The organism is Pseudomonas sp. GW531-T4 (genome assembly GCF_017349615.1).
Classification (GTDB): Bacteria; Pseudomonadota; Gammaproteobacteria; order Pseudomonadales; family Pseudomonadaceae; genus Aquipseudomonas; species Aquipseudomonas chlororaphis_I.
In genome coordinates this window covers 1-57671 of record NZ_JACMZT010000011.1, presented here as the reverse complement: position 1 = coordinate 57671, position 57671 = coordinate 1, and the positions used below count along the sequence as shown (strand labels likewise).

The 57671-nt window shown below is 63.3% G+C and carries 50 protein-coding genes; 26 read left to right on the top strand and 24 right to left on the bottom strand.

The window, feature by feature from the left end; genetic code table 11:
• Window position 1: 1 nt before the first annotated feature.
• The 12 genes from J4D28_RS11390 to J4D28_RS11335 all read left to right on the top strand — a co-directional run bounded on the left by J4D28_RS11390 (window position 2) and on the right by J4D28_RS11335 (window position 10779).
• Entirely contained in the window at window positions 2-193 is a 192-nt protein-coding gene (locus tag J4D28_RS11390) for a Flp family type IVb pilin (protein ID WP_009050447.1), read from the top strand.
• Window positions 194-891: 698 nt separating this feature from the next.
• On the top strand, window positions 892-1083 hold the full coding sequence (locus J4D28_RS11385) for a Flp family type IVb pilin (RefSeq protein ID WP_009050445.1): 192 nt from the start codon (window positions 892-894) through the stop codon (window positions 1081-1083).
• A gap of 27 nt (window positions 1084-1110) precedes the next feature.
• Window positions 1111-1629, top strand: a complete 519-nt coding sequence (locus tag J4D28_RS11380) for a prepilin peptidase (protein WP_009050444.1) — start codon at window positions 1111-1113, stop codon at window positions 1627-1629.
• 14 nt (window positions 1630-1643) lie between these two features.
• The gene (locus J4D28_RS11375; RefSeq protein ID WP_009050443.1) at window positions 1644-2963 is read left to right on the top strand and encodes an ATPase AAA; all 1320 of its coding nucleotides are present in this window, start codon (window positions 1644-1646) and stop codon (window positions 2961-2963) included.
• A gap of 16 nt (window positions 2964-2979) precedes the next feature.
• Complete coding sequence (gene cpaB / locus J4D28_RS11370) at window positions 2980-3786, top strand: Flp pilus assembly protein CpaB (protein WP_009050442.1); 807 nt, start codon at window positions 2980-2982, stop codon at window positions 3784-3786.
• A gap of 37 nt (window positions 3787-3823) precedes the next feature.
• Window positions 3824-5161, top strand: a complete 1338-nt coding sequence (locus tag J4D28_RS11365) for a TadE/TadG family type IV pilus assembly protein (protein ID WP_103331522.1) — start codon at window positions 3824-3826, stop codon at window positions 5159-5161.
• A gap of 8 nt (window positions 5162-5169) precedes the next feature.
• The gene (locus tag J4D28_RS11360; RefSeq protein ID WP_009050440.1) at window positions 5170-5640 is read left to right on the top strand and encodes a TadE/TadG family type IV pilus assembly protein; all 471 of its coding nucleotides are present in this window, start codon (window positions 5170-5172) and stop codon (window positions 5638-5640) included.
• Window positions 5640-6143 (top strand): TadE/TadG family type IV pilus assembly protein, encoded by a 504-nt coding sequence (locus J4D28_RS11355; RefSeq protein ID WP_009050439.1) that lies wholly within the window; start codon window positions 5640-5642, stop codon window positions 6141-6143. Before J4D28_RS11360 ends, J4D28_RS11355 begins: the two co-directional genes overlap by 1 nt.
• Complete coding sequence (locus tag J4D28_RS11350; RefSeq protein ID WP_009050438.1) at window positions 6137-7357, top strand: AAA family ATPase; 1221 nt, start codon at window positions 6137-6139, stop codon at window positions 7355-7357. Before J4D28_RS11355 ends, J4D28_RS11350 begins: the two co-directional genes overlap by 7 nt.
• A gap of 3 nt (window positions 7358-7360) precedes the next feature.
• Entirely contained in the window at window positions 7361-8794 is a 1434-nt protein-coding gene (locus J4D28_RS11345) for a CpaF family protein (RefSeq protein ID WP_009050437.1), read from the top strand.
• A 2-nt stretch (window positions 8795-8796) separates the two neighbouring features.
• Window positions 8797-9783 carry a type II secretion system F family protein gene (locus J4D28_RS11340; RefSeq protein WP_009050436.1) on the top strand — a complete coding sequence of 329 codons (987 nt, stop codon included), beginning with the start codon at window positions 8797-8799 and terminating at the stop codon, window positions 9781-9783.
• Window positions 9784-9810: 27 nt separating this feature from the next.
• Window positions 9811-10779 (top strand): type II secretion system F family protein, encoded by a 969-nt coding sequence (locus J4D28_RS11335; RefSeq protein ID WP_103331521.1) that lies wholly within the window; start codon window positions 9811-9813, stop codon window positions 10777-10779.
• A gap of 74 nt (window positions 10780-10853) precedes the next feature.
• Here the strand turns inward: J4D28_RS11335 and J4D28_RS11330 are convergent, their stop codons facing one another.
• From J4D28_RS11330 to J4D28_RS11320, 3 genes are all read right to left on the bottom strand, one after another.
• Complete coding sequence (locus J4D28_RS11330; protein WP_009050434.1) at window positions 10854-11126, bottom strand: DUF3613 domain-containing protein; 273 nt, start codon at window positions 11124-11126, stop codon at window positions 10854-10856.
• Window positions 11127-11128: 2 nt separating this feature from the next.
• Entirely contained in the window at window positions 11129-11851 is a 723-nt protein-coding gene (locus J4D28_RS11325; RefSeq protein WP_009050433.1) for a lipopolysaccharide assembly protein LapB, read from the bottom strand.
• Window positions 11852-11958: 107 nt separating this feature from the next.
• Window positions 11959-13203 (bottom strand): type II and III secretion system protein family protein, encoded by a 1245-nt coding sequence (locus tag J4D28_RS11320; RefSeq protein WP_009050432.1) that lies wholly within the window; start codon window positions 13201-13203, stop codon window positions 11959-11961.
• A gap of 511 nt (window positions 13204-13714) precedes the next feature.
• Between J4D28_RS11320 and nadA the strand changes: the two genes are divergently transcribed.
• Complete coding sequence (gene nadA, locus J4D28_RS11315) at window positions 13715-14773, top strand: quinolinate synthase NadA (RefSeq protein WP_009050431.1); 1059 nt, start codon at window positions 13715-13717, stop codon at window positions 14771-14773.
• Window positions 14774-14835: 62 nt separating this feature from the next.
• Here nadA and J4D28_RS11310 read toward each other — a convergent pair whose 3' ends face one another.
• From J4D28_RS11310 to arcD (J4D28_RS11255), 12 genes are all read right to left on the bottom strand, one after another.
• The gene (locus J4D28_RS11310) at window positions 14836-15324 is read right to left on the bottom strand and encodes an RDD family protein (RefSeq protein WP_009050430.1); all 489 of its coding nucleotides are present in this window, start codon (window positions 15322-15324) and stop codon (window positions 14836-14838) included.
• Window positions 15325-15421: 97 nt separating this feature from the next.
• A complete protein-coding gene (locus J4D28_RS11305; RefSeq protein ID WP_007931076.1) occupies window positions 15422-15634 on the bottom strand; it encodes a cold-shock protein in 213 nt (70 codons plus the stop codon).
• A 392-nt stretch (window positions 15635-16026) separates the two neighbouring features.
• Window positions 16027-17151, bottom strand: a complete 1125-nt coding sequence (gcvT, locus tag J4D28_RS11300) for a glycine cleavage system aminomethyltransferase GcvT (protein ID WP_009050429.1) — start codon at window positions 17149-17151, stop codon at window positions 16027-16029.
• Between the two features lie 41 nt (window positions 17152-17192).
• Window positions 17193-18569 carry an L-serine ammonia-lyase gene (locus J4D28_RS11295; RefSeq protein WP_028683221.1) on the bottom strand — a complete coding sequence of 459 codons (1377 nt, stop codon included), beginning with the start codon at window positions 18567-18569 and terminating at the stop codon, window positions 17193-17195.
• Window positions 18570-18728: 159 nt separating this feature from the next.
• Window positions 18729-21587: an aminomethyl-transferring glycine dehydrogenase gene (gene gcvP / locus J4D28_RS11290; RefSeq protein WP_103331520.1), complete on the bottom strand. Its 2859-nt coding sequence runs from the start codon at window positions 21585-21587 to the stop codon at window positions 18729-18731.
• Between the two features lie 9 nt (window positions 21588-21596).
• The gene (gcvH, locus tag J4D28_RS11285) at window positions 21597-21980 is read right to left on the bottom strand and encodes a glycine cleavage system protein GcvH (protein WP_009050426.1); all 384 of its coding nucleotides are present in this window, start codon (window positions 21978-21980) and stop codon (window positions 21597-21599) included.
• Between the two features lie 441 nt (window positions 21981-22421).
• The gene (locus J4D28_RS11280) at window positions 22422-23930 is read right to left on the bottom strand and encodes a sigma-54-dependent transcriptional regulator (RefSeq protein WP_038634446.1); all 1509 of its coding nucleotides are present in this window, start codon (window positions 23928-23930) and stop codon (window positions 22422-22424) included.
• Between the two features lie 229 nt (window positions 23931-24159).
• Window positions 24160-24522 carry a DUF5064 family protein gene (locus tag J4D28_RS11275; protein ID WP_009050424.1) on the bottom strand — a complete coding sequence of 121 codons (363 nt, stop codon included), beginning with the start codon at window positions 24520-24522 and terminating at the stop codon, window positions 24160-24162.
• A 61-nt stretch (window positions 24523-24583) separates the two neighbouring features.
• A complete protein-coding gene (gene arcC / locus J4D28_RS11270) occupies window positions 24584-25513 on the bottom strand; it encodes a carbamate kinase (protein ID WP_009050423.1) in 930 nt (309 codons plus the stop codon).
• Window positions 25514-25610: 97 nt separating this feature from the next.
• Window positions 25611-26621 carry an ornithine carbamoyltransferase gene (locus J4D28_RS11265; RefSeq protein WP_009050422.1) on the bottom strand — a complete coding sequence of 337 codons (1011 nt, stop codon included), beginning with the start codon at window positions 26619-26621 and terminating at the stop codon, window positions 25611-25613.
• An 86-nt stretch (window positions 26622-26707) separates the two neighbouring features.
• Complete coding sequence (gene arcA / locus J4D28_RS11260) at window positions 26708-27964, bottom strand: arginine deiminase (protein WP_009050421.1); 1257 nt, start codon at window positions 27962-27964, stop codon at window positions 26708-26710.
• 36 nt (window positions 27965-28000) lie between these two features.
• Window positions 28001-29428, bottom strand: coding sequence for an arginine-ornithine antiporter (gene arcD / locus J4D28_RS11255; protein ID WP_009050420.1), 1428 nt, complete (start codon window positions 29426-29428; stop codon window positions 28001-28003).
• Window positions 29429-29876: 448 nt separating this feature from the next.
• Here arcD (J4D28_RS11255) and arcD (J4D28_RS11250) point away from each other — a divergent pair, with 448 nt between their 5' ends.
• Both arcD (J4D28_RS11250) and J4D28_RS11245 read left to right on the top strand, forming a co-directional pair.
• Window positions 29877-31304, top strand: coding sequence for an arginine-ornithine antiporter (gene arcD / locus J4D28_RS11250; RefSeq protein ID WP_009050419.1), 1428 nt, complete (start codon window positions 29877-29879; stop codon window positions 31302-31304).
• A complete protein-coding gene (locus J4D28_RS11245) occupies window positions 31301-32158 on the top strand; it encodes a DNA-3-methyladenine glycosylase (protein WP_103331519.1) in 858 nt (285 codons plus the stop codon). The genes arcD (J4D28_RS11250) and J4D28_RS11245 overlap by 4 nt, the downstream gene beginning before the upstream one ends.
• Before the next feature lie 187 nt (window positions 32159-32345).
• Here the strand turns inward: J4D28_RS11245 and J4D28_RS11240 are convergent, their stop codons facing one another.
• From J4D28_RS11240 to gap, 9 genes are all read right to left on the bottom strand, one after another.
• Complete coding sequence (locus tag J4D28_RS11240) at window positions 32346-33695, bottom strand: CoA transferase (protein WP_103331518.1); 1350 nt, start codon at window positions 33693-33695, stop codon at window positions 32346-32348.
• A 199-nt stretch (window positions 33696-33894) separates the two neighbouring features.
• Window positions 33895-36033 carry a methyl-accepting chemotaxis protein gene (locus J4D28_RS11235; RefSeq protein WP_103331517.1) on the bottom strand — a complete coding sequence of 713 codons (2139 nt, stop codon included), beginning with the start codon at window positions 36031-36033 and terminating at the stop codon, window positions 33895-33897.
• Between the two features lie 219 nt (window positions 36034-36252).
• The gene (locus J4D28_RS11230; protein WP_009050415.1) at window positions 36253-36654 is read right to left on the bottom strand and encodes a YbaN family protein; all 402 of its coding nucleotides are present in this window, start codon (window positions 36652-36654) and stop codon (window positions 36253-36255) included.
• Between the two features lie 136 nt (window positions 36655-36790).
• Window positions 36791-37399, bottom strand: coding sequence for a biliverdin-producing heme oxygenase (locus tag J4D28_RS11225; RefSeq protein ID WP_053269760.1), 609 nt, complete (start codon window positions 37397-37399; stop codon window positions 36791-36793).
• 150 nt (window positions 37400-37549) lie between these two features.
• Window positions 37550-40138 (bottom strand): TonB-dependent receptor, encoded by a 2589-nt coding sequence (locus J4D28_RS11220; protein ID WP_103331516.1) that lies wholly within the window; start codon window positions 40136-40138, stop codon window positions 37550-37552.
• Window positions 40139-40260: 122 nt separating this feature from the next.
• Window positions 40261-41244 carry a FecR domain-containing protein gene (locus tag J4D28_RS11215; protein ID WP_103331515.1) on the bottom strand — a complete coding sequence of 328 codons (984 nt, stop codon included), beginning with the start codon at window positions 41242-41244 and terminating at the stop codon, window positions 40261-40263.
• Window positions 41245-41348: 104 nt separating this feature from the next.
• A complete protein-coding gene (locus J4D28_RS11210; RefSeq protein WP_009050411.1) occupies window positions 41349-41867 on the bottom strand; it encodes an RNA polymerase sigma factor in 519 nt (172 codons plus the stop codon).
• A gap of 72 nt (window positions 41868-41939) precedes the next feature.
• A complete protein-coding gene (locus J4D28_RS11205) occupies window positions 41940-42404 on the bottom strand; it encodes a methylglyoxal synthase (protein WP_009050410.1) in 465 nt (154 codons plus the stop codon).
• A 129-nt stretch (window positions 42405-42533) separates the two neighbouring features.
• The gene (gene gap, locus J4D28_RS11200; protein ID WP_009050409.1) at window positions 42534-43538 is read right to left on the bottom strand and encodes a type I glyceraldehyde-3-phosphate dehydrogenase; all 1005 of its coding nucleotides are present in this window, start codon (window positions 43536-43538) and stop codon (window positions 42534-42536) included.
• 223 nt (window positions 43539-43761) lie between these two features.
• Here gap and edd point away from each other — a divergent pair, with 223 nt between their 5' ends.
• The 11 genes from edd to J4D28_RS11145 all read left to right on the top strand — a co-directional run.
• On the top strand, window positions 43762-45588 hold the full coding sequence (edd, locus tag J4D28_RS11195; RefSeq protein ID WP_009045235.1) for a phosphogluconate dehydratase: 1827 nt from the start codon (window positions 43762-43764) through the stop codon (window positions 45586-45588).
• Window positions 45585-46541, top strand: a complete 957-nt coding sequence (locus J4D28_RS11190) for a glucokinase (RefSeq protein WP_103331514.1) — start codon at window positions 45585-45587, stop codon at window positions 46539-46541. Before edd ends, J4D28_RS11190 begins: the two co-directional genes overlap by 4 nt.
• Window positions 46542-46805: 264 nt before the next feature.
• Window positions 46806-47537: a response regulator gene (locus J4D28_RS11185; protein ID WP_007926317.1), complete on the top strand. Its 732-nt coding sequence runs from the start codon at window positions 46806-46808 to the stop codon at window positions 47535-47537.
• Entirely contained in the window at window positions 47527-48996 is a 1470-nt protein-coding gene (locus J4D28_RS11180) for an ATP-binding protein (RefSeq protein WP_009050407.1), read from the top strand. Before J4D28_RS11185 ends, J4D28_RS11180 begins: the two co-directional genes overlap by 11 nt.
• A 243-nt stretch (window positions 48997-49239) precedes the next feature.
• On the top strand, window positions 49240-50499 hold the full coding sequence (locus tag J4D28_RS11175; protein ID WP_103331513.1) for an AGE family epimerase/isomerase: 1260 nt from the start codon (window positions 49240-49242) through the stop codon (window positions 50497-50499).
• 118 nt (window positions 50500-50617) lie between these two features.
• Window positions 50618-51925, top strand: a complete 1308-nt coding sequence (locus J4D28_RS11170; RefSeq protein WP_009050405.1) for an ABC transporter substrate-binding protein — start codon at window positions 50618-50620, stop codon at window positions 51923-51925.
• Between the two features lie 190 nt (window positions 51926-52115).
• Window positions 52116-53024: a carbohydrate ABC transporter permease gene (locus tag J4D28_RS11165; protein ID WP_008032969.1), complete on the top strand. Its 909-nt coding sequence runs from the start codon at window positions 52116-52118 to the stop codon at window positions 53022-53024.
• Window positions 53017-53862, top strand: coding sequence for a carbohydrate ABC transporter permease (locus J4D28_RS11160; protein WP_009045231.1), 846 nt, complete (start codon window positions 53017-53019; stop codon window positions 53860-53862). The genes J4D28_RS11165 and J4D28_RS11160 overlap by 8 nt, the downstream gene beginning before the upstream one ends.
• 3 nt (window positions 53863-53865) lie before the next feature.
• Window positions 53866-55026: an ABC transporter ATP-binding protein gene (locus J4D28_RS11155; protein WP_016703424.1), complete on the top strand. Its 1161-nt coding sequence runs from the start codon at window positions 53866-53868 to the stop codon at window positions 55024-55026.
• Window positions 55027-55147: 121 nt separating this feature from the next.
• On the top strand, window positions 55148-56497 hold the full coding sequence (locus tag J4D28_RS11150) for a carbohydrate porin (RefSeq protein WP_038634427.1): 1350 nt from the start codon (window positions 55148-55150) through the stop codon (window positions 56495-56497).
• 402 nt (window positions 56498-56899) lie between these two features.
• The coding region (locus J4D28_RS11145) for a D-hexose-6-phosphate mutarotase (protein ID WP_207246420.1) at window positions 56900-57671 on the top strand (772 nt) is incomplete at its 3' end.

The window sequence follows — 57671 nt, the reverse complement described above, 5'->3', positions numbered from 1 at the left end:
GATGAAACTGCAAACAATCAAAACCTCGGTTCTGGCCTTCATCAAGGATGAAGATGGTTTGACCATCGTCGAGTATGCCGTGGCCGGTGGCCTGATTACGCTGGGCGCCGTTGCCGCGTTCGTGACCCTGGGCGGCAACGTGGCCACCGCCATTACCAGCCTGGGTTGCGCTGTTCAGGGCCAGGTGTGCTAACGACAGCCGTTGTGCCGAGTCCTCGGTCCTGGGCTGGAGCTGCTTGTTGCTCGTACGCAGCCAGACTTCTCGGGTCTGGCTGCGATGAGCGGTTTCCCTCGGGCTGAGGCCGTACCTGTGGTCCATGTGTGTTTTCCCACCTTTTCTGTCTACTCTCGCCTGGACAGATGGAGCCTCCGCAATCGGTATGTGCAGTCAGCGCACAGTACATGATGGATGGCTCCAGTCTTGGTCTCGAGCGAGATCAAGTCGCGAGTGATCCTTTGGCCGAGCACGGCTCCATCGCTCTGCAGCGGCCTGCAAATTCTCTTTGCAGCTTCTGGAGTATCGTCGCTGTATTGCTCGCGTGAAGATCAAATCCTGATATGAAAACCCTGGGTTACTTCGTTTCGCACTATGGTTTTTTTGCAACAAACATGGCCGGGGCTTTTGTCTTTGTCGGCTGTGGCTTCGGCCGGTCTCGCGTCGAGGGCGAGATTGTTTCAAGGCGGCTCTTCAATTATTCCTTCCTTAGATAAGCCACCTGTTCCTTGGGGATGTGCTGTTCCTGGTGTTTTTTTGCATCTTTCAACAACAGCAATAAAGTCCTAACGATCAGCAAAAAACTCCTAACCCTTCCAATGTTCCCCTGACTAATGTTCAACCAGGCAGTACGAGAGTGCTGCTCTTACATAAAAACACTTGAGTGAGGTGGGAAAATGAATCTGCAATCGATCAAGACTTTGGTTATCAAGTTCGCCAAAGACGAAGACGGCCTGACCATTGTGGAATATGCCGTGGCCGGTGGCCTGATCACTTTGGGCGCTGTTGCCGCATTTATCACTTTGGGCGGCAACGTGGCCACTGCCATCACCAGCCTGGGATGCGCAGTCCAGGGTCAAGTCTGCTAACACCAATTTCCACCGAGGGCTGCAGTCATGGGCAAAGAGCAATTGTTCGTTGTTGCATTGATGCTGGGACTGCTGGGGATTGCGGTGGTGAGCGATCTTCGTCGCCACCGTATTCCCAACCTCTTGGTGCTGTTGGGGCTGGGACTGGGGATGGCCGGCCAGGTCTATTCCTCAGGCGTCATCGGGTTTGGTTATGGACTGCTGGGCATGTCGATCGGTTTTGTCGTTTTTCTTCCCCTGTACGCCTTTGGCGGGATGGCAGCCGGCGACGTCAAGCTCATGGCCATGGTTGGCACCTTTCTCACTCCGCAGCACGCCCTCTGGGCTGCGTTTTTCAGCCTGATTGCCGGCGGCGCGTGCGGGGTACTGATTGTGTTGGTACGTGGTCAGGTTCAACAGACCATGGGGCGCTACTGGCAGATGGTGAGAGCCAAGGCCTATTTTCCGCCGGCGGATGATGAAGTGGCCGGCAAACCCTTTCCCTATTCGGTTGCGATCCTGCTCGGCACATTGGCCAGCTTTCTCTGGTTGCCCCTTGGCCAGTAGCTCAGGAGAACATTATGTACGCCATCAGTAACAGCCGTCCGACCGGCAATGACCGGGAAGCAGTGCAGCGACTGGCTCCACAGCCACGCACGATCCTCGAGACCGGGCTGGCGGACAATTTCCTCGGAGACCTGGTCTGCAAGCATCTGCACGATGCGGGCGTACTGGACATGCCCCGACTGGTAGAGCGCCTGGCGCTGACGGGGGCGGTGGTTGAAGAGGTCCTGACCTTCCTGCGCCAGGATCATCGGGTCGAGATCCTTGGCCAGGCCGGTGGCCAGGGCTTGCGCTACGGGCTGACCGAGCGCGGCCGCAATGCTGCCCGCGATGCCTTGTCGCGCAGTGGCTATATCGGCGCGGCGCCCTTTCCGGTGAGCGCCTACCGCTCGCTGCTCAAGGTACAGACCATTCACCATGGCCGTATCAGTGCCCGGGACATGCAGGCGTCCTTCGGCTCCATGGTGCTGGCGCAGAACATGCTCGATCAGTTGGGCGTGGCCCTGAATTCCGGGCGCGCCATCATGATTTACGGGCCGGCGGGGACGGGCAAGACCTATGTCAGCAGCCGGTTGATCCGGCTGTTTTCCGAGTCCGTCTGGGTGCCCCATGCAATTGCGATCAACGACGCGGTGATCGAGATCTACGACCCCCAGGTACACCGACGCCTGGATGTCGGCGATCCGCAGAACAGCCTGATGCTCAACGAAGGGATCGACCGCCGGCTCCTGTGCTGCGAACGGCCGATCATCATCACTGGCGGCGAGCTGACCATGGAACAGCTGGATATCCGCTACGACCCCTTCACTCGCCAGTACCAGGCGCCGTTGCAGCTCAAGGCCAGCAATGGCCTGTTCGTCATCGACGACATGGGGCGCCAGCGCATGGCGCCCGCGGAATTGCTCAACCGCTGGATCGTGCCGATGGAGGAGAAACGCGACTTCCTCAACCTCGGCGGCGGCCGGCACTGCGAGTTGCCGTTCGACCTGATCCTGGTGTTTTCCACCAACCTGAACCCGTTGGAACTGGCCGACGAGGCGTTCCTGCGGCGCATTGGCTACAAGCTGCAGTTCGGCTACCTCAAGCCCGAGGAGTACGAACGTATCTGGATTCAAGAGACAGAGCGCCTGAACATCCAATACGACCCGCTGCTGTTGCGCTACGTCCTGGATGAGCTCTATGGCGCTGAAAACATGCCGCTGGTGCCTTGCCACCCACGGGATCTCTTGAGCATGGCGCTCGATCGCCAGCGTTATGTGGGCGCCAGCGGACCACTGTCAACCCTGGAACTGGAATGGGCCTGGCACAGCTACTTCGTCCAGCTCGATTTTCTTTGAGTAAGGAGATTTCGACATGAGTTCTCGTACTTTCACTCTGGTGGCCTTGTCCGTGGTCCTGGGCCTGGGCGCCGCATGGATGGCCAACACCTGGCTCAATGCAAGGCTCAATGCCACCCCCGACGACAACCAGCAGAACGTGGTGGTGGCGACCGTGGAAATCGCTTTCGGGCAAATGGTCGAGCCACAGCAGGTCGCGCTGGTCCGCATGCCCAAGGAGACCGTGCCCGAAGATGCTTTCGACGCGACCGAGAAGGTCGTGGGCAAGATCGCCACCTTCTCCATGCTGCGCGGCGACATCCTGCGTGGTGCGCGCCTGGCCGAACACCTGGGCGGCAGCACCCTGGCGTCGCTGATCGAGCCCACCAAGCGTGCGATCTCGGTCCGGGTGGACGACGTGGTCGGCGTGGGTGGGTTCCTGTTGCCGGGTAACCGGGTCGATGTGCTGGCTACCCGGCAGACCGGCAATACCGGCGACGCCGAATCCAAGACCATCCTGGAAGACCTGCGGGTGCTGGCGGTGGACCAGACGGCCAGTACCGACAAGACCCAACCGGTGGTCGTGCGCGCCGTGACCCTGGAAATGACCCCCCAGCAGGCCGAGGAACTGGTCAAGGGGATGGCGGCCGGCAAGCTGCAACTGGCCCTGCGCAACCCGCTGGACAACCAGAAGCAACCGGCGATGGTCGAGCCGGTCGCGATGATCCAGGAAGTGCCTGCCCCTCCCGTGGTGCGGCCGATTGTCCGGCGTCGTGCCAGCGGCGATAGCGGGATCACGGTGATCCGCGGGATCGAGGTCAACGTTGTGAAGTCCCAGCTGTAAATGATCGGGTACGACATAGACGAACAATGAGGGCTTGATGATGAGTGCGCGTATCCAACAGCCATTGAGTGCATTTCCTCGGCAGCAGCGCGGCGCAATGCTTGTACTGGTAGTGATTGCCCTGGCCGCGATGCTGCTAATGGGGGCCCTGGCGCTGGATGGCGGCCATATGCTGGTGAACAAGTCCCGCCTGCAGAATGCGGTGGATGCGGCGGCGCTGAGCGGTGCCAAGACGCTCAGCACGGTCATGGGCACGACAGGGGCCGCGAGCCTGACGCAGACCGCTGCGCTCAATACCCTGACCCTGAATGCCAGTGCCAGCGGCAATCAGGAACTGGCCGCCGCCATCGGCAACAATGTCGGCGGTTTTGCCACGGTGGAATTGGCGTCCACTGTCTATGGACCTTTCTCTTTCCCCGGGCCGGCCAATGCGAGCTATGTGCGGGTGACGGTCACCAACTATTCCCTGGCCGGATTCTTCTGGGGCGTCTTTCAGACCCTGGGCAATGGCGTCGGTAACAAGTTCGTGAGCGCGGTCGCTACCGCCGGGCCAAGCCCCGCCAGCCCTTGCGACCTCACGCCGCTGATGGTGTGCGGCGATCCAACGAAAAACAACCCGTCCACCGGGATGTTCTGGGGGTTCCAGTTCGGCGATCCGCAGGTGTTGAAAACCGCCGCAGGCAACAGCTCGCCGATTGGCCCCGGCAACTTCCAGCTGCTCGATTTCGGCTCGGGCGGCAGCACGGTCAGGCAGGGGCTGGCAGGCGGTATCAGCCAGTGCAACAGCGTCGGTTCGAATGTCCAGACCAAGCCGGGGAACACCGTCGGGCCTGCCTCGCAGGGCCTCAATACGCGCTTCAACGAGTATTCCGGCGGTCTCAAGGCGGCGGACTATCCACCGGACCTGGTGATCACGGTCAACCAGAAGTCGTTCACTTACGACGATGCGCTCAAGCAGATCCAGTACAACAATCAGGCGGTTACCTCGAGCAGCGGCAATTTGTCCGCGGCCGGCAGCGCCTTGTACGACTACCACGACTGGGTCCAGGACTCCGCCAGCTGCGTTGCCGGTAGCGGCGGTGGCTGCCAGAACGGCGGGGCGTTCGAACGGCGGATCATCAAGATCGTGATCGGTGACTGTTCGGGCAAGAACGACGGGGCGTCGTCGATACCGGTGCTGGGTTTCGGTTGCTACTTCGTCCTGCAGCCTGCATCGCAACAGGGCAATGAGTCGCAGATATTCGGTCAGTTCCAGAGTGTGTGCGAAGGCGACAACGTGCCTGGTCCCAACCCGGCCAATACCACCGGGCCGCAGATCATCCAGCTGTACAAGACCTATATCGACAACAGCCAGACGCCAAGTACCGACTCTTAGGAGGCTTTATGGGACGCACAGGATTCAGGTCGCCGCGCAACCAGGGTGGGTTGGCGATGGTGGAGCTGGTGTTGACGCTGCCGCTGCTGCTGTTGCTGATGCTGACCTTCGCCGAGTTCGGCCGCATGTTGTTCCAGTACAACAGCCTGATGCAGGCCAGTCGCGACGCCGGGCGTTATGTCGCTGACAAGGCGTGGAACGCCACCCTCGGCAAGCTCGACCTGAGCGGCACGCTGCAGGCCCAGGCCAAGAACGTCGCTGTCTATGGCGTGCCCGCCAACCCCAATGGTTACCCGGCGGTGGTGTCGGGGCTGACGCCGGCGAATGTCACGGTCACCGCGGTGGGGGCCGAGCATGTCCAGGTCAGCATTACCTACACCTATGTGCCGGTGATCGGCAGTGCCTTGCCCGTCTTGTATGGCAGCAACGTGCCGCTGGGCCTGGCCTTGACTTCCACTGTCGTCATGAGGGCCTTGTGATGAACGTCAAAGGTATGCGGGGGCTGTACACCGTCGAGTTCGCGATCACCAGCCTGGTGCTGTTCACCGTGTTGTTCGGTGTACTGGAAATGGGCCGGCTGTACTTCACGGTCAATGCCCTGAATGAAACCGTGCGTCGCGGCGCCCGCCTGGCGGCGGTGTGCGATATCGCCGATCCGGTGATTCTGCGTCGGGCGATGTTCAACGCTTCCACCGACAGCGGTCCGAGCAGCCTGCTCAATAACCTGACGTCCGCCAACCTGAACCTGGTTTATCTGGACGCCAATGGCGCGGTAGTCGCCAACCCCAACGATCTGAGCGGCAGCAACGGCTTTGTCGCCATTCGGTATGTCCAGCTACAGGTATCCAATTTCAGTTTCAATCTGCTGATTCCTGGGTTCAACGGGGTGTTTGTTCTACCGGTATTCAGGTCGACCGTGCCACGTGAAAGCCTCGGTCGGCAGCCCCAGGCAGCAGTCACACCGGAGATCACACCATGTTGAGTACCCGAGAAGCGCCCGTCGTCGCTGCTGCTACTGAAAAGCAAGGCAAACGCCTGCTGATCAGTGGGCGCGACGCGACGACCTTGAATCATCTGAAAGCGTTGAGCCAGGGGCTGCCGAATCTGCAGGTCAGCACTCGCCTGGTGAGCAACGGGCATACCGATCCGCTGTATGGGCTGGAGCAGATGCCCGACTTCCTGCTGTTGCGCGTCAGCCATCTGTGGCGTGAAGAACTGGCGGCCTTGTTGCAGCATCCGCTCAAGGAACGGCCACCGCTCCTGGTCTGCGGTCCGCTGGATGAGCGCGAGGGCATGCGCCTGGCGATGCAGGCCGGCGCCCGGGACTTTCTCCCCGAGCCAGTCGCGGCAGAAGAGTTGCAGGCGGCCATCGGCCGTATGCTCATGGAGGCCAATGCGGAGCTGGGGATCGGTGGCAAGGTGATTGCGGTGATGAATGCCAAGGGCGGTTCGGGAGCCTCGATGCTCGCTTGCAACCTGGCGCATCAGCTTGCCACCCGCGGTGGCAGGACCCTGCTGCTGGACCTGGACCTGCAGTTCGGCAGCGTGGCGCATTGCCTGGATGTGGTGCCTACCCACAGCCATGTGGATGTGCTGAAGCAGGTCGAATCCCTGGACAGCATCGCCTTGCGTGGCTATTGCAACCACTTCAGCCCGACCTTGCATGTACTGGGCGGGCGTACCGGGGAGCTGTGCCTGACGCAGGATGTGCACCTGGATCAGCTGGAAAAACTGTTGCGTCTGGCCCGTGGGACCTACGACTGGGTGGTGGTGGATCTGCCACGGCAGATCGATCACCTCACCGGCGTCACGCTCGAACAGGCCGATCGCATCTACGTCGTGTTGCAGCAGAGCCTGAGCCATCTGAAGGACGGCACCCGCCTGACCCGCATCCTGCGCGACGACCTGAACGTGCAGAGCAACCGGATACAGGTGGTGGTCAACCGCTACAACAAGACCTCGCCGGTGAGCCTCAAGGATATTGCCGATGCCCTGCGCTGCCCGAACCCGCAAACCCTGCCCAATGACTATGCGGTGGTCAGCGAGAGTCAGAACACCGGTGTGCCGCTTGAGCTGCACGCTCCACGTTCGGTTGTGACCCTGGCGCTGCGCGAGCTGACCCAGAACCTGATCGGAATCGAGGTCGCCGAGAAGAGTTTGTTCAAACGTACCTTCAATCGTCTGTTCGGAGGCTAGGCCATGCTCAGCGACTTTCGTAATCGCCTGCGTCAGCAACCCGGCAAACAGGCACCGGCAGAGGCGCAGGACGCGTCCCTCGACAGTAAAGAGTGCGCCAGCGTGCTCATGGCCTGGGAGGCCAGTGTGCCGGACCTGCTCTATGAAACCAGGACCAAGCTCGGCTCGATGGAGGCCGAGTGGCGGGAAAAGATCTACCAGCAGTTGCTCAAGGTCATGGACCTGTCGCTCCTCGACTCCCTGGAGCCGGCCGAGGCCGGGCGGCAGATCCGCGACATCTGCCAGCGCTTGCTCGATGAGCATTCGGCGCCGGTCAATGCCAGCAGCCGCCAGTTGATCCTCAAGCAGATCGCCGACGAGGTGCTCGGCCTCGGGCCTCTGGAGCCGCTGCTGAATGACGCGAGTGTGTCCGACATCCTGGTCAACGGTCATGCCTCGGTGTATGTCGAGCGCTTCGGCAAGCTGCAACGAACGGATGTGCGTTTTCGCGACGACCAGCACCTGCTGAATATCATCGATCGCATCGTTTCCAGCCTGGGGCGGCGCATCGATGAGTCCTCGCCGCTGGTGGACGCTCGCCTGAAGGACGGCTCGCGGGTCAACGCCATCATTCCACCGCTGGCCATCGACGGACCGAGCATGTCGATCCGCCGCTTCGCCGTGGATTTGCTCAACACCGAGAGCCTGGTGCAGATGGGCACCCTGACCCCGGGCATCGCCCTGATGCTCAAGGCCATCGTCCGCGGCCGGTTGAATGTCCTGATCTCCGGAGGGACCGGCAGTGGCAAGACCACCATGCTCAACGTGTTGTCCAGTTTCATTCCGCACAACGAGCGGATCGTGACCATCGAGGACTCGGCCGAGCTGCAACTGCAGCAGCCCCATGTGGTGCGCCTGGAAACCCGGCCGTCGAACATCGAGGGCCGTGGCGAGGTGGGCCAGCGGGAGCTGGTGCGCAACAGCCTGCGTATGCGGCCGGACCGCATCGTGATCGGTGAGGTGCGTGGCGCCGAGGCGCTGGACATGTTGACGGCGATGAATACCGGCCACGACGGCTCGCTGACCACCATCCACGCCAACACCGCCCGCGATGCCCTGGGACGGATCGAGAACATGGTGTCGATGACGGGGGCGACCTTTCCGATCAAGGCCCTGCGTCAGCAGATCGCTTCGGCCATCGGCGTGGTCATCCAGCTGGAGCGGCAGGAAGACGGTACGCGGCGGCTGGTCAGCGTGCAGGAAATCAACGGCATGGAAGGGGAAATCATCACCATGACCGAGATCTTCGCTTTCGTGCGCAGTGGCCTGGGCGAGAAAGGCGAGGTACTGGGCGAGTTCCGCCCCACCGGCATGGTTCCGGCATTTCGCGATGTGCTGGCCAAACGGGGCATCGAGCTGCCGCTCAGCCTGTTCCGGCCAGACTGGATGGAGGGCTAGTCATGAATCAAGTCCCCAGTGAATTTATCCTGGCGTTTCTCGGCATGGTGTTCACCGCCATATTCCTGCTCAGCCAGAGCGTGGCGGTGCCGGTGTTCGGCGAGGCCGGCAAGGTGCGCAAGCGTATTCGCAGCCGCCTCGACCTGCTGGAGCGGGCCAGTAACCTGGAGAACATGCAGTCGGTACTGCGCCAGAAATACCTGCGTCGCCTGTCCCCGCTGGAGGCGCGCCTGGAGCAGTTGCCGGCGATGGAGGCCCTGGCGCAGATGATCGAGCAGGCCGGACACGAATACCGCGCCTATCGGGTGCTGATGCTCAGCCTGGTCCTGATGCTGGCGGCGGGTATGCTGCTGTGGCTGTTCACGCAACTGTGGTGGGTGGCGCTCCCGGCGGCGGCCGTGGCCTTCTGGCTGCCGGTGCTGAAGATCTCCCGGGACCGCAACAAACGCTTTGCCCTGTTCGAGGAGCAGCTGCCGGATGCACTGGATGCCATGTGCCGGGCGCTGCGTGCCGGACATCCGTTCAATGAAACCCTGCAATTGGTGGCCGACGAGCACAAGGGGCCGGTTGCCCACGAGTTCGGCCTGACCTTTGCCGACATCAACTACGGCAACGATGTGCGTCGGGCCATGCTTGGCCTGTTGGAGCGCATGCCGAGCATGACCGTGATGATGCTGGTGACCACTGTGCTGATCCATCGCGAGACGGGTGGCAACCTGACGGAGGTGCTGGATCGTTTGAGCAGCTTGATTCGCGGCCGCTTCCGCTTTCAGCGCAAGGTCAAGACGCTCTCGGCCGAAGGGCGCATGTCGGGCTGGATCCTGGTGGCGATGCCTTTTGTACTGGCGGCGGGGATTGTGATTTCGAGCCCGACCTATCTGCCTCTGCTCATCAATGAGCCGCTGGGACAGAAGATGGTGCTTGGCGCGTTTGTGGCGATGCTGCTGGGAATCCTCTGGATACGCAAGATCATCCGGATTCAGGTGTGAACACAATCACTCGTAGGGGGTGAGGTCATGGAGTATCTACTGAGCCTGATCAATCGTCTGGTCGGTAATGAACAACTGGCGCGCATGGTCTTTGCCGCAGCCATCGGCCTGAGCGTGCTGCTGGCCGTGGCCACCCTGGTGTTGCTGGTGCAGGGGCTACAGGACCCGGTGCACCGTCGTCTGCTGCTGATCAAGCGCGGCCATGGTGGCGATGGTCACCGGCAGGGGGCGCCGAGCAACCTGCAATTGATGCTGGAGCAGGTCGGCCAGCGTTTTGTCTCCGGTGAGCAGGAGCAGACCTCGGCGACCCGGACCTTGCTGACCCATGCGGGCTTTCGTTCCCCGGCCGCTGTCCAGATGTACTGGGCGGTGCGCCTGTTGACGCCATTGGTATTGGTGGCGCTGGCGGTCATGGCGCTGCCGCTGATACCGAAGGTATCGCTGCTGCTGGGGATGGGGCTGGTGATCCTGGCGCTGGGGGTGGGCTGGCTGGTACCGGCCATCTATGTCGACAGCCGCAGGAACGCGCGGATGACCCGTTTGCTCGTCGCCTTTCCGGATGCGCTGGACTTGATGGTGGTCTGCGTGGAATCAGGCCTTGCCTTGCCCCAGGCGATCGAGCGGGTGTCGGAAGAGATAGCGGTCAGCCAGCCTGAGCTGGCCATGGAGCTGGCACTGGTCAACTCCGAGATCCGCGCCGGGATTCCCAGTACCGAAGCGCTCAAGCATCTGGCCGAGCGTACCGGGCTGGAGGACATTCGCGGGTTGGTGAGCCTGTTGGCGCAGAGTATTCGCTTCGGGACCAGCGTGGGGACGACCCTGCGTATCTATGCCGAGGAGTTTCGTGACCGGCGCACTCAGCAGGCCGAAGAGAAAGCCGCGAAAATCGGCACCAAACTGGTGTTTCCGCTGATCTTCTGCCTGTGGCCAAGCTTCTTTCTGGTCGCCATAGGACCGGCGATCATCGGCGTCTTCAAAGTATTCGGGAAGTTATGAAAGAGGGGAGGGGCAAGGGCCATCGGCATGGATGGCATTGCCCCCTCTGAACTGAACGCCATCGCGATTCATTGTCACTTTGAACCACCCGAACTACCCGAACCTACGTACTCCTTGTAGTACTCGGGGATCGGGTGTTTGTAGTTGTCCAGCCAGCGCTGCAGGGTCAGTTCCCGTTCGCTGGGCGAGGCGTTCTGAGGAATGGGCGACTTGACCTGGTTACGACTCTGCAGCAGCAGCCAGGTTTCGGTCGGCTGTTGTGACAGGGAGGCCGGGCCGGGTTCGATAGCCTGGGTCACCAGCGGAAGAAGCAAGAGTCCCAGGCAGCTGAGCGTTTGGTATTTCATCACTACCTCTGCGTTATTGGTTGATTGACACTTGATGGCGACGAATCCGTAGCACTGACTGCCTGACCGTTAGCTGACTTCTTCACCGCGTTCCTGAGTTTTTCGGCCCGCTCCTTGGCGTTGGTGACTTGTTCGGGCTTCAGGCCGGCACGATTGACCAAGTCCGAGGCCTGTTTCCAGTTGCCTTGATAAATCAGCAAGGTCACCAGGTTGAGGGTTGCCAACTGATCGTCCTGTTTCAGCTCCATGGCCGTGAGGAACTCAAAGCGGGCTTGCCTGGTATCCCCCTGGTTGAGGTAGACCACCCCCAGATCGTTGCGGATCTTCTCGTCGGTGGGGGACAGGCGCGCCGCGCGTTTCAGATGTTCCAGGGCCAGAGCGTTATCGTGGCGTGACGCTGCCAGTTGACCCAGGCCATGCTCGCCTTCGGCGGCCAGGCAGGTGCTGAGCAGGCTGCGGTACAGCGGTTCGGCATCGCTCTGGCCGAGCTGGCGATAGACCTTGGCCTTGCGCATGCGGACCTGCGGCAGGTCTTCCGGCAGGCGTTGCAGATTGGCCAGGCCGGCGTGCAGCTTGCCTTCGCCGATCATGTCGTCGGCCAGGCTCAGCGACAGTTCCTGATCCGAATCCAGTTTGCTGCATGCCTGCTTCGACCAGGCACTGCTGCCGTTCGTGGCGCAGCCGCTGAGCATGAGCAGCCCCAACGCAGCAATGACTACTTTCATTTTTCGCTCCTGGAACAATCCGATTGTCGAGGAATGGCCAACACCGGACTTGCCGAGTCCGGTGTCATCGAGCCTGAGCGTGGCCAGCGACGAGCCAGAACCCTGGTTCATTGCGAAAGCCCGCTGGCGGCCTGGTCATAATTGCCGTTTTCCAGGAAGTACAGACGGAACCAGTTCGGGTCGTAGTTGCGCAGTGGCTCGCCAGGCAGTACCGGCAGCTTGGCGTTGACCGCCAGCGGTTGCACCAGATGCGGGGTGACGATCATCAGCAGTTCCTTCTCTTCGCGCCTGATCGAAGAATCACGGAAGAATGCGCCCAGGATCGGAATCTCTCCCAGGCCGGGGAACTTGCTCACGGCCGTGGTATTGGTGGTGCTGATCAGGCCGCTGATCACGAAGCTCTCACCGTCGGCCAGGGAGATGCTGGTGTCGGTGCGACGCACAACCAGGGCTGGCACCGAGATGCCGTTGACGGTAATCCCGTTGTTGAAGTCCAGTTCGCTGACTTCCGGGGCGACCTTCAAGGCGATGCGGTCATTTCCGACGATTGTGGGGGTCAGGGTCAGGCGAATACCGAATTCCTTGTACTGGATGGTAATACTGTCGCTGCCGCTGCTGGGGACCGGGATCGGCACTTCACCACCGGCCAGGAAGCTTGCGCTCTGTCCGCTCAGCGCCACCAGGCTCGGACGCGCCAGGGTGTAGGCAAACCCACTGCCTTCCAGGGCGTTGATCAGCCCAAGGACGTTACCGCCACCAAAGCCGATATTAAACTGGCCGTTGTTGAGCGGTATTCTCGGTGCGAGGCCACCGATATTGCCGGGCGTCACCGTCACCAACGGGACCGTGCCGGGGGAGCTGAACAGGAAGTTACCGCTCTTGCCGAAGATCGAGGTGCCGGCCTCTTTCAGCTTGGTGCGGCTGACTTCGACAAAGCGGATATCGGTCTGCACCTGGCTGGCCAGAGACGGGTCTTCGGAGGGGGGCAGTAGCGAACTGACCATCGAATGCGGGCCTTTGCCCTGGACGAACACCATGCTCTGGCGAGGTTCCTTGTCGCAGGCTGTCCAGACCATCAGGCTGGTGGCGCCGGGCGCAATGCCCGTCAGCAGGTATGAATCCCGCCCATTGAGATACACATCGGCAATTTTCGGGTCGCCCACGGCCAACCGGGTAATGGCGACGGGGGAGTGCATTATCGTCTGCTGACCCTCTCCCACTTCCACCGTCGACGGCAGTGGCTGCAATCCAGCGCAGTTATTTGATGCCGCCATGGCCATCCCGGTGGGGAGGCCAGCGATCATCAATGTCCACGCCACTCTCCTGAGCACCTGTACATAATCACTGTTCATGCACTGCTTCCTTGTTTGGGCTGGGAAAACCGCAAGGGCCGGTCAGCAGGGATCATTTCTCCGTCATCTGAACCAGAGCCCGCCAAGTGTTGCTGCAACCAACCAGCAGTTAGCTGTTTCTGTAACTGACGTTAGCGCAGAAAGATAAAATTGCTATGAAGTGTAAAAAAACGCTTGGTCGATCGAGGGGATTCGCCGCCGGGTCGAGGCTCGCCTGCCTGTAATGCTCAAAAATGGTGCGAGTGCGCATTGCGCGTCACTGAGCCGTTTGCGCTGAGGCGCTTCTGCAGAGGCTGCAATTTGTGGGCTTTCGTGCTGGGTCGAGCCGTGTGGCACGGGCGTGACACAGGTCAGAATCATCTTTTACATCAAGGGGATATTCTGTAGCCTTGCGCAGTTTCAACGCTGCACCTACCTGATGAATACTCACTCTCCCGGCGGTACCCTCAACGGGTCCGGAGCCGGGTGTATACTCGACTTTCGCGCATAAGCGCCCGCAGGTCTTGCGATCATGACGCACATTTCCGAACGCCTTCTGGTTCAGGCCCACCTTGACGCCAAGCAGCCCAAGCCGCTGACTGCCGCAGAAGAAGCCCATTACCGTGCCGCGATTGCTGCCGAGCTCAAGGCTCAGGACGCCGTGCTGGTGGCTCACTTCTACTGTGACCCGGTGATTCAGGCCCTGGCCGAAGAGACTGGCGGCTGCGTGTCCGATTCCCTGGAAATGGCCCGTTTCGGCAACGCTCACCCGGCCAAGACCGTGGTGGTCGCCGGTGTCAGGTTCATGGGCGAGACGGCGAAGATCCTCAACCCCGAGAAACGCGTGCTGATGCCCACCCTGGAGGCCACCTGCTCCCTCGACCTGGGGTGCCCGGTGGAAGAGTTCTCGGCGTTCTGCGACCAGCATCCGGAACGCACTGTGGTGGTCTATGCCAACACCTCGGCAGCGGTCAAAGCCCGTGCCGACTGGGTGGTGACCTCCAGTTGCGCCCTGGAAATCGTCGAAAGCCTGATGGATAACGGCGAAACCATCATCTGGGGGCCGGACAAGCATCTGGGCACCTACATCCAGCGCCAGACCGGTGCCGATATGCTGCTGTGGGACGGTGCCTGCATCGTTCATGAAGAGTTCAAGTCCAAGCAGCTGGAGGACATGAAGGCGCTCTATCCCGATGCGGCCATTCTGGTCCACCCGGAATCGCCGACCTCGGTGATCGAACTGGCCGATGCGGTGGGTTCCACCAGCCAGCTGATTGCCGCCGCGCAGCGTTTGCCGAACAAGACGCTGATCGTGGCGACCGACCGCGGCATCTTCTACAAGATGCAGCAGCTGTGCCCGGACAAGGTGTTTATCGAGGCGCCAACGGCCGGTAACGGCGCGGCTTGCCGCAGCTGCGCCCATTGCCCGTGGATGGCCATGAACACCCTGGAGCGCACCTTGCAGTGCCTGCGTGAGGGTAGCAACGAGATATTCGTCGACCCGGCGCTGATTCCCCAGGCCATTCGCCCGCTCAAGCGCATGCTCGATTTCACCCAGGCCGCGCGGATGAAGCTGGCGGGCAATGCCTGATCGCCTTCGACAAACGCACAAAAAAACGCCCCGACATTCGGGGCGTTTTTTTGTGTGGCGGATTATTTTTTCTGTTTGGGGATGCGCACGATCTGGCTGGACGAGTAGATGTCGTGCCAGCTGCGCTTCTGTTTGTCCACCAGGACCCAGATGAAACCCAGCCCGGCGCATAGCCAGGAAGCGATCGAGACCATGAAGCGCAGGAGGGCCTGCCACAGGCTGATGCTGCTGCCGTCGGCGTTTTGCACGCGAATGCCCCAGACCTGCATGCCCAGGGTCTGGCCGGAATGGGTCCAGAACTTGGCGAAGAAGGCGAACAGCACGAACAGCAGGACGGTCGAGTAGAGGGGATCGCCGTCCAGGGCGCCGGATTCGGTCAGGGTGCGCATCCGGGTTTCACCGAGGATCTGCAGCTGGATGAACTTGTAGATGCCGCCCGTGACGATCAGCAGTGCGGTGCACAGCAGGAAATCGTAGAACATCGCTGCCAGACGACGGCCCAGGCCAGCGGCGGGAAAATCGCCCTGGGGGGTTAGCAGGTGCTTTGGCATCACAGGCCTCTCGATCGAAGAAAGAAGCCATTTTACGGAATTGCGCGCACAAAAAAGCCCCTGATGTCAGCATCAGGGGCTTTTTCGTTACAGACGATCAGCCTTCGGCTTGAACTTCGTCAGCCTGCATGCCTTTTTGGCCCTGCACAGCGATGAAGGTCACTTTCTGGCCTTCTTTCAGGCTCTTGAAGCCGTTGCCCTGAATAGCGCGGAAATGCACGAACAGATCCGGACCGCTTTCTGGAGTGATAAAACCAAAACCTTTCTCGTCGTTAAACCACTTGACGGTACCGCTCTGACGTTGGGACATTTCTTATTTCCTTTGACGCTAAAAAATTAATGACAGTCTCTTTCTCATGAAGGAGTACTGGGCTGGGTTGCAGGAAAGTAAGAGACGTCGAACGGGTTGTAGCAAACTTGTTGGCTACTGCCCAGGTCACGATTCCAAGCGACCCATGCAAACACAGTGGGGAAACTCTACGCCAACTATGGGAGAAAAAACAAGCCCTGCGAAACCCCGGTTTTCCTCAGCTTGCAGCTGTTTGCCGGAACTAGGCGTCTGGGCTTATTCGATAGAGTTGTTCAATTGTTTTCAACTGTTATAAGGCAAGTTCAATATCGAAAATATGCACTATTTTATGGCGGTTGCGTTACAGATTAGTGCACTTTTAACGCAACCGCGTTACTTATAGAAACAGTTGATCAACCGCGATAGTAGCGTTGTGCAACGAATGGCATTTTGCTTACAAGCATTGGCACCTTTTTCCCACGAACAATTGCCCAAACTGGCGTATCGAGTGCGACATAAGCGCTATCGATGTAACCCATGGCCAACGGACCGCCCAGGGTCGGACCAAAACCGCCGCTGCAAACACTGCCGATCACCTCGCCCGCTTCGTTGACGATTTCCGCGCCTTCACGCACCGGTGTGCGTTCCTGGGGCAGCAAGCCCACGCGCTTGCGCTGCACGCCATTGAGCTGTTGGGCGAACACCTGTTCCGCGCCCGGGAAACCGCCGGCCCGCGCGCCATCGGCACGACGTGGCTTGGAGATGGCCCACAGCAGGCTGGCTTCGATCGGGGTGGTCTGGCTGTTCATGTCATGGCCATACAGGCACAGGCCGGCTTCCAGGCGCAGCGAGTCACGGGCACCGAGGCCGATCGCCGCCACTTCCGGTTCGGCCAGCAGGGCGCGGGCCAGGGTTTCGGCGTCGGCCGCCGGCACCGAGATTTCGAAACCGTCTTCGCCGGTGTAGCCCGAACGGCTGACAAAACAGTCCACGCCCAGCAGCTTCACGCGGGTGAATTGCATGAACGTCATCTTCGCCACTTCCGGCGCCAGGCGCGCCAGCACGGTGACGGCCGCCGGGCCTTGCAGGGCGAGCAGGGCGCGCTCCTCGAACAGCGGCTCGATGCTGCACGCCTGGCCAATGTGCTGGCGCAGATGGGCCAGGTCCTGCTCCTTGCAGGCGGCGTTGACCACCAGGAACAGCTCGTCGTTGCCCAGGTTGGCGACCATCAGGTCGTCGAGGATGCCGCCGTTTTCATTGGTGAACATGGCATAGCGCTGCATGCCCACGGGCAGGTCGATGATGTCCACCGGCACCAGGGTTTCCAGGGCCTGGGCGGCATTGGCGCCGCTCAGGCGGATCTGGCCCATGTGCGAGACGTCGAACAGGCCGGCCTGCTCGCGGGTGTGCTGGTGTTCTTTCATCACGCCCAGCGGGTATTGCACGGGCATGTCGTAACCGGCGAACGGCACCATGCGCGCGCCGAGTTCGAGGTGCAGCGAATGCAGCGGGGTCTTCAACAGTGTTTCGGTGGACATGTTCAGCTCCTGGATAAACGTGAGATGCGTGTGTGCCTGCATCAGCACTCGATGATGTTGACTGCCAAACCGCCGCGGGCGGTTTCCTTGTATTTGCTTTTCATGTCGGCGCCGGTCTGGCGCATGGTGCGGATCACCTTGTCGAGGGAGACGAAGTGTTGTCCGTCACCCCGCAGGGCCATGCGCACGGCGTTGATCGCCTTGACCGAACCCATGGCGTTGCGCTCGATGCAGGGCACCTGCACCAGGCCGCCGATCGGGTCGCAGGTCAGGCCGAGGTTGTGTTCCATGCCGATCTCGGCGGCGTTTTCCACTTGTTGCACCGTACCGCCGAGCACTTCGCACAGGGCGCCGGCCGCCATCGAGCAGGCCACGCCGACCTCGCCCTGGCAGCCGACTTCGGCGCCGGAGATGGAGGCGTTTTCCTTGTAGAGAATGCCGATGGCGGCGGCGGTCAGCAGGAAACGCACCACCCCGTCTTCGTTGGCGCCGGGGATGAAGCGCATGTAGTAGTGCAGCACCGCCGGGATGATGCCGGCGGCGCCATTGGTGGGCGCGGTGACGACGCGCCCGCCGTTGGCGTTTTCTTCGTTGACCGCCAGGGCATACAGGTTGACCCAGTCCAGCACCGACAAGGAATCGCGCAAGGCCGCCTCGGGGTGTTTGCACAGCTGGCGGTGGAGGGCGGCCGCGCGGCGCTTGACCTTCAGGCCTCCCGGCAGGATCCCTTCATTGCGGCAGCCGGCATCCACGCAATCCTGCATCACTTGCCAGATCTTCAGCAGGCCGGCGCGGGTTTCCGCTTCCGGTCGCCAGGCGCTTTCGTTGGTCAGCATCACCTGGCTGATGGACAGGCCATAGGTGGTGCAATGGCCGAGCAAGTCCTTGGCGCTCTTGAAGGGGAAGGTCAGCTTGGTGGTGTCTTCGACGATGCGGTCGGCCCCCGCGGCGTCCTCGTCGACCACGAAGCCGCCGCCCACCGAGTAGTACTCGCGGCTGCGGATCTGCAACCCGGCGGCATCGAAAGCACGGAAGATCATGCCGTTGGGGTGGTAGGCCAGGGGCTTGCGGATCATGGCCAGGTGTTCTTTCTCGTTGAACGCGATGACGTGTTCGCCGAGCAGGGTCAAGCGTGCGCTGCTGCGTATTTCCTGCAGGCGCGCGGCGATGTTTTCGGTATTCACGGTATCCGGGTGTTCACCTTCCAGGCCCAGGAGCACGGCCTTGTCGCTGCCGTGGCCCTTGCCGGTGGCGCCGAGCGAGCCGTACAGCTCGACCTTGACGCAGGTGGTGGCGCCCAGCAGCCCGTCACGCCGCAGGCCTTCGACGAAGCGCGCGGCCGCGCGCATCGGGCCAACGGTGTGGGAGCTGGAGGGGCCGATGCCAATCTTGAACAGGTCGAACACGCTCAAGGACATGTTGGTTCTCCGGTTTCTTATTGTGTTGATCGGCACGCACGGGGGAAGCGGGTATTGCGGTTCGGTCTGGCCGGTATTCGTCGCCAGCCGCCTCGCTCCTACAGGTATACGCAGAAACCGTAGGAGCGAGGCTTGCCCGCGATGGACGGCGATGCCGTCTTAGGCGTCCTGATAGTTTTCGATCGACGGGCAGGCGCACACCAGGTTGCGGTCGCCGAACACGTTGTCGACGCGGCCGACCGGAGGCCAGTACTTGCCTTCGATCAGCGAGGCTACTGGATACACCGCCTGTTCACGGCTGTAGGGGTGCGACCACTCGCCAACGATTTCCGCCGCGGTGTGCGGGGCGTTTTTCAGCGGGTTGTCGTCCTTGTCCAGGCTGCCGTTTTCCACCGCGCGGATTTCTTCGCGGATGCGGATCATGGCGTCGCAGAAGCGGTCCAGTTCTTCCCTGGATTCGCTTTCGGTCGGCTCGATCATCAGGGTGCCGGCCACCGGGAACGACATGGTCGGGGCGTGGAAGCCGAAGTCGATCAGGCGCTTGGCGACGTCGTCGACGCTGATGCCGCTGCTGTCCTTGAGCGGGCGCAGGTCGAGGATGCACTCGTGGGCCACCAGGCCGTTGCTGCCGGTGTAGAGCACCGGGTAGTGCTCTTCCAGGCGACGGGAGATGTAGTTGGCGTTGAGGATCGCCAGCTGCGAGGCACGCTTGAGGCCTTCGCCGCCCATCATGCGGATGTACATCCAGGTGATCGGCAGGATGCTCGCGCTGCCGAACGGCGCGGCGCAGACCGCGCCTTCCTTGCGTTCCATGGCCGCGTGGCCCGGCAGGAACGGCGCCAGGTGCGACTTGACGCCGATCGGGCCGACGCCCGGGCCGCCACCGCCGTGGGGAATGCAGAAGGTCTTGTGCAGGTTCAGGTGCGACACGTCGCCGCCGAACTTGCCCGGGGCGCAGAGGCCGACCATGGCGTTCATGTTGGCGCCGTCGATGTACACCTGGCCGCCGTTGTCATGAATGATGCCGCAGATTTCGCGGATGCCTTCCTCGAACACGCCGTGGGTCGACGGGTAGGTGATCATCAGCGCGGCGAGGTGCTCGCGGTGCTCGATGGCCTTGGCCCGCAGGTCTTCGATATCGACGTTGCCACGGGCGTCGCAGGCGGTAACCACCACGCGCATGCCGGCCATGTTGGCGGTGGCCGGGTTGGTGCCGTGGGCGGACGAAGGGATCAGGCAGATGTCGCGACGGTCGTCGCCACGGCTCTGGTGATAGGCACGAATGGCCAAGAGGCCTGCGTATTCACCCTGGGAGCCGGCGTTCGGCTGCAGGGACACCGCGTCGTAGCCGGTGGCGGCGCAGAGCATGGCTTCCAGTTCGGACGTCAGTTGCTGGTAGCCGGCGCTTTGCTCGGCCGGAGCGAACGGGTGCAGGGCACCGAATTCGGCCCAGGTGATCGGGATCATTTCGCTGGCGGCGTTGAGCTTCATGGTGCACGAGCCCAGCGGGATCATGGTGCGGTCCAGGGCCAGGTCCTTGTCCGCCAGCTTGCGCAGGTAGCGCATCAGCTCGGTTTCCGAGTGATAGCGGTTGAACACCGGGTGGCTGAGGATCGCCGACTGACGCACCAGCGGCGCCGGGATACGGCTCTGTACGGTGCTGGCCAGCGCGGCGAAATCCGGCTGCGCCTGACCGTCGGCCAGCAGGCTCCACAGGGCCTCTACATCGGCCTGGCCGGTGGTTTCGTCGAGGGACAGACCCAGGCGTTCGGTGTCTATCACCCGCAGGTTGATGCGCTGGGCGCGGGCCTTGTCGTGCAGCGCCGAGGTGCGCGCGCCGGTGTGCAGGGTCAGGGTGTCGAAGAAGCTTTCCTGCTCGACCTTGATCCCCAGCTTGCTCAGGCCCTGGGCCAGGATCGCGGTCAGCTGGTGGATGCGCCGGGCAATCCGGGTCAGGCCTTTGGGGCCGTGGTACACGGCGTACATGCTGGCGATGTTGGCCAGCAGCACCTGGGCGGTGCAGATGTTGCTGGTGGCTTTCTCGCGACGGATATGTTGCTCGCGGGTCTGCATGGCCAGGCGCAGTGCCGGCTTGCCGAAACGGTCCACGGACACCCCGACCAGACGGCCCGGCATGTCGCGCTTGAACGCGTCCTTGGTGGAGAAGTAGGCCGCATGCGGGCCACCGAAGCCCAGTGGCACGCCGAAGCGCTGGGCGCTGCCGATGGCCACGTCGGCGCCGAATTCGCCCGGCGGGGTCAGCACGGTCAATGCCAGCAGGTCGGCGGCGACCGCCACCAGGGCGTTGGCGGCGTGGAAGCGCTCGGTCAGCTCGCGGTAGTCGAACAGGTCACCGTTGCTCGCCGGGTATTGCAGCAGGGCACCGAAGAACGGGCTGACGTCGGTCAGTTTGCGCTCGTCGCCGACCACCACGTCGATGCCCAGCGGCTCGGCACGGGTGCGCAGCACGTCGAGGGTTTGCGGGTGGCAATGGCTGGAGGCGAAGAAGGCGTGGCTGCCCTTGTTCTTGCTCAGGCGCTTGCAGAAGGTCATGGCTTCGGCGGCGGCGGTGGCTTCGTCGAGCAGGGAGGCGTTGGCGATCGGCAGGCCGGTGAGGTCGCTGATCAGGGTCTGGAAGTTCAGCAGCGCTTCCAGGCGGCCCTGGGAGATTTCTGGCTGGTACGGGGTGTAGGCGGTGTACCAGGCCGGGTTTTCCAGGAGGTTGCGCAGGATCGGCGACGGCGTGTGGCAGTTGTAGTAGCCCTGGCCGATGTAGGTCTTGAACAGCTGGTTCTTGGCAGCGATGGCCTTGATCGAGGCCAGTGCGTCGGCTTCGCTCTGCCCAGCGGGCAGGTCGAGGACGCTGGTGCCCTTGATGCTGTCGGGGATCACGCTGGCGCTCAGGGCTTCCAGGGAGTCGAAGCCCAGGCTGTTGAGCATGGCTTGCTCGTCGTCCTGGCGCGGGCCGATGTGGCGCGCGATGAATTCATTGGCGGTGCTCAGGTTGACTTGAGTCATGGCGGCTCCTCAGGCGTCGGCGTTGGCTTTGATCAGGCGGTCGTAGGCGTCCTGATCCAGCAGTTGGCCGACAGCGGCGGCGTCCGCGGGAATGAAGCGGAAGAACCAGCCTTCGCCCAGCGGGTCTTCGTTGACCAGCTCGGGGCTGGTGTCCAGGGCCGGGTTGGTTTCCACCACTTCCCCGTCCAGGGGCATGTACACGCCGCTGGCGGCTTTTACCGATTCCACGGTGGCGGCTTCAGCGCCCTTGTCGTAGGCCTGCAATTCCGGCAATTGCACGAACACCACATCGCCCAGGGCGTTTTGCGCGAAAGCCGTGATGCCGACGGTAACGCTGCCATCGGCTTCGGTACGCAGCCATTCGTGATCTTCAGTAAAACGCAACTCGCTCATGGAAACTCCTCAAGGGGCCAGATTCGTCTGGTGGACGCGATTGAATGCTCGTGCAAGGCCGAGCTGAATGGGTAAGCCCATAGCAAAAATGCGGCCAATGTTTTTAAGTTGTTATAAATCAATAAGTTATGAGTTTCTCCCGGCAGGCAAAAGTTGACAGCTGTAGCGAAATCGCTACAGCTGGAGCGTCAGGGAAAAGCCTATGGGGATCAAAGCCTTGCGTTGCGCCGATTACAACCGACTGTAGCGATATCGTTCCGCTGTAGCGCTTTCAGTACAGGTGGAGGTCGCTTTTCGCACTGTTTTTCTGTAGGAGCGAAGCTTGCTCGCGATGAGCCTGAGAGCGCTGCGCGGGCTCCAGGCACTGCGGCGCCGTTGAGATTTTTCGCGAGCAAGCTTCGCTCCTACAGAAGCAGAGCGGAAGCGACAGCCATCAGGCTTTCAGGGCTTGTTGGGAATGCCGTACTTGCGCAGGCGATGGGCGATGGCGGTGTGGGAGGTCTGCAGGCGGCTGGCCAGCTGGCGGGTCGAGGGGTAGTTGACGTACAGGCTTTCCAGCAGTGCCTTCTCGAACTCTTCGACGGCCTGTTCCAGGCTTTCGACTTCGGTGTCGTTCTGGCGTGCCACCGAGGTGCCGGCGATATCCAGGTCGCCGATGTCCACCAGGCTGCTTTCGCAGATCGCCGCCGCGCGGAAGATCACGTTCTGCAACTGGCGCACGTTACCCGGCCAGCGGTTGCCCAGCAGCGCCGGATAGGTGCCGGGCGCCAGGCGGCAGACCGGGCGCTGGATCTGCGCGCAGGCCTGCTGCATGAAATAGCGCGCCAGCAACAGGATGTCCTGGCCGCGCTCGCGCAGGGGCGGCACTTCCACATTCAGCACGTTGAGGCGATAGAACAGGTCTTCGCGAAAGGCGCCTTCGGCGACCATCTTTTCCAGGTCGCGGTGGGTGGCGCTGAGGATCCGCACATTGACCTTGACCTCACGGTCGCCGCCGACCCGGCGAAAGCTGCCGTCATTGAGAAAACGCAGCAGCTTGGCCTGCAAATAGGGCGACATTTCGCCGATCTCGTCGAGAAACACAGTGCCCTGGTTGGCCAGCTCCATCAGTCCCGGCTTGCCGCCGCGCTGGGCGCCGGTGAAGGCGCCGGGCGCATAGCCGAACAGCTCGCTTTCGGCGAGGTTTTCCGGCAGGGCGGCGCAGTTCAGCGCGAGAAACGGCGCGCCGTGCCGCGCACTGATGGCGTGGCAGGCCCGCGCCACCAGCTCCTTGCCGGTACCGGTTTCGCCCTGGATCAGCAGCGGTGCATCCAGCGCGGCGACGCGCTGGGCGCGGGCCTTGAGGGTACGGATGGCCGGCGAATCGCCGAGCAGGGCATCGAAGCCTTCGGCATGGTCGTGGTGCAGGGCCGACAGGCGCTCGCCGATGCGATTGGGCTGATACAGGGTCAGCAGCGCGCCGGCGTCGGTGATCGGCGTGGCGTCCAGCAGCAGGGTCTGGCCGTTGAGGGTGATTTCCCGCAGGGGCAGGCGAAAGCCCTGTTCCAGCAGGGTTTCCAGCAGCGCCGGGTCGTCGAACAGCTCGGCCACGCTTTCCCCGGCCGGCTCGCGGCCATACAGGGCGATCAGCGCCGGGTTGGCCAGCAGCACCTTGCCGGCGCTGTCCAGGGCCAGCACCGGGTCGGTCATCGCCGCCAGCAGGGCGTCGAGCTGCAGATGGCGACGCTGGCCGGGCAGGATGTCGACCACCGTCACCGCCTGCACGCCGCGCACGCTGAACAGCGCGTCGCGCAGCTCTTCCAGCACTTGTGGGCTGAGGGTCGGGGCGTCGATGTAGACGTTGGGCGGCACCATCTCCACCGCATCCAGGTTGAGGTTGCGCCCACCGAGCAGGGCCAGGACTTCCTGGGTGATACCGACGCGGTCGATAAAGCTGACGTGGATGCGCATGGGGCGGACAAGGGTTCTGGAAAACGGAGGGTGGCAAGTATGCCTTGGCGGACGCCATTGGTGAAATTCGCCGTGGCCACAGGCTTCTGTAGGAGCGAAGCTTGCTCGCGATGAACTAGAAGACACCGCGGCGGATCAGGCTACCCGCGTCATCCTTGACGACCATCGCGGGCAAGCCTCGCTCCTACAAGTCAGCGGGTAGGGGAAGCCCGCGACCCGCGGGCTGGGGTTACTCGAGATGTTCGGGTTTTACCGGGTCCCCGGATTTCACGTTCAACTGCACCCGCACATCCTCGAACATCGCGTCGTAGTGCTTGTGCACCGAACCGATGCTGCTCATTGCCTTGGGAATCCCGTACTTCTCGGCGATTTTCGTCACGTTGCTGGCGAAGTTGTACGCCTGATCCTTGGGCAGGAAGAAGGGTTCATCGACCGCTTTGCCCTGGATCGTTCCATGCATCTTGAACTGCATCCCCTTGCCTTCCTTGGGATCCTGCGCAACCTCGTAGTCGATGCAGATGTTGTAGCTGACATCGTCCTTGTTCAGCGCGTGTCGTTCGATGTGCAAATGACCGGGTTCGAACTGGGCCATGGTTCTCTCCTTTCAAGGCATGGGAGAGGGGCAGGCCTGGAACCTGCACCCTGAGTTTCTCTTATCGGTAGGTGATGCCCGGCTGGGCCGTGCTGATGCGCGTGCCGGCCTGGCCCTGGACGATCGCTTCGATGTCCGAGAGTGAACCGATCACTGCGACTTTTCCAGTATGGCGGGCGAACTCGCAGGCCGCCTGGACCTTTGGTCCCATGGAGCCGGCGGCGAAGCCGAGCTTTTCCATTTCGTCCGGGTGTGCCTGGGCAATGGCTTTCTGCGACGGCTTGCCCCAGTCGATAAAGGCCGCGTTGACGTCGGTGGCGATCACCAGCAGATCGGCCTCCAGCTGTTCGGCCAGCAGCGCCGAGCACAGGTCCTTGTCGATCACCGCCTCGATGCCCCTGAGCTTGCCATCCTCGCCATACATAGTGGGGATGCCGCCACCGCCGGCGCAGATCACGATACTGCTCTTTTCCAGCAGCCATTTGATCGGGCGGATTTCAAAGATGCGCTTGGGTTTCGGGCTGGCCACCACGCGGCGGTACTTGTCGCCATCGGGGGCGATGGCCCAGCCTTTTTCCTTGGCCAGTTTTTCCGCCTCTTCCTTGCTGTAGACCGGGCCGATGGGCTTGCTCGGGTTCTGGAACGCCGGGTCCTTGGCGTCGACCTCGACCTGGGTCAGCAGGGTGGCGAAGGGCACTTCGAAGTCCAGCAGGTTGCCCAGTTCCTGTTCGATGATGTAGCCGATCATGCCTTCGGTTTCGGCGCCTAGCACGTCCAGCGGGTAAGGTGACACCGAGGTGTAGGCCGCCGCCTGCAGCGACAGCAGGCCGACCTGCGGGCCGTTGCCGTGGGCGATCACCAGCTGGTTGCCGGGATGGATCTTGGCGATCTGTTCGGTGGCGATCCGGATATTGGCGCGTTGATTGTCCGCGGTCATGGGTTCACCACGGCGGAGCAGGGCGTTGCCGCCCAGTGCGACGACGATACGCATAATGCATTCCTTCCAGAATTCGGTGATCCCGTGGGCGCAAGTCGCGCGCCCATGGGGCGAGGGGCCGGCCGTCAGGCGGTCGGCCCGGTCATCGTGGTTACAGGTCGGCCAGGGTCGAGACCAGGATCGCCTTGATGGTGTGCATGCGGTTTTCCGCTTGCTCGAAGGCGATGCAGGCCGGCGACTCGAACACGTCGTCGGTCACTTCGATGCCGTTGGCCAGGTGCGGATACTGCTCGGCGATCTGCTTGCCGACCTTGGTATCGCTGTTGTGGAACGCCGGTAGGCAGTGCATGAACTTGGTCCGTGGGTTGCCGGTGGCCTTCATCAGCTCGGCGTTGACCTGGTACGGCAGCAGTTGCTGGATACGTTCGGCCCAGGCTTCCACTGGCTCGCCCATCGATACCCAGACGTCGGTATGGATGAAGTCGACGCCCTTGACCGCGGCTTTCGGGTCTTCGGTCAGGGTGATGCGGGCGCCGCTTTCTTCCGCGTACTTCTTGCAGCGGCTGACCAGGTCGTCATGGGGCCACAGGGCTTTGGGCGCGCAGATGCGCACGTCCATGCCGAGCTTGGCGCCCACCAGCAGCAGCGAGTTGCCCATGTTGTTGCGGGCGTCGCCCAGATAGGCGTAGCTGATGTCGTGGATCGGCTTGTCGGCATGCTCACGCATGGTCAGCACGTCGGCGATCATCTGGGTCGGGTGGTATTCGTCGGTCAGGCCGTTGAACACCGGCACCCCGGCGAACTTCGCCAGTTCTTCGACGATTTCCTGCTTGAAGCCGCGGTACTCGATGGCGTCGTACATGCGCCCGAGCACGCGGGCGGTGTCCTTCATGCTTTCCTTGTGGCCGATCTGCGACGAGTTCGGGTCGATGTAGGTGACGTTGGCGCCCTGGTCATAGGCGGCGACCTCGAAGGCGCAGCGGGTACGGGTCGAGGTTTTCTCGAAGATCAGGGCGATGTTGTTGCCCTTGAGGTGCTGCTGCTCGGTGCCGGTGTACTTGGCGCGCTTGAGGTCGCGGGACAGGTCGAGCAGGTAGCGCAGCTCGCGCGCGGTGTGGTGCTCGAGGCTCAGCAGGTTACGGTTGTGGATGTTGAAAGCCATGATGGATCTCCTTTGATTTCGGTCGTCCACTTGCCGAGGCCCTTCGTGGGGGCAACGGCAAGCTGCTATGTCGGAATAAGAGGCGCTTAGTAATCGATCGGGTCGCGGATGATCGGGCAGGTCATGCAGTGGCCGCCGCCACGGCCACGGCCGAGTTCGCTGGCGCTGATGGTGATCACTTCCACCCCGGCCTTGCGCAGCAGGGTGTTGGTGTAGGTGTTGCGGTCATAGCCGATGACCACGCCCGGTTCCAGGGCCACCACGTTGTTGCCGTCGTCCCACTGTTCGCGTTCGGCGGCGAAGCTGTTGCCGCCGGTCTCCACCACGCGCAGTTGCTTGAGGTTGAGGGATTCGGCCACCACCTCGATGAACGATTTGTTCTCCCGTCGCACGTCCATGCCATAGGGCTTGCTGGTGTCGGGGCGGATGACGAACGGCACGATTTCCTTGACCACTTCCGGGAAGACCGTGACCAGGTCGCGGTCGCAGAAGCTGAACACGGTGTCCAGGTGCATCGCCGCGCGGGATTTCGGCAGGCCGGCGACCACGACTTTTTCCACCGCGCCCTTGGCGAACAGGGATTGCGCAAGCTGGCCGATGGCCTGGCGCGAAGTCCGCTCGCCCATGCCGATCAGCACCACGCCATTGCCGATCGGCATGACGTCGCCACCCTCAAGGGTGGCCTGGCCGTGATCCTTGTCCGGGTCGCCGTACCAGATCTCGAAGTCGGCGTGGGTGAACTCGGGATGGAACTTGTAGATGGCGCTGGCCAGCAGGGTTTCCTGGCGCCGGGCCGGCCAGTACATCGGGTTGAGTGTCACGCCGCCGTAGATCCAGCAGGTGGTGTCGCGGGTGAACTGGGTGTTGGGCAGCGGCGGCAGCAGGAAGCTGGAGTGGCCCAGGTAGTCGCGGTACATCTTGATCACGCTGGCGCCTTCGCTTTCCGGCAGGTCCTCGCCGGCCACGCCGCCGATCAGGAACTCGGCCAGCTTGCGCGGCTCCAGGCTTTCGAGCCAGCTGCGCACTTCGTTGGTCAGGCCGACGCCGACGGTGTCGGGGGTGATCTTGCGATCCAGGATCCACTTCAGGGCTTCGGGGTTCTGCACCGTATCGGTCAGCAGGTTGTGCATTTCCAGGACTTCGATCCCACGCTCGCGCATTTTGGTGACGAAGTCGAAATGGTCGCGCTTGGCCTGGTTGACCCAGATCACATCATCGAACAGCAGTTCATCGCAGTTGTTCGGGGTCAGCCGCTGATGGGCCAGGCCTGGGGAGCAAACCATGACTTTGCGCAGTTTGCCGGCTTCGGAATGGACGCCGTACTTAACTTTTTCCGTGGTCATTACAGTGATCCTCCAGAGGTAGAAACAATCGTGCGGTTACAGGGTCAGGAAGCCGTCGTAGAGCCCATAGGCGGCCACCAGGGCGCCTATGACCACTGCGGCGAAAATCAGCTTCTCGACGTTGGTGAAAATCGGTTTGCCCAACTCCAGCTTGGCCTTGGCGAACAGGATCGCGCCGGGGGCGTAGAGCAGGGCGGAGAGCAGCAGGTACTTGACCCCGCCGGCGTACAGCAGCCAGATCGCGTAGATCAGGGCGATGGAGCCGATCAACAGGTCTTTCTTGCGTTCGGCCAGGGCCGCCTCATAGGTCTCGCTGCGCACCGCCAGCAGCACGGCATAGGCCGCCGACCACAGGTAGGGCACCAGGATCATCGAGGTGGCGAGGTAGATCAGCGACAGGTAGGTGCTGGCCGAGAACAGGGTGATGACCAGGAATATCTGCACCATGGCGTTGGTCAGCCACAGGGCGTTGACCGGCACATGGTTGGCGTTCTCCTTGCGCAGGAACTCCGGCATGGTGTGGTCCTTGGCCGCGGCGAACATGATCTCCGCGCACAGCAGCACCCACGACAGCAGCGCCCCCAGCAGCGAGATGATCAGGCCGACGCTGATCAGCACCGCGCCCCAGTGGCCGACCACATGCTCCAGCACCGCCGCCATCGACGGGTTCTGCAGCTTCGCCAGTTCCGGCTGGGTCATGATGCCCAGCGACAGCACGTTCACCAGCACCAGGAACAGCAGCACGGTGATGAAGCCGATCACGGTGGCCTTGCCCACGTCCGAGCGTTTTTCCGCGCGGGAGGAGAAGATGCTCGCGCCTTCGATGCCGATGAACACCCAGACGGTGACCAGCATCATGTTGCGCACCTGGTTCATCACGCTGCCCAGGTCGGGGTTCTTCATGCCCCAGATGTCCGCGGTGAAGATGTCCAGCTTGAAGGCGAACAGGGCGATCAGCACGAACAGCAGCAGCGGCACCACTTTGGCGACCGTGGTCACCAGGTTGATGAAGGCCGCCTCCTTGATCCCGCGCAGCACCAGAAAGTGCACGGCCCACAGCAGGACCGAGGCGCCGATTACCGCGGCCGGGGTGTTGCCCTCACCGAAGATCGGAAAGAAGTAGCCCAGGGTGCTGAACAGCAGCACGAAGTAGCCGACGTTGCCCAGCCAGGCGCTGATCCAGTAGCCCCAGGCGGACGAAAAGCCCATGTAGTCGCCGAAGCCGGCCTTGGCATAGGCGTAGACACCGCCGTCCAGATCAGGCTTGCGGTTGGCCAGGGTTTGAAACACGAAAGCCAGCGTCAACATACCGACAGCGGTAATAGCCCAGCCAATAAGAACAGCGCCTACATCGGCACTTGCCGCCATGTTTTGTGGCAAGGAAAAGATCCCGCCGCCAATCATCGAGCCGACTACCAAGGCGACTAACGCACCAAGTCGTAGTTTTCCGGGAGTGTCAGACATTGCGTGACTCCATTGCAGGAGAAGAGAGACGTCAGAGTAGATCTGCGCGTAATACAAACAGCTGACTTAGATCAGGTCATCGCTACATTCCATTGTGAATGAATGACTTAAGCAGTCTTTGCTTTCGCCGGCAGGATGCCTGGAAGTGCCATTACTGAAGGCCTGGAAGGCTGGATGACAGGGCTTCTCATTGATGCCAGATTGAAACTAGTCCGCTTTCAAGAATGCGCAACTAGTAAAAAAGTTATAAAGGGGGTGGCCGGTTGATGGCATTCAGTCTTTACAAAAAATAAAACTCGCCAAGATTCAGTAAGTTCTGATCGGAGTCATGTCATTGGATCCATAAAAGATCAATAATTGACTCTTTTAGTTCGTTGCCAGCGTGTGGAAGTAATTTATTTGCATATAGTTTGGTTGTCGGACAATTGGACTGCACGCAGAGGTAGGCATGCCACAAACCACGCAAAAACTGCGACTCGGCGCCCTGATCGCGCTGGTGGTGGGTTCGATGATTGGCGGCGGGATCTTTTCCTTGCCGCAGAACATGGCGGCCCGGGCCGACGCGGGGGCGATCCTCATCGGTTGGGCGATCACCGCCGTGGGCATGCTGACCCTGGCCTTCGTCTTCCAGACCCTGGCCAACCGCAAGCCTGAACTCGATTCGGGGGTGTACGCCTACGCCAAGGCCGGCTTCGGCGACTACATGGGGTTCTCGTCCGCCTGGGGCTACTGGATCAGCGCCTGGCTGGGCAACGTCGGCTACTTCGTGCTGCTGTTCAGCACCCTGGGCTATTTCTTCCCGGTGTTTGGCCAGGGCAACACCCCGGTGGCCATCGCCTGCGCCTCGGTCTTGCTGTGGGCGGTGCATTTCCTGGTGCTGCGCGGGATCAAGGAAGCGGCCTTCATCAACCTGCTGACCACCGTGGCCAAGATCGTGCCGCTGGTGATGTTCATCGTGATTGCCGCGGTGGCGTTCAAGGCGGACATTTTCACCCGCGACATCTGGGGCCGCGGCAACCCGAACTTCGGCGGGGTGATGGACCAGGTGCGCAACATGATGCTGGTCACGGTCTTCGTGTTCATCGGCATCGAAGGCGCCAGCGTTTATTCGGCCCGGGCCGAAAAGCGCGCGGATGTCGGCCGGGCCACGGTGATCGGTTTTATCGGAGTGCTGGCCCTGCTGGTGCTGGTCAATGTGCTGTCCCTGGGGATCATGAGCCAGCCGGAACTGGCGACCTTGCAGAACCCGTCCTTGGCGGCGGTGTTGGAGCACATCGTCGGCCCCTGGGGGGCGTTGCTGATCAGCGTCGGCCTGGCGGTTTCCCTGCTCGGTGCCTTGCTGTCCTGGGCGCTGCTGTGTGCCGAAATTCTGTTCGCCACCGCCCGCGACCGGACCATGCCGGCCTTCCTGAAAAAGGAAAACGCCAACCACGTACCGGTCAATGCCCTGTGGCTGACCAACAGCATGATCCAGGTGTTTTTGCTGATCACCCTGTTCTCCGCCGGGACCTACACCAGCCTGATCTACCTCGCCTCGTCGATGATCCTGGTGCCTTACCTGTGGTCGGCGGCCTACGCGGTGCTGCTCAGTGGCCGTGGCGAAACCTACGAACATGCCTCGGCCGAGCGCATGAAAGACCTGTGCATCGGTGGCGTGGCCCTGTGTTATGCGGTGTGGCTGTTGTACGCCGGCGGGGTCAAGTACCTGCTGCTGTCGGCCCTGCTGTATGCCCCGGGGGTGATCCTGTTCGCCAAGGCCAAGCGCGAGCAGGGCGAGCCGTTGTTCACCGGTATCGAGAAAGGCATTTTCGCCTGTGTGGTCGCCGGGGCCAGCCTGGCCGCCTATGGCCTGTACAGCGGTGTGCTGTCGCTGTGAGGCTCGCTTACCAGCCGCCCTATGACTGGCCGGCGATGCTGGCGTTTCTCCGGGCGCGGGCCATCGCCGGGCAGGAGACCGTCAGCGGCGACCGCTATTCGCGCAGCATCAGCCTCGATGGCGTCCACGGCTGGTTCAGCGTGGGCCCGGGCGACAGCGATACGCTGGCCCTGACCCTGGACTTTCCCGACCCGCAAGCCTATGCACGGATCGTGGCGCGCATCCGCCGCCTGCTGGACCTGGACACCGACCTGGCGCCGATTCATCGGCAACTGTCCGTCGACCCGCTGATGGCCCGTTTGATCGCCTCGCGGCCGGGGCTGCGCGTGCCCGGCGCCTGGGACGGTTTCGAGCTGGCAGTGCGCGCGGTGCTGGGGCAGCAGATCACGGTGGTGGCGGCCATCCGTCTGGCGGGCAAGCTGGTGGCGCAATATGGCCAGCCATTGAGCTGCGTGGGGGCGCCGGCGGGGTTGAGCCATGTGTTTCCTGAGCCGGGGCGAATGGCGGGCGCCGACCTGGCGAGCCTGGGCATGCCGCGCAGCCGGGGGCGGACCCTGTCCGGCGTGGCGCAGGCGCTGCTCGACGATCCGCAGCTGTTTGCTCCCAAGGCCAGCCTCGAACACAGCCTGTCCGCCTTGCGGGCGCTATGGGGTGTCGGCGACTGGACCGCGCATTACGTGGCCCTGCGCCAGTTCCGCGAAGCGGATGCCTTCCCTGCGGCGGACGTGGGCCTGCTCAATGCCCTGGCGGCGCTCGAAGGCGGGCCGGTCAGCGCCAGCCAGCTGCTGGCCCGCGCCGAGGCCTGGCGGCCATGGCGCGGTTACGCGGCGCAGCACCTGTGGACGGCCTTGTAATCCCCCCGCACCTGTAGCCGCTGCCGAGCACCGCGAGGCAGCGATCGGCTGCGCAGCGGCCGTAAAACAGGCGGCGCGTTACGTCATTCATACCGCATGCGCAGGCTTGGCGAGGACTACGTCCTCGATCGCAGCCTCGCAGGCTCGGCAGCGGCTACAGGGCTACAGGGCTACAGGGCTACGAGCATTACCATTTCGGGCGATGGGCGCCCAGGTCGCTGGCGGGGTAGGCCCATTGCAGGGGCGTGCCGCTGATCTGCAGGGGTACTTGCAGGCGATAGGCCGGGCCCCAGGAGGTCTGCTCCACCAGCAACCCCTGGTCGTCCTGGTCTTCGGCGCGCAAGGCGGGCTCGGCGTTGCCAGGGGCGTGCTCGATCAACAGCTTGGCGGTCCGCGCCAGCGACAGCCGTGCGCTGCCGACGGCCCCGGTTTTCAGTCGTTCGTTCAGGGTGCGGATCGCGGCGGCGGCCATCAGGTAGCCGGTGGCGTGGTCCAGGGCCTGCACCGGCAGCGGTACCGGTTTTTCGGCCTGCTGCCAGCGCTGGCCGGCCTCGGCAATGCCGCTGCTCATCTGCACCAGGCTGTCGAAGCCACGGCGGTTCTGCCAGGGGCCGCTCCAGCCATAGGCGTTCAGGCACACATCGATCAGCTCCGGGGCGAGGCGCTGGCGCTCGGCCGCGCCGTAGCCGAGGCGTTCCAGGGCATCGGCGCGGTAGCCGTGCAGCAGCAGGTCGGCTTCCCTCAGCAGGCTTTCGAAGACCTGGCGATCGGCGGCGTCGTGCAGGTTCAGGCGGGCGCAGCGTTTGCCCAGGGTGACTTCCGGGACCACGCCGGGCTCGTTCCACTCCGGCGGGTCGATGCGCAGCACGTCGGCGCCCAGCCCGGCCAGAAAGCGGCTGGCGATGGGGCCGGCCAGCACCCGGGTCAGGTCCAGCACCTTGATCCCGGCCAGGGGGCGTGACAGCGACCCGCGCCAGGGCTGCGCGGCGTCTGCACCTTGCTTCACGTAGTGCACCAGGGGCTCGGCATTCACGGCCTGCCCCTGGGGATGGGCTTGCCACTCGGCCCAGCTGCGCATTTCGGCGGCGCAGCCACCTGCCTCGACCACCGCCTGCTCCAGGTCGCTCTTGTTCCACTGCGCAACCTTGGCGGCCATGGCCGGCCGGTCCGCGACCCGGCCGAGTACCTGTTCGGCCGCCTGGCGATGATGGGGCGCATTGGTGTGCAGGCGAATCCAGCCGTCCTGGGTGGCGTAGTCGCCGGCGACCGGGTCCCACAGCGGCGGCACGCTCCAGCCCAGCGGCCGCAGGGAGGTGGCGAACCAGAAGGAGGCCAGGCGTCGGTCGACGCTCAGGGTGGGCATGCGCCCGGTCTGGCTGAACAGCAGCCCGGCCGCCGCCTGGCCGGCCGCGGCGATGCTGGCGCTGGCCAGTTCGGTCACGGCGAAGGCCGAGGGCAGGGCGCCGCTCGAGGTCAAGGCAATCGGGGTAAGAGGCAAGCCAAGCGCGGCTTGAACAGACGACAGCACATCGGTCATTGCAGGCCCTCCGCAAGAGAGGGGGCAGCATAAATCAAAAAAGTGAAGCGCCGCAGCCCCGTGACGGAGCAAGAACTATCTGTAGGAGCGAGCTTGCTCGCGATGGTCGTCAACGATGGCGCGCACTCACTGGCTCAATGCGGCGCGCTCCGGTTCATCGCGAGCAAGCTTCGCTCCTACAGTCCTACAGAGGCGAGGATCAGACCCGGAACTGGTCCATCAGCTTCATCTGCTGGGTGGTCAGGGCGTTGAGCTGGCTGCTGACCTGGGCCGATTCGGTGGCCTGCTCGGTGAGGGATTCGGTCACGCTGCGGATCGCCGAGACGTTGCGGTTGACCTCTTCGGCCACCGCGCTCTGCTGTTCGGCGGCGCTGGCGATCTGCAGGTTCATGTCGCTGATCACCGTGACCGCGTCGCTGATCTTGCCCAGGGCCTGCACCGCTTGCTGGATCTGCCCGGCGTTGCTCTGGGCCTGGGCCTGGCTCGAATGCATGGTCGCCACCACGCCCCGGGTGCCGCTCTGGATGCGCTCGATCACCACGCGGATTTCTTCCACCGAATCCTGGGTGCGCTTGGCCAGGTTGCGCACTTCGTCGGCGACCACCGCAAAGCCGCGGCCGCTTTCCCCGGCGCGGGCGGCTTCGATGGCGGCGTTGAGGGCCAGCAGGTTGGTCTGTTCGGCGATGCTGCGGATCACTTCCAGCACCGAGCCGATCTGTTCGCTGTTGACCGCCAGGGCCTCGACCTCGACCACTGCCTTGCTGACTTCCTCGGCCAGGGTGCTGATGTCGCGGGTGCTGCGCTCGATGATGGTCATGCCGTCTTTGGCCGACTGGTCGGCGCCACGGGCGGCGTTGGCGGCGTTCGAGGCACTGTTGGCGACGTCGTGGGCGGTGGCGCTCATTTCATTGGACGCGGTGGCCACCTGGTCGATTTCGCGGAACTGCACCTGCATGCCTTCGCTGGTCTGGCGGGCGATCTCCGAGGACTGGTCGGCGGTGCCGCGGGCGTCGGTGATGCTCTGCTTGATCTGCGCGATGGTCGGTTGCAGCTTGTCGAGGAAGCGGTTGAACCAGCTCACCAGCTCGCCCAGTTCGTCTTGCTTGCTGTACTTCAGGCGCTGGGTCAGGTCGCCGTCGCCGCTGGCGATTTCCTTGAGCATCTGCGCGACGCTGTTGATCGGCCGGGTCACGCCGGAGGCGGTCAGCCAGATCAGCAGCAGGCCGATCACGCCGGCGACCGCCGCCACCAGCAGGGACACCAGGGTGCCCTGGGCCTGGGCGTCGTCGAGCACGCTCTGGAGTTTCACGGTGTCGGCCAGCAGCACCTGCTCCGGCAGGTCGATCACCACGCCCCAGGGACGGGCGTCGGCGATCGGGCTGACCGGATACACGGCGCGGATCAGGTCGCCCTGCTTGAGGATTTTCGGGGTATTGCCAGCCAGCAGTTGCAGCACATCCTTGCCTTCTGCGCCGAGGGTGTCGGCGATGCCCTTGCCGACCTTGGCCGCATCGTTGCTGTAGGCGGCGAGGATACCGCTGCCGGCGACGATCAGCATGTGCCCGGCACCGTCGAACAACCCGCTCTGGGACTCGGCGGCCGCGGCCTGCAGGGCATCCAGGGCGATGTCCACGCCGACCACGCCTATGACTTTGCCGTCGACGATCAGCGGCAGAGAGATGGTGGTCATCAGCATCAGCTTGCCGCCCACGGTGTCGGCGTACGGGTCCAGCAGGCAGGTGCGCTTGCTGTCGCGCGGGCAGGTGTACCAACTGTTGTAGGGGGTGCCGCTGACGCTCAGGGTGGTCTTGTTCATGTCCTCTTCGACCATCACCGTGTTCAGCCCGGTGCCGCCGGCACGGCTCCAGTAGCTGGCGAAGCGCCCGGCTTCGTTGGAGGCGTGGCCGGCGTCGTTGGCGAACTCGCTGTCCTTGCCGTCGAGGGCGTTGGGCTCATAGGCGAGCCAGATGCCCAGCACCTTGGTGTTGCGTTCGAAGGCGGTTTTCAGGCTGTGGTTGAGTTCTTCGCGCAGCGTCGCGGCGTCCAGCGAACGCTTGCCGGCCATGGTCCGCAGGTCGTTGATCTGGTCGGCCAGGGCGGTGATCACCAGCAGGCTCTCGCCAAAGGTTTTCTGCACCCGCACCGCCTGCTCGGCGGCCCGGGCCTGCAGCAGGTTCTGCACGCTGTCGGTGAGCATTCGCGAGCTGGAACTGCTGACCAGTTGATCGTTCTGGTTGGTCTGGTAGATGTTCATCCCGACGATCAGGCCCACCACGCCGAGCAGGCAGAGTCCGGACAACAGCACGATTTTCAGGCGAATGGACAGAGAGTCGAACATGGGGCGATCTCGCGAATGGATAGGAGGTGAGCGGTGAGTCGGATGACTCCGGTCGCCAAGTCCATTCAGCGCCATGCCCGGAACATCGGCTTGAGCGGCATTTGCCTGAGAAAAAGCCGACGAGCGGTCATGTGTTTGACATAAACAGGGAGGAGGGAGGTTTCGCCGCAGGGCCTGTCGCGAGCAACCGAGCGTCGGCCGGCTGCTCTGGCCGAGGAATCAGGAGGCCTGGGCCAGGGCTTCCGGGCGCGACCAGATCCACAGGTTGCCCAGGCCCATGCCGGCCAGCGCCAGGTACAGGGTCCAGTGATGAGTGAGCAGGCTCAGCATCAGGCCGGCGCACAGCAGCATGCTGACGGTGGCGCTGATCTTGGCCCGGCGGCTGATGATCCGGCCGTTGCGCCAGTTGCTCAGGATAGGGCCGAACAGGCGGTGGTTTTCCATCCAGGCGCTCAGGCGTGGCGAGCTTTTGGTCGCGGCCCAGGCGGCGAGGAGCACGAATTCGGTGGTCGGCAGGCCGGGCACGACGATGGCGATCAGACCGATGGCCAGGCTGACGTAAGCCAGGCAACCGAAGAACAGGCGGGAGGCCTTGGACGGGGATCGGGTTGTGCCGGTCATGGGTTCGATGATGAGGTGACGAGCATGGGGCTCAATCCACAAAGGGTGGGAAAAACGGTTGATGCCAGCAGGTTCGTTCCTGCAACGGGCGTGAGTCTACGCCTTCAATACAGGAACGAGCGCGCCGGCGAAAAAATCAGGCCAGTTCAGGCGCCGTGTCGTAGGCCTTTTCCAGCAGCACGGTAAAGCGGTTGAAGGCATCCAGCGCACCTTTTTCCGCCGCGGCTTCTTCTTCGGCGCTGAATGCCAGGCCGTCGAGGGTGCGGGTGAAGGACTTCCAGCCTTCGGCGCGACCGCCGGCCGGCTCGCCCAGGTGCCGGGCACCGAAGGTTTCGCCGAGGCCCAGGCCCACCGCGCGCTTGATCAGGAACGCCGCGCCCAGCTTGGAGCCTTCGGAGACGAACAGCCAGCCCAGGGCTTCGGCCTTGCTCGGGTTCTGCACCGCGCCCGCCACCGGGGCCGGGACTTCGGTTTCCAGGTCCGCCAGGTCGGCCTTGGCCGCTTCGGCGCGGCAACGCTCTGCCAGGTCCGGGATGATGGCGATCAGCGCCGGGTCGTTGTAGAGGGCGACCAGTTCGGACTGGAACAGGTACTGGGCGACGACGAAGCGGGCAAAGCTGCTGGCGCTTTCGAACGGCGCGTGGGCCTTGACCAGGGCGTCGAGCCTGGCATGGGGTTCGTGGGTGATCTGGTTCAGGCGCTGGGAGCGCAGGCTCGGGCGCTGTGGGGAATCCTGGGTGGTCATGACAATGTCCTTGGGATGTGAAAATGAGAGCTACTGAAAACGAGAGCTGCTGAAAATGAGAAGCACTTGCTAACTAGACGAACAAGAAGACGCGGCACAGTAAAAAATCCTCACTGCGCTCCATCGAAAAGCGCAGTGAGGTAGACCGGATCAGATGTCCCAGATCAGGTTGACCGCGAAGTTGCGACCCGGCTGGGTCAGGCGGTCGAGGTTGGCCGGGCTGAGCACCGCGGCTTCGCCGACGCTGTCGTAGCCGCGCACGTCGTCCCACAGCCAGTACTTCTTGTCGGCCAGGTTGTAGATGCCGGCGCTGACGGTGACATCGTCGCTGACCTTGTAGAAACCGGTCAGGTCGAGCACGCCGTAGCCCGGGGTCTTGAACTGGCTGCTGGTGCCATCCGGGGTCTTGAAGCTGCTGCTGTCGACGCGGTCTTTCTTCTTGACCAGGGTCCAGCTGAGCAGGGCGCCGTAGTGGTCCTGGTCGTAGCCCAGGCCGAACACGCCGGTCAGCGGGTTGACCGCGTTCAAGGGTTCGCCGGTGTCGTTGTTGCGACCGTAGGCGTAGGCCACCGAACCCTGGGTGTACAGGCCCTGCGGCGCGCCCAGGGCGTCGAGGTTGAGCCGGCCTTTGACTTCCACGCCCTTGATGGTGGCGTGCTTGATGTTGTTGCTCTGGAACGTCAGTTCGTCGTAGCCCGGGGTCACCGCGTCTTCGTTGATGAAGTCGCGGTACTTGTTATAGAACACCGCCACGTCGAAGTTGCCGGACTCGAAGTTGCCGCGCAGGCCGGTTTCATAGCTCTGGCTTTTCTCCGGCTTGAGGTTCGAGTTCGGCGCCACGCGGTAACCGGTGGTGGTGTTCTCGAAGCGGCCGTACAGCGCCTTGGCGGTCGGGGTGCGGAAACCCTCGGCGTACTGGCCGTACCAGGTGTACTGGTCGGTCAGGGCGTAGGTCAGGCCGAACTTGGGCGAGACCCGGTGCCAGGTCTTGTTCTCGTCGCTCACCTCACCCTGGCCATCGGCAGCCACGGTGTTGAGGAACTCCTGGGTGATGTGCGGCTTGAGCTGGGTGTAGTCGTAGCGCAGGCCCGGCAGGAAGGTCCACTTGTTCCAGCTGATCTGGTCCTGGGCGAACAGGCTGTAGGTGTTGATGGTCGGGTCCGGGAAGTCGCTGGACTTCTTCAGCACGTCGGACGGGCTGATGGCGCCGACCGCCGTGCAGCCGCGACCGACCGCCAGGCAGGTGCCGCTGCCGCTGCGCGAACCGGTGACCTTTTCCTGCTTGATAGTGGTGCCGTAGGTCAGCAGGTGTTCGGTTTCGCCGATGGCGAAGGCCTTGTCGGCCTGGGCGTCGAAGACCCACTGCTTCTCTTCGTAGAGGGTTTCGCGGCTGCGCATGACGTTGCGGGTGAACGGGAAGTAGTTTTCCAGGGTGCTCTGGTCGGTCTTGGCGATCTGGTAGTTGAGGCTCCACTTCACGTGATCGGCCAGCAGGCTGTCGAGGGCGAAGCGGTTGTCCAGGCCGAAGCGTTCGCGGGTGATGGTGTCGTTACCGGTGCGCGAGCGGTACATGCCCAACGGTTGGCCGGCGTTGAACGGGCCGCCCACGGCACTCTTCTGGTTGGTGTCGCGGTCGTCCTTGTACTTCTCGTAGGTCAGGCCCAGGCGCGCGTCGTCGGCGTAGTTCCAGCCGGCCTTGGCCAGCACATTGGTGGTGCGCACGTCTTCCGGGTTGGCGGCGGTGCGCGCCAGGCCGGTGCCGTTGTTGCTGCCGTAGGAGTCGGTTTCGTGGCCGTCGCGCTGGCTGAAGTGCAGCAGGCCGTCGAACTGGCCGCTGCGCCCGGCCACGGTGGCGGATTTCAGCCAGCTGTCGTCGGCCGAGCTGTAGCCGGTCTTCAGGCGGGCGCCGACGTCTTTGCCGGGCTTGATGATGTCGTCCGGGTCGAGGGTGAAGTAGCTGACCGCGCCGCCGATGGCGTTGCTGCCGTACAGCACCGACGCCGGGCCGCGGAGGATCTCCACGCGCTTGATGATTTCCGGGTCGACGTAGTTGCGCTGGGTCTTGGCATAGGGGCCGTTGAAGAAGCCGTTGGGAATCTCCACGCCGTCGACCTGGGTCAGGATGCGGTCGCCGTCGATGCCGCGGATGTTGTAGCCGCTGATACCGCCACGCTGGCCGGCGCCGCCGACCGAAACGCCCGGCTCGTAGCGCACCAGTTGCTTGATGGTGTTGACGTTGTTGCGGTCCAGGTCCTGGCGGTCATGCACGGTCACGGTGCTGGGCACGCTGTTGACGTCCTGCTCCTGGCGCGTGGCGCTGATGGTCACCTGTTGCAGGGTCAGGGCGCCGCCGCTGGTGCGCTTTTCCAGGACGATGTTGTTGGCGCCCAGCTTGCGGTAGCTCAGGTTGGTGCCCATCAGCAGGCGGTCCAGGGCTTTTTCCGGCGGCAGCGAGCCGCGCACGCCCGGGGACGCGATGCCTTCGCCCAGTTCCGCCGGCAGGCCGACCTGCCAACCGGTGACGGCGCTAAAGGCGTTCAGCGCCGACACCAGCGGCTGCTGGTCGATGGCGAAGCTGTAGTCGCCCATGTTGCGCGCCGGTTGGCTGGTGGCGGTGGCGGCCATGACCGGCGCGGCCCCGGCCAGCAGGATGGCGGCAGTCAGCAGGGACAGCGTGCAGTTCTGCAGGCGGGCCTGGCGGGAAGATGAAGAGGACCGGCTGTTGAGGCGAGAGGACATCGATAGCGCTCCGTGTCGCACGAATCTTTATAGGTGCTGATTCGGCATGTTTAATGCGAATCAATTGCATTGGCTATAACGAGACGAACGACCGACAGCGATCGCGTAAAAATAAATGCGTGCTAGTTGAGAATCACCAGCGCAGGGAACTCCTGCAGGCGCGCCGAGGTGATGTGAGCCAGGGAGCGCACCACGTCCAGCGGCTGGTCGAGACGGTAATTACCGGTAACCGCGACATCGGCCAGGCGCTCGTTGTTGTTGACGATCCAGCCCGGGTAATACCGGCGCAACTCGGCCAGCACCTGGTTCAGCGGGCAGTTCTCGAACACCAGCCGGCCCTGGACCCAGGCCAGGTCCTTGTCGAGGTCGAGCTTGGCCGGGCGGTCGAAACCGTTGGGGCCGATGCGGATGCTTTCGCCGGCCGACAGGCGCACCCGGGCATCGTCGTGGGTGGCGCGCAGGTCGACATCGCCACGCTGTACCCGCACCTGGGCCACGCCGTCCAGGTAACGCACGGCGAAGGCGGTGTCGCGCACGCTGGCGCGTACCGGGCCGGCATCGAGTTCCAGCGGCTGGCCGCGGCTGGCGGGGATCTCGAAGAAGGCTTCGCCCTGGTACAGGCGGGCCACGCGCTGGCGCTCGTCGATGGTGCTGGAGAAGGCCGAATTGGTGTTGAGCAGGACTTTCGAGCCGTCCTCCAGTTGCAGGCGCTGGCGCTCGCCGACCACGGTCAGGTGATCGGCCTGCAGGCGCAGTGGCAGGTTGCTGAAACTGAACAGGCCGAGGATCAGCACCGCCGCCACCGCCAGGGGCCGCCAGTGCGGACGCAGGCGCGACAGCACACTGACCTTGGTTTTTTGGGTGTCCAGGCTTTGCGCGCAGCGCACCACTTGCGGACCGTTCCAGATCGCCTGGGCCTTGTCGAAGGCTGCGCTGTGCAGGGGCGAGGCGTTCAGCCAGTCATGGAATTGCCGGGCCTGCTCGGGGCTCGGGCTCTCCAGCAGGATCAGCCAGTCCAGGGCCTGGTCCATGGCTTGATCCGCGGCGCAGGGGGTGGATGTTTCCCCGTCCTGGGCGGTCGGCTGGGTGCGGTGGGTGTCCGTCACGGGGGTTCCTCGGCTGTGTCTGTGCACGGCTGTTTTTTAGATGGAGAGCGCAGGGGCGGTCAAGGGTAGCAAAGGGCTGCGGCCGACGCCCGCCCGGCTGGGCCTCAATGACCGTTCAAGCGCTCGGCGACGCCGATGCAGATGGCCATGATCAGCTTCAGTTCCTTTTGCACGGTGCTCTGGGAGACCTCGAGCTTCTCGGCGATCTCCAGGTAGCTGTGGCCGTGCAGGCGGCTGAGGATAAAGATCTGCTGTTGGCGCGGGCTGAGTTGGGCAAGGCTCATGTTCAGGCGTTCCAGCAACTGTTCGGCATGGGCGGCATCCTCGGCGCTGCTCAGGGGCGCGGCCACGCTTTCGACCACGTCCAGCGGCACGTCTTCGAGCAGGGTGCGGGCCTGGATGCGGCGCGCGCGCAGGTGGTCGAGCGCCAGGTTGCGGGCGGTCTGGAAGACGAAGGGTTCGAGGTGGTCGATGGCCCGTTCGCTCAGGGCCCGGGTCACGCGCAGGTAGGTTTCCTGCAACAGGTCCTCGGCGGTGCTGGGGTTGTTGACCATCCGCTCCAGCGTGCGCAGCAGCGAAACGCGCTGGGTGAGAAAGACGTGATTGAAGCGGGATTGGCTCACAACAGGACCTGGCTGATTTTTCAGTGGATGATAATGCTTATCATCTACGTCGACGGTCAAGCCCTGAGTGAATCATCGACGCCCTGAGAGGTACGCCGGGTAGTCCGGAATCCGGTAGCTGTGCGCCTGCTCCATCAGCGGGCTGCTGAGCAGGTAGTCGGCGCTGCATTCGTTGCAGGCCACGGGAATGTTCCAGACCGCCGCGACCCGTAGCAGGGCCTTGATGTCCGGATCGTGGGGCTGGGGTTCGAAGGGGTCCCAGAAGAACACCAGCATGTCCACCCGCTGCTCGGCGATTCGCGCGCCGAGCTGCTGGTCGCCGCCCAGGGGGCCGCTGATCATGCTTTCCACCGGCAGGCCCAGGCGCTGGTGCAGCAGCTGGCCGGTGGTGCCAGTGGCCAGCAGAGCGTGCTCGGCGAGCTTGTCTTTCTGCCGCTCGGCCCAGTCCAGGAGGAAACTCTTGCAGTGGTCGTGGGCCACCAGGGCGATGCGCTTGCGCGCCGCCATGCTGGCCTGGGTGAAGCTGATACCGATCATCGGTGGCGGCTCCTGGAGGGAGGAAATCTGCAGGAGCTGCCGAGGCTGCGATCTTTGCGCGCTTGAACCTCGAATGTGAAGATCAAAAGATCGCAGCCTGCGGCAGCTCCCGCGTCGCAGGCCGTGGGCTTACTCGGCGCTGCACAGGGCCAGGCAGTTATCCAGCATGCGGTTGGAGAAGCCCCACTCGTTGTCGTACCAGGCCAGTACCTTGAGCAGCTTGCCGCCGCTGACCTTGGTGTGATTGGCGTCGAAGATCGACGACAGCGGGTTGTGGTTGAAGTCGCTGGAGACCAGCGGCAGGCTGTTGTAGCCCAGGATCTTCGAGTGCTGGCTGGCGCTCTTGAGCAGGGCGTTGACCTCCTCGGCAGTGGTGTTGCGCTTGAGCTGCACGGTCAGGTCCACCAGCGATACGTTGATCACCGGTACCCGCACCGCCATGCCGGTCAGCTTGCCCGCCAGTTCCGGCAGCACCAGGCCCACGGCTTCGGCCGCGCCGGTCTTGCTCGGGATCATGTTCTGGGTGGCCGAACGGGCGCGGTACGGATCGCTGTGGTAGACGTCGGTCAGGTTCTGGTCGTTGGTATAGGCGTGGATGGTGGTCATCAGCCCGCTTTCGATGCCCAGCTCGCGGTTCAGCACCTGGGCCACCGGCGCCAGGCAGTTGGTGGTGCACGAAGCGTTGGAAATGATCTGGTGCGACTGGCGCAGAATGTCGTGGTTCACGCCATACACCACGGTGGCGTCGGCGCCTTTGGCCGGGGCGGAAATGATCACTTTGCGGGCGCCGGCGCTGAGATGGGCGGCGGCCTTGGCACGGTCGGTGAACAGACCGGTGCATTCGAATACGACGTCGATCTTCTCGGCGGCCCAGGGCAGTTCGGCCGGATTGCGGATGGCGCTGACGGCGATCCGGTCGCCGTTGACGGTCAGGCTTTCCTGATCGTGCTGCACGTCGGCATCGAAAGTGCCGTGGACGGTGTCGTATTTGAGCAGGTGGGCATTGATCGAACTATCACCCAGATCGTTGATGGCGACGATCTGCAGATCCTGGCGATAGCCTTGGGTATAAAGTGCGCGCAGGACGTTACGGCCGATACGGCCAAAACCATTGATTGCGATTCGTAGAGTCATTAGAAAAGCGCCTGCCGTAGTTTTGTTGTTGGAATTACAAGATTATTCGCAAAAAAATAGAAAACAAGCCTTTTTGGTGGCAATATTTTGTTTTATCTACAACGAGTGACCTGAATCAACTGGTCCAAATGGTCAAGAAACCCTCTGCCATCCCCTGTGCCGCGGGCGTTTTGATCAGCATAGACAAACAGGTCGCCACATCCGTTAGCCTGGAGTTCTACACATGCATCCCCGCGTTCTTGAGGTCACCGAACGGCTTGTCGCCCGCAGTCGCGCCACTCGCGAGGCTTACCTCGCCCTGATCCGCGGCGCCGCCAGCGATGGCCCGCAACGGGGCAAGCTGCAGTGTGCGAACTTCGCCCACGGCGTTGCCGGCTGCGGCTCGGAAGACAAGCACAGCCTGCGCATGATGAATGCCGCCAACGTGGCGATTGTTTCGTCATATAACGACATGCTCTCGGCGCACCAGCCGTACGAGCACTTTCCCGAACAGATCAAGAAGGCCCTGCGCGAGATGGGTTCGGTCGGCCAGTTCGCCGGCGGCACCCCCGCCATGTGCGATGGCGTGACCCAGGGCGAGGCCGGCATGGAGCTGAGCCTGCCGAGCCGCGAGGTGATCGCGCTGTCCACCGCGGTGGCCTTGTCCCACAACATGTTCGACGCCGCGCTGATGCTCGGCATCTGCGACAAGATCGTCCCGGGCCTGATGATGGGCGCGTTGCGCTTCGGCCACCTGCCGACCATCTTCGTCCCGGGCGGGCCGATGCCGTCGGGCATTTCCAACAAGGAAAAGGCCGACGTGCGCCAGCGTTACGCCGAAGGCAAGGCGACCCGCGAAGAGCTGTTGGAATCGGAGATGAAGTCCTACCACAGCCCGGGTACCTGCACCTTCTACGGCACCGCCAACACCAACCAGCTGCTGATGGAAGTCATGGGCCTGCACTTGCCGGGCGCGTCCTTCGTCAACCCCTACACGCCACTGCGCGACGCCCTGACCCATGAGGCGGCGCAGCAGGTCACCCGCCTGACCAAGCAGAGCGGCAACTTCACGCCGATCGGCGAGATCGTCGACGAGCGTTCGCTGGTCAACTCCATCGTTGCCCTGCACGCCACTGGTGGTTCGACCAACCACACCCTGCACATGCCGGCGATTGCCCAGGCCGCGGGCATCCAGCTGACCTGGCAGGACATGGCCGACCTGTCCGAGGTGGTGCCGACCCTGTCCCACGTCTATCCGAACGGCAAGGCCGACATCAACCACTTCCAGGCGGCGGGCGGCATGGCGTTCCTGATTCGCGAACTGCTGGAAGCCGGCCTGCTCCACGAAGACGTCAACACCGTGGCCGGCCGTGGCCTGAGCCGCTACACCCAGGAACCGTTCCTGGACAACGGCAAGCTGGTGTGGCGCGACGGCCCGATCGAAAGCCTCGACGAAAACATCCTGCGTCCGGTGGCTCGCGCGTTCTCGCCGGAAGGCGGCCTGCGGGTGATGGAAGGCAACCTCGGTCGCGGGGTGATGAAAGTCTCCGCCGTGGCGCTGCAGCACCAGATCGTCGAAGCGCCAGCGGTGGTGTTCCAGGACCAGCAGGACCTGGCCGATGCGTTCAAGGCCGGCGAGCTGGAAAAAGACTTCGTGGCGGTGATGCGTTTCCAGGGCCCGCGCTCCAACGGCATGCCGGAACTGCACAAGATGACGCCGTTCCTCGGCGTGTTGCAGGACCGTGGCTTCAAGGTCGCGCTGGTCACCGACGGGCGCATGTCCGGGGCCTCGGGCAAGATCCCGGCGGCGATCCACGTCAGCCCGGAAGCCCAGGTCGGCGGTGCGCTGGCGCGGGTGCGCGACGGCGATATCATTCGCGTGGATGGCGTAAAGGGCACGCTGGAGCTTAAGGTAGACGCCGATGAATTCGCTGCCCGCGAACCGGCCAAGGGCCTGCTGGGTAACAACGTCGGCAGCGGCCGCGAATTGTTCGGTTTCATGCGCATGGCCTTCAGCTCGGCGGAGCAGGGCGCCAGCGCCTTTACCTCTGCCCTGGAGAACCTTAAGTGAAGTTAGCGCTGGTCGGTGACATTGGTGGAACCAATGCGCGTTTTGCGTTGTGGAAAGACCAGCGCCTGGAGTCGATCCAGGTGTTGGCGACGGCGGACCACGCCAGCCCGGAAGAAGCCATCGGCGTATACCTGGGCGGCCTCGGCCTGGCGCCGGGTTCGATCGGCGCGGTGTGCCTGTCGGTGGCCGGTCCGGTCGGCGGCGACGAATTTCGTTTTACCAACAACCACTGGCGCCTGAGCCGCAAGGCCTTCTGCCAGACCCTGCAGGTCGATGAGCTGCTGCTGGTCAATGACTTCTCGGCCATGGCCCTGGGCATGACCCGCCTGCAGCCCGGCGAGTTCCGGGTGGTTTGCGAAGGCACCGCCGAGCCGCTGCGCCCGGCGGTGGTGATCGGGCCGGGCACCGGCCTGGGCGTCGGCACGCTGCTGGACCTGGGGGAAGGCCGCTGGGCCGCCTTGCCGGGCGAGGGCGGGCATGTCGACCTGCCGTTGAGCAGCCTGCGGGAAACCCAGTTGTGGCAGCACATTTATAGCGAGATCGGCCATGTCAGCGCCGAGACCGCGCTCAGCGGCGGCGGTTTGCCCCGGGTCTATCGGGCGATCTGTGCGGTGGACGGGCATGAGCCGGTGCTCGAGACCCCTGAAGCCATCACCGCGGCAGGCCTGGCCGGCGATCCCATCGCCCTGGAAGTGCTCGAGCAGTTCTGCTGCTGGCTGGGCCGGGTGGCGGGCAACAACGTGCTGACCACCGGCGGGCGCGGTGGCGTGTACATCGTCGGCGGGGTGATTCCGCGGTTCGCCGACTTTTTCGTCGAAAGCGGTTTCGCCCGTTGTTTTGCCGACAAGGGCTGCATGAGCGATTACTTCAAGGGCATTCCGGTATGGCTGGTGACGGCGCCGTACTCGGGCCTGACCGGCGCCGGGGTGGCGCTCGAGCAGGCGTTTGCCTGATCGAACGTATGGGGCTTGTCGCAAGCAGGCTTCGCTCGGGTTTCGTGTTGGTACGCTGCTTCTGTAGCCGCTGCCGAGCGAGCGAGGCTGCGACCGGCCGCGAAGCGGACGTAAACCGGGCCCCCCGTTCTTTCTGGCAAACCCTGTGTTCAGGTTTTGCGAGGACTTCGTCCTCGATCGCAGCCTCGCAGGCTCGGCAGCGGCTACGGAACCGATCCATGAGGCATAATCCCGCTCCATTCATAACAACAAAGGACGGCCCGCGTGAGTTCAGTCAGTAAGTCGATCTTGTTGGTTGATGACGATCAGGAAATCCGCGAGCTGCTGGAGACCTACCTCAGTCGCGCCGGCTTCCAGGTCCGCAGCACGCCCAACGGCGCCGGTTTTCGCCAGGCGCTGAACGAGGCGCCGAGCGACCTGGTGATTCTGGATGTGATGCTGCCGGACGAAGACGGTTTCAGCCTGTGCCGCTGGATCCGCCAGCACCCGCGGGTCGGCCAGGTGCCGATCATCATGCTCACCGCCAGCTCCGACGAAGCCGACCGGGTCATCGGCCTGGAACTGGGTGCCGACGACTACCTGGGCAAACCCTTCAGCCCCCGGGAATTGCAGGCGCGGATCAAGGCCCTGTTGCGCCGCGCGCAGTTCGGCCAGGAACGGGCCGGCGGCGAGGTGCTGTGCTTCGACGAGTGGCGCCTGGACATGGTCAGCCACCGGCTGTTCCACAACGATGGCGAGGAAGTGATCCTCTCCGGCGCCGACTTCGCCCTGCTCAAGCTGTTCCTCGATCACCCCCAGGAAATCCTCGACCGCGACACCATCGGCAATGCCACCCGCGGGCGCGAACTGATGCCCCTGGACCGCATCGTCGACATGGCGGTCAGCCGCCTGCGCCAACGCCTGCGCGACACCGAGAAGCCGCCGCGGCTGATCCGCACCGTGCGCGGCAGCGGTTACCAATTGGCAGCCAATGTGGTTGCCGGCAATGCTCACTGAGTGGTCGCGCAAGCTGCTGGCGCGGGTGCCGGTACCGCGTTCGCTGCTGGGCCGGATGTTGCTGTTGACGCTGCTGGCGGTGTTGTTTGCGCAAACCCTGTCCAGCGTGATCTGGGTGTCGCAGTTGCGCGCCACCCAGCTCGAAGGCCTGGTCACCAGCGCCCGCAGCCTGGCCCATTCGATGACCGCCAGCGTCAGCTACTTTCGTTCGCTGCCGGTGGCGTACCGGCCGCTGGTGCTCGACCAATTGCGCAGCATGGGCGGCACCCGTTTTGTCGTGACCCTCAACGACAAGCCGCTGGGCATGGAAGTGCTGCCTATCACGCCGCGCAAGCAGGCGGTGCTCAAGGCGGTGGACGAAGTGCTGCGCCAGTCCCTGGGCAACGACGCCTATATCTCGGTGACCTTCGTCAGCCCCGAGGACCTGCGGATTTTCAACGGCGGCCTGAAGCTCGATGAGTTGCCGCGTTCCTGGGCCCACTACGCCCTGACCCTGGAGCCGGTGAACCCGCCGGTGCTGGTCACCCAGATCCAGATGGCGCCGGGCGAATGGTTGTACATCGCCTCGTTGTTGCCCGAGCCCTACACCAGCCTCGAAGAACAGGGGCTGCCGGCGCAGCAGGTGTGGTTCATCGTACTCACCAGCGGTTTCCTGCTGCTGTTCATCGGCCTGCTGGTGCATTGGCAGAGCCGGCCGCTCAAGCGCCTGGCGCGGGCCGCGCGGGACATGTCCCTGGGCGCCGATGTGCAGCCGGTGGCCGAGGGCGGCGGCAGCGAAGTGGTGGAGGTCGGCCGGGCCTTCAATGCCATGCGCGAGCGCATCAGCCGTTACCTGACCGAGCGCAGCCAGCTGTTCAGTGCGATTTCCCACGACCTGCGCACGCCCATCACCCGCCTGCGGCTGCGGGTCGAACTGCTGGAAGACGAGCAGTTGCAAAGCAAGTTCGGCCGCGACCTGGATGAGCTGGAGCTGCTGGTCAAGGGCGCGCTGCAATGCGTCAAGGACACCGACATTCACGAGAACATCGAGCCGGTGGACCTCAACCAGGTGCTCGACTGCCTGGTGGAGCCTTACCTGGCACCCAACGGCAACGGCCGTGTGACCCAGCAGGGGCGGGCGCTGGCGCCTTATCCGGGCAAGCCCCTGGCGCTCAAGCGCTGCATGGGCAACCTGATCGACAACGCGCTGAAGTACGGGCAGAACGCCCACCTGCACATCGACGACGATGCCAACGCGTTCATCCTGCACGTCGACGACGAAGGCCCGGGCGTGCCGGAGCAGCGCCTGGAGCAGGTGTTCGAGCCGCACTTCCGCCTGTCCGGCCAGCAGCAGGGCTACGGCCTGGGCCTGGGCATCGCGCGCAACATCGCCCACAGCCATGGCGGCGAGGTGAGCCTGCAGAACCTGCGCGAAGGCGGTTTGCGCGTGACCCTGTACCTGCCGCGTTCCATGGATTGATGCCCCTGTAGCCGCTGGCGAAGCCTGCGATCGGCCGCGTAGCGGTCGTAAAATTTCATGCCGCGCTTGGCTGTATGACCGGGCGCCAGTTTTGCGAGCCCTGCGGTCTCGAGCGCAGCCTGCGGCAGCGGCTACAGGGAGTTTTGTCACGGTTTGGTGACATTTCCTGTGACCTTCGTTACCTGCCCGCGCGAACCCGTTGTTTAGACTCAAGTCCCTGATAAAAACAACAACAGGTCCGCCATGAACCCTATTCCCCTGATGTTCAGCAGCTGGCTGAACGCTCCTGCCCATCATCAATGGCTGGCCGCCGAAGGCCAGCGCCTGCTGGGTTTCGCCCGCGCGGCCCGGCTGCCCGAAGGCTTCGGCGACCTGGACGAACGCGGGCGCCTGCCGAGCGGTGTCCGGGCCGGCACCATGAACACCGCGCGCATGACCCACAGTTTCGCCATGGCCCATATCCAGGGCATTCCCGGCTACGCCGCGCTGGTGGATCACGGTATCGCCGCGCTCAACGGCGCGCTGCGCGATGGCGAATACGGCGGCTGGTTCGCCACTCCCGGGCATGCCGATGGCAATAGCGGCAAGGCCGCGTACCTGCACGCTTTCGTTGCCCTGGCGGCGAGTTCCGCGGTGGTGGCCGCGCGCCCCGGCGCCGAAGCCTTGCTGGCGGAGGCGATCCGGGTCATCGAAAGGCATTTCTGGAGCGAGGAGGAGGGCGCGATGCGCGAGTCCTTCAACCGCGACTGGAGCGGCGAGGAGGCCTATCGCGGCGCCAACAGCAACATGCACGCCACCGAGGCGTTCCTCGCCCTGGCCGATGTCACCCAGGACCCGCGCTGGCTCAACCGCGCCCTGCACATTGTCGAGCGGGTCATCCATCAGCATGCCGCCGCTGGCGATTACCGGGTCATCGAGCATTTCGACCGCCACTGGCAGCCATTGCCGGATTACAACCAGGAACATCCGGCCGACGGTTTCCGCCCCTATGGCACCACCCCCGGGCACGCTTTCGAGTGGGCTCGCCTGCTGCTGCACCTCGAAGCCGCGCGTTGCCAGGCCGGCATGCTCAGCCCCGGCTGGCTGCTGCTGGATGCCCAGAAACTGTTCGAAACCGCCTGCCGTGACGCCTGGGACGTCGATGGCGCGCCGGGCATTGTCTACACCCTGGACTGGCAGCAGCGCCCCGTGGTGCGCCAGCGCCTGCACTGGACCCACGCCGAGGCCGCGGCGGCGGCCAGTGCCTTGCTGCAACGCACCGGGGAAGCGCAGTACGAAACCTGGTATCGGCGCTTCTGGGAATTCACCGCCGAGCACTTCATCGACCCGCTGCACGGCAGCTGGCACCACGAGCTGGACAGCAACAACAGGCCCAGCGCCGAGATCTGGGCCGGCAAGCCGGACCTGTATCACGCCTGGCAGGCGGTGCTGATTCCGCGCCTGCCTTTGGCGCCGAGCATGGCATCGGCGCTGGCCGAAGTGTCTAGACTGCAGGTTGTGTAACCATGTGGTGACATTCGCGCATCCCTTCGTTACCTGCGCGGGTAGGCCCCCTGTTTAGAATCCTATGCAGCGCAAGCACCAGACTTGCATGCATAACAACAAGAAAGGTACACCTCAGATGAATGCGATTTCTCGTCTAGCTGCTGTCATTTCCGTTGCCTCGTTGTTTCCCCTCAGTGCATTCCCTCTCGTTTCCGTTGCCGCCGACGCCAAAGGCTCCGTGGAAGTCGTCCATTGGTGGACGTCCGGCGGTGAAAAAGCGGCGGTCGATGTGCTCAAGGCCCAGGTCGAAAAAGACGGCTTCACCTGGAAAGACGGCGCAGTCGCCGGCGGTGGCGGTGCCACGGCCATGACCGTGCTGAAAAGCCGCGCCGTTTCCGGCAATCCGCCGGGCGTTGCCCAGATCAAGGGTCCGGACATCCAGGAGTGGGGCAGCACCGGCCTGCTCAGCACCGACGCCCTGAAAGACGTGGCCAAGTCGGAAAACTGGGACGGCCTGCTCTCCAAGAAAGTCTCCGACACCGTGAAGTACGAAGGTGACTATGTCGCCGTGCCGGTGAACATCCACCGCGTCAACTGGCTGTGGATCAACCCGGAAGTCTTCAAGAAGGCCGGGATCGACAAGGCCCCGACCACCCTCGAAGAATTCTATGCCGCCGGCGACAAGCTCAAGGCCGCCGGCTTCATCGCCCTGGCCCACGGCGGCCAGCCATGGCAGGACAGCACCGTGTTCGAAGACGTGGTGCTCTCGGTCATGGGCGCCGATGGCTACAAGAAAGCCCTGGTCGACCTGGACCAGAAGACCCTCGCCGGCCCGGAGATGACCAAGGCCTTCACCGAGCTGAAGAAAGTCACCAGCTACATGGATCCGAACCGCGCCGGGCGTGACTGGAACATCGCCGCCGCCGACGTCATCAATGGCAAGGCCGGCATGCAGATGATGGGCGACTGGGCCAAGAGCGAGTGGACCGCGGCGAAGAAAGTCGCCGGCAAGGACTACCAGTGCGTGGCCTTCCCGGGCACCGACAAGGCCTTCACCTACAACATCGACTCCCTGGCGGTGTTCAAGCTCAAGGCCGATCGCAAGGGCGATATCGCCGCCCAGCAGGACCTGGCCAAGGTCGCCCTGGGCAAGGACTTCCAGAAGGTCTTCAGCATCAACAAGGGCTCGATCCCGGTGCGCACCGACATGCTCAACGACATGGCCGCGCAAGGCTTCGACTCCTGCGCCCAGGCGGCGGCCAAGGACTTCCTGGCTGACGACAAGACCGGCGGCCTGCAACCGAGCATGGCGCACAACATGGCCACCTCCCTGGCCGTGCAGGGCGCGATCTTCGATGTGGTGACCAACTTCATGAACGACAAGGACGCGGATCCGGCCAAGGCCAGTGCGCAGCTGGCATCGGCCGTCAAGGCCGCCCAGTAACTCCGAACGCCGCAAGCCTGCTTGCGGCGATTTATCTGACGGCGCTTTCCCCCTGTAGGAGCGAGCTTGCTCGCGATAGCGATCGGTCTGTCGGCATCCATGTTGAATGTCCCGCAGTCATCGCGAGCAAGCTCGCTCCTACACAAGAGGGGATCGCTTCGGCCTTCATTTCTTCAACTGGATTATCCCGATGAGCTCTGTGGCGGTTTTCAGCAAAGCCTCACCGTTCGACGCGCTGCAGCGCTGGCTCCCCAAGTTGGTCCTGGCGCCAAGCATGCTGATCGTCCTGGTCGGTTTTTACGGTTACATCATCTGGACGTTCATTCTGTCCTTCACCAACTCCAGCTTCATGCCGAGTTACAAGTGGGTCGGCCTGCAGCAATACATGCGCCTGATGGACAACGACCGCTGGTGGGTGGCGAGCAAGAACCTGGCGCTGTTCGGCGGCATGTTCATCGGCATCAGCCTGGTGCTGGGCGTGTTCCTGGCGGTGCTGCTGGACCAGCGCATCCGCAAGGAAGGCTTTATCCGCACCGTCTACCTGTACCCGATGGCGCTGTCGATGATCGTCACCGGCACCGCCTGGAAATGGCTGCTCAACCCTGGCCTGGGCCTGGACAAGATGCTGCGTGACTGGGGCTGGGAAGGCTTCCGCCTGGACTGGCTGGTGGATCAGGATCGCGTGGTGTACTGCCTGGTGATCGCCGCCGTGTGGCAGGCCTCGGGCTTTGTCATGGCGATGTTCCTCGCCGGTTTGCGCGGCGTCGATCAGTCGATCATTCGCGCCGCCCAGGTCGATGGCGCGAGCCTGCCGACCATCTACCTGAAGATCGTCCTGCCGAGCCTGCGCCCGGTGTTCTTCAGCGCCTTCATGATCCTCGCGCACATCGCGATCAAGAGCTTCGACCTGGTGGCGGCAATGACCGCCGGCGGCCCTGGCTACTCGTCCGACCTGCCGGCGATGTTCATGTACTCCTTCACCTTCAGCCGTGGCCAGATGGGCATAGGTTCGGCCAGCGCCATGCTGATGCTGGGCGCCGTGCTGACCATCCTGGTGCCGTACCTGTACTCCGAACTGCGAGGCAAACGCCATGACTAACCAGCTCGGAAAACCTGCGCTGAACTTCAGCCGCATCGCCATCTACGCCACCCTGCTGCTGGCCGCGGCGGTGTACCTGGTGCCGCTGGTGGTGATGCTGCTGACCAGCTTCAAGACCCCGGAAGACATCCGCACCGGCAACCTGCTGAGCTGGCCGGCCGTGATCGACGGCATCGGCTGGATCAAGGCCTGGGACACCGTGGGCGGCTACTTCTGGAACTCGGTGAAGATCACCGTGCCGGCGGTGATCATCTCGACCTTCGTCGGCGCCATGAACGGCTACGTACTGTCGATGTGGCGCTTCCGCGGTTCGCAGCTGTTCTTCGGCCTGCTGTTGTTCGGCTGCTTCCTGCCGTTCCAGACCGTGCTGCTGCCGGCGTCCTTCACCCTCGGCAAGTTCGGCCTGGCCAACACCACCAGCGGCCTGGTGCTGGTGCACGTGGTCTACGGACTGGCGTTCACCACGCTGTTCTTCCGCAACTACTACGTGAGCATCCCGGACGCCCTGGTCAAGGCCGCGCGCCTGGACGGCGCAGGCTTCTTCACTATCTTCGGCAAGATCCTGCTGCCGATGTCGGTGCCGATCATCATGGTCTGCCTGATCTGGCAGTTCACCCAGATCTGGAACGATTTCCTGTTCGGCGTGGTGTTCGCCAGCGGCGATGCGCAACCGATCACCGTGGCCTTGAACAACCTGGTCAACACCAGCACCGGGACCAAGGAATACAACGTTGATATGGCGGCGGCGATGATCGCCGGGCTGCCGACACTGCTGGTCTACATATTCGCTGGCAAGTATTTCCTGCGTGGGCTGACGTCCGGCGCGGTCAAGGGGTAAAAGATGGCAACTCTCGAATTACGCAACGTCAACAAGACCTACGGTACTGGCCTGCCGGATACCCTGAAGAACATCGAACTGAAGATCGATGACGGTGAGTTCCTGATTCTCGTGGGGCCTTCGGGCTGCGGTAAGTCCACCCTGATGAACTGCATCGCCGGCCTGGAAAACATCAGCGGCGGGGCGATCCTGGTGGACGACGCCGACATCAGCGGCATGAGCCCGAAAGACCGCGACATCGCCATGGTGTTCCAGTCCTACGCGCTGTACCCGACCATGAGCGTGCGCGACAACATCGCCTTCGGCCTGAAGATCCGCAAGATGCCGGCCGCCGAGATCGACGAGGAAGTGGCGCGGGTGGCCAAGCTGCTGCAGATCGAACACCTGCTCAGCCGCAAGCCCGGCCAGCTGTCCGGCGGCCAGCAACAGCGCGTGGCCATGGGGCGGGCGCTGGCGCGGCGGCCGAAGATCTACCTGTTCGACGAACCGCTGTCCAACCTCGACGCCAAGCTGCGGGTCGAGATGCGCACCGAAATGAAACTGATGCACCAGCGCCTGAAAACCACCACGGTCTACGTCACCCACGACCAGATCGAAGCCATGACCCTGGGCGACAAGGTGGCGGTGATGAAGGACGGCATCATCCAGCAGTTCGGCACCCCGAAACAGATCTACAACGACCCGGCCAACCTGTTCGTGGCCAGCTTCATCGGTTCGCCGCCGATGAACTTCATCCCCCTGCGCCTGCAACGCAAGGACGGCCGCCTGCTGGCCCTGCTGGACAGCGGCCAGGCCCGTTGCGAGCTGCCCCTGGGCATGCAGGACGCCGGCCTGGAAGACCGGGAAGTGATCCTCGGCATCCGTCCAGAGCAGATCGGCCTGGCGAACGGCGAGGGCAACGGCCTGCCGACCCTGCGCGCCGAGGTCCAGGTCACCGAGCCGACCGGCCCCGACACCCTGGTGTTCGTCAACCTCAACGGCACCAAGGTCTGCTGCCGCCTGGCGCCGGATGTGGCGCCGCAGGTCGGCGAAACCCTGACCCTGCAATTCGATCCGGCCAAGGTTCTGCTGTTCGATGCCAAGAGTGGCGAGCGCCTGGGTGTTGCGGCCCCTGCGCAGTCCGAAGCCCATGCCAGCAACGTGGCGCAGTTCAAGGGGCGTTGAAGCCCGCGTTATTGGAGCAAGGACGTACCGAATGCGCGGCGGATGGCCTGTCATCCGTCGCATCAGGTGTAAACCGCGTTAGAGAAAAACAGTTAATAACAATAAAGACGAGGATGTAGGGATGAAAAAGAAGAGCACCAATGCACGCTTGATCTGCCAGTTGTCAGCGATTGCGGCAATGACCCTGGCCGGTAGCGCGCACGCTGACGAAGCGTTCAGCGCCGATTCGAAATGGATGACCGGTGACTGGGGTGGCGAGCGGACCAAACTGCTCGAGAAAGGGATCGACATCAAGGCCGATTACGTTGGCGAAATGGGCGCCAACCTGCATGGCGGCTACAACGACGACAAGACCGGACGCTACAGCGACCAGTTCGGCCTGGGCGTGGCGCTGGACCTGGAAAAACTCTGGGGCTGGGATAACACCCAGGCGAAGATCCAGCTGACCAACCGTAACGGCCAGAACATCTCCAACGACCGTATCGGCGACCCGCGTGCCGGCACCCTGAGCTCCTCCCAGGAAGTCTACGGCCGTGGCCACATGGTGCGTCTGACCCAACTGTGGATCCAGCACCAGTTCCTTGACGGCAAGCTCGACGTCAAGGCCGGTTACTTCGGCGAAGGCGAAGACTTCAACACCTTCCCCTGCGACTTCCAGAACCTGGCGTTCTGCGGCTCCCAGGTGGGCAACTGGGCGACCAACATCTGGTACAACTGGCCGGTCAGCCAGGCGGCACTGCGGGTGAAGTACCACATCACGCCTGAGCTGTATGCGCAGATCGGCGCGTACAACCAGAACCCGTCGCAACTGGAGCACGGCAACGGCTTCAAGCTCAGCGGCAGCGGTACCAAGGGCACCGTGCTGCCGGTCGAGCTGGTCTGGTCGCCGAAGGTCAACAACCTGCCGGGCGAGTACCGCGTCGGTTACTACAAGAGCACGGCCGATGCCAGCGATGTGCGCGAGGACGTCAATGGCCAGGACGCCGCCGTCACCCGTGACAGCTATCGCGTGCACAGCAGCAAGCACGGCTACTGGTTCGTCGGGCAGCAGCAACTCACCACTCACAACGGCGATGCGACCCGCGGTCTGAACATCGCGGCCAACGCCACGTTCCACGACAAGGACACCAACTTCATCGACAACTACCAGTCGCTGATGCTGGTGTACAAGGGCCCGTTCGACGCACGTCCGAAGGATGACGTGGGCATCGGTTTCGCCCGTATCCATGTCAACGACGACGTGAAGAAAAACGCCCAGTTGCTCAATGACACCAACGGCGTCAGCAACTACGACGATCCGCTGTTCTCGCCGCTGCGCGAGACTGAGTACAACTACGAAATCAACTACGGCTTCCATGTCACCAACTGGCTGACCGTGCGTCCCAACCTGCAGTACATCACCCATCCAGGCGGTGTGGATGAAGTCGACAACGCCCTGGTGGCCGGCCTGAAAATTCAGTCGGTGTTCTAAGGTCTGTACGAAAAGTCGGCGGGCGAAGGTCAGGCAAGGCAAAAAACAGGCGAGGAACGGCCGGGGTCGCGTTCGACTGTAGGGGCCTACATGAGCATTCCGAGCCTGTTTTTAACGCAGCATGACCGAGCGCAGCCACTTTTCGTACAGAGCTTAACGCTGTTGCGATAAGCTCCTCCTCTCTGTGCGCATTTTTGCGGATGGCCCAGGCTATCCGCTTTTTTTTGGGGACGAATCCGTTCCCTGTAGCCGCTGCCGCAGGCTGCGATCGGCCGGGACGGCCGTAGCGTCCTCAAGATCGCTGAAGGCCTGCGGCCTTAACGCAGCCTGCGGCAGCGGCTACGGGGTTTTGCGCATCAATGATGAATATCGGTACAGCAATGATCTTCAGGACCGTGGCCCATGCATGAGCATCCGCTACAACGCTTTTTCAAATCCTTGCGCGAGCGCCCGACTTTCGCCTGGGAGCGCTATCAGATGCGCGACGTGCTGGTGATCGACCATCCGCTGTGCCAGGCGGTGTTCAGTCGCCAGGGCGCGCAGCTCCTGCATTTCCAGCCGACCGGGCAGAAGCCCTGGCTGTGGTGTGCGGCGAAGTGGCCGCAGGTCGGGGCGATCCGTGGCGGGGTGCCGGTGTGCTGGCCCTGGTACGGCCGTCACCCGAGCGAAAACGCCTGGCCATCCCATGGCTGGGCCCGGCTGATCGACTGGAAGCTGCTCGACAGCCGCAGCGATGACGAGGGCGTGTACCTGCACTGGCAGTTGCAGCTGTGCGACTGGCAGGTCGACCTGCACGCGCACCTGGGCGAAAGCATGGACCTGCGCCTGAGCACCGAGCACCAGGACAGCCTGCCGTGCCAGCTGAGCCAGGCTTTGCACGCCTACTGGCGTATTGGCGACGTCGGCGAGGTAGCGCTGTCTGGGCTCGACGGCGCCGAGGGTTACGACCAGTTGAGCCGCCAGGCGTGCCGGCAAACAGGCGAGCTGCGGGTCGATGGTGGCTGTCAGCGGGTGTTCCAGCACGAGGGCGAATTGCAGCTCAAGGATCACGCCTGGCAGCGCGAATTGCGCATCGATACTGGCGATACCGCCGACACCGTGGTCTGGCATCCGGGCAGCCGGCCGTTGCTGGGGGTGAGCTGGAGCGAGGTGTCCGGGTTCGTCTGCGTCGAAG

Bases quoted from the DNA above. Each gene is read 5' to 3' on its own strand.
- J4D28_RS11390 (WP_009050447.1), top strand. From the start codon at position 2: ATGAAACTGCAAACAATCAAAACCTCGGTTCTGGCCTTCATCAAGGAT.
- J4D28_RS11385 (WP_009050445.1), top strand. From the start codon at position 892: ATGAATCTGCAATCGATCAAGACTTTGGTTATCAAGTTCGCCAAAGAC.
- J4D28_RS11380 (WP_009050444.1), top strand. From the start codon at position 1,111: ATGGGCAAAGAGCAATTGTTCGTTGTTGCATTGATGCTGGGACTGCTG.
- J4D28_RS11375 (WP_009050443.1), top strand. From the start codon at position 1,644: ATGTACGCCATCAGTAACAGCCGTCCGACCGGCAATGACCGGGAAGCA.
- cpaB (WP_009050442.1), top strand. From the start codon at position 2,980: ATGAGTTCTCGTACTTTCACTCTGGTGGCCTTGTCCGTGGTCCTGGGC.
- J4D28_RS11365 (WP_103331522.1), top strand. From the start codon at position 3,824: ATGATGAGTGCGCGTATCCAACAGCCATTGAGTGCATTTCCTCGGCAG.
- J4D28_RS11360 (WP_009050440.1), top strand. From the start codon at position 5,170: ATGGGACGCACAGGATTCAGGTCGCCGCGCAACCAGGGTGGGTTGGCG.
- J4D28_RS11355 (WP_009050439.1), top strand. From the start codon at position 5,640: ATGAACGTCAAAGGTATGCGGGGGCTGTACACCGTCGAGTTCGCGATC.
- J4D28_RS11350 (WP_009050438.1), top strand. From the start codon at position 6,137: ATGTTGAGTACCCGAGAAGCGCCCGTCGTCGCTGCTGCTACTGAAAAG.
- J4D28_RS11345 (WP_009050437.1), top strand. From the start codon at position 7,361: ATGCTCAGCGACTTTCGTAATCGCCTGCGTCAGCAACCCGGCAAACAG.
- J4D28_RS11340 (WP_009050436.1), top strand. From the start codon at position 8,797: ATGAATCAAGTCCCCAGTGAATTTATCCTGGCGTTTCTCGGCATGGTG.
- J4D28_RS11335 (WP_103331521.1), top strand. From the start codon at position 9,811: ATGGAGTATCTACTGAGCCTGATCAATCGTCTGGTCGGTAATGAACAA.
- J4D28_RS11330 (WP_009050434.1), bottom strand. From the start codon at position 11,126: ATGAAATACCAAACGCTCAGCTGCCTGGGACTCTTGCTTCTTCCGCTG.
- J4D28_RS11325 (WP_009050433.1), bottom strand. From the start codon at position 11,851: ATGAAAGTAGTCATTGCTGCGTTGGGGCTGCTCATGCTCAGCGGCTGC.
- J4D28_RS11320 (WP_009050432.1), bottom strand. From the start codon at position 13,203: ATGAACAGTGATTATGTACAGGTGCTCAGGAGAGTGGCGTGGACATTG.
- nadA (WP_009050431.1), top strand. From the start codon at position 13,715: ATGACGCACATTTCCGAACGCCTTCTGGTTCAGGCCCACCTTGACGCC.
- J4D28_RS11310 (WP_009050430.1), bottom strand. From the start codon at position 15,324: ATGCCAAAGCACCTGCTAACCCCCCAGGGCGATTTTCCCGCCGCTGGC.
- J4D28_RS11305 (WP_007931076.1), bottom strand. From the start codon at position 15,634: ATGTCCCAACGTCAGAGCGGTACCGTCAAGTGGTTTAACGACGAGAAA.
- gcvT (WP_009050429.1), bottom strand. From the start codon at position 17,151: ATGTCCACCGAAACACTGTTGAAGACCCCGCTGCATTCGCTGCACCTC.
- J4D28_RS11295 (WP_028683221.1), bottom strand. From the start codon at position 18,569: ATGTCCTTGAGCGTGTTCGACCTGTTCAAGATTGGCATCGGCCCCTCC.
- gcvP (WP_103331520.1), bottom strand. From the start codon at position 21,587: ATGACTCAAGTCAACCTGAGCACCGCCAATGAATTCATCGCGCGCCAC.
- gcvH (WP_009050426.1), bottom strand. From the start codon at position 21,980: ATGAGCGAGTTGCGTTTTACTGAAGATCACGAATGGCTGCGTACCGAA.
- J4D28_RS11280 (WP_038634446.1), bottom strand. From the start codon at position 23,930: ATGCGCATCCACGTCAGCTTTATCGACCGCGTCGGTATCACCCAGGAA.
- J4D28_RS11275 (WP_009050424.1), bottom strand. From the start codon at position 24,522: ATGGCCCAGTTCGAACCCGGTCATTTGCACATCGAACGACACGCGCTG.
- arcC (WP_009050423.1), bottom strand. From the start codon at position 25,513: ATGCGTATCGTCGTCGCACTGGGCGGCAACGCCCTGCTCCGCCGTGGT.
- J4D28_RS11265 (WP_009050422.1), bottom strand. From the start codon at position 26,621: ATGGCTTTCAACATCCACAACCGTAACCTGCTGAGCCTCGAGCACCAC.
- arcA (WP_009050421.1), bottom strand. From the start codon at position 27,964: ATGACCACGGAAAAAGTTAAGTACGGCGTCCATTCCGAAGCCGGCAAA.
- arcD (WP_009050420.1), bottom strand. From the start codon at position 29,428: ATGTCTGACACTCCCGGAAAACTACGACTTGGTGCGTTAGTCGCCTTG.
- arcD (WP_009050419.1), top strand. From the start codon at position 29,877: ATGCCACAAACCACGCAAAAACTGCGACTCGGCGCCCTGATCGCGCTG.
- J4D28_RS11240 (WP_103331518.1), bottom strand. From the start codon at position 33,695: ATGACCGATGTGCTGTCGTCTGTTCAAGCCGCGCTTGGCTTGCCTCTT.
- J4D28_RS11235 (WP_103331517.1), bottom strand. From the start codon at position 36,033: ATGTTCGACTCTCTGTCCATTCGCCTGAAAATCGTGCTGTTGTCCGGA.
- J4D28_RS11230 (WP_009050415.1), bottom strand. From the start codon at position 36,654: ATGACCGGCACAACCCGATCCCCGTCCAAGGCCTCCCGCCTGTTCTTC.
- J4D28_RS11225 (WP_053269760.1), bottom strand. From the start codon at position 37,399: ATGACCACCCAGGATTCCCCACAGCGCCCGAGCCTGCGCTCCCAGCGC.
- J4D28_RS11220 (WP_103331516.1), bottom strand. From the start codon at position 40,138: ATGTCCTCTCGCCTCAACAGCCGGTCCTCTTCATCTTCCCGCCAGGCC.
- J4D28_RS11205 (WP_009050410.1), bottom strand. From the start codon at position 42,404: ATGATCGGTATCAGCTTCACCCAGGCCAGCATGGCGGCGCGCAAGCGC.
- gap (WP_009050409.1), bottom strand. From the start codon at position 43,538: ATGACTCTACGAATCGCAATCAATGGTTTTGGCCGTATCGGCCGTAAC.
- edd (WP_009045235.1), top strand. From the start codon at position 43,762: ATGCATCCCCGCGTTCTTGAGGTCACCGAACGGCTTGTCGCCCGCAGT.
- J4D28_RS11180 (WP_009050407.1), top strand. From the start codon at position 47,527: ATGCTCACTGAGTGGTCGCGCAAGCTGCTGGCGCGGGTGCCGGTACCG.
- J4D28_RS11175 (WP_103331513.1), top strand. From the start codon at position 49,240: ATGAACCCTATTCCCCTGATGTTCAGCAGCTGGCTGAACGCTCCTGCC.
- J4D28_RS11170 (WP_009050405.1), top strand. From the start codon at position 50,618: ATGAATGCGATTTCTCGTCTAGCTGCTGTCATTTCCGTTGCCTCGTTG.
- J4D28_RS11165 (WP_008032969.1), top strand. From the start codon at position 52,116: ATGAGCTCTGTGGCGGTTTTCAGCAAAGCCTCACCGTTCGACGCGCTG.
- J4D28_RS11160 (WP_009045231.1), top strand. From the start codon at position 53,017: ATGACTAACCAGCTCGGAAAACCTGCGCTGAACTTCAGCCGCATCGCC.
- J4D28_RS11155 (WP_016703424.1), top strand. From the start codon at position 53,866: ATGGCAACTCTCGAATTACGCAACGTCAACAAGACCTACGGTACTGGC.
- J4D28_RS11150 (WP_038634427.1), top strand. From the start codon at position 55,148: ATGAAAAAGAAGAGCACCAATGCACGCTTGATCTGCCAGTTGTCAGCG.